Below are 55,979 nucleotides of genomic sequence, written 5' to 3'. Positions count from 1 at the left end.
GACCCGCTGCCTGCAGGCTACGGCGCCGTGATCGTGCCGCTGGAATTCATCGGCGCCAACGAGATGGCCGCGATCCTGCGGCCGTTGCTGCAGCCCGAATCGCTGGTGCGCGTCGATCCGCTGCGCAACCTGCTGGTGCTGGTGGGCAGCCGCAGCCAGGCCGAGGCCTGGATGGAGCTGGTGCGCAGTTTCGACGTCGACCTGCTGCAGGGCATGTCGGTCGGCCTGTTCTCGCTCAAGTACGCCACGGTGGCGGACGTGGCGCAGGGCCTGGAACTGCTGAACCCCGCGGCCGCTGCGGCATCGGCAGGTGGCGGCGCCGCGACCGCGGGCGGGGCCCGGCCCGCTGCGACCGGGCCGGGGCCTGGAGGCGCGGAGGCGGCGCCGGCCGCGTCGCGCGCCTTCCATGGCATGCACGTGATGCCGATCGAGCGGCTGAACGCGGTGCTGGTCGTGGCCCCGCGTGCGAGCCAGCTCGACCAGGCCCGGCGCTGGATCGAGCGGCTGGACCAGCCCAACGAAAGCAGCACGGAGCCGCGCCTGTTCATCTACCACGTGCAGAACGGCAATGCGCGCCACCTGGCGAGCCTGCTGGCGGGCCTGTTCGGCGAGGGCGGGCATGGCAGTGCGCCACCCGTGGGCCCCGCGAACAGCGGCGTGGCGCCGGGCCTGCCGACGGCCACCGTCGGCAGCCGGGGCACCGTGGGCGGCATGGCCGGCATGTCCGGTGGCGGCGCGGGCGGCCTGACCGGCGGCTGGTCCCCCGGCGGGTTGAACGGGACAACCGGCACGGCCGGGCCGATGGGGACCGCCATGCCGCAGGGCGGCGTGGGGCAGACCCAGACCTCGGCGGCCAGCAACGTCGGCAAGCTGCGCGTGATGGCCGACGACGTGAACAACGTGGTCCTGATCTGGGGGCCGCGGTCGGAGTACGCCAAGATCGAAGCGTCCTTGAAGCGCCTGGACGTGCCGCCCAACCAGGTCCTGATCGAGGCCAGCATCATCGAGGTCACGCTGGACGACAGCCTGCAGTACGGCCTGCAGTGGTTCTTCCGGGACGGCCGGCGCAACGGCCTGTATGGCAGCGGCGGCCTGTTCAACGCCGCCTCGGCCGAAGCCGGCCGGCTGACCGGCGCCACCAGCCAGGGCTTCACCTACACGCTGCGCGCGGGCGGCCTGGGCGGCGACATCCGCGTGGTGCTCAACGCGCTGGCCTCCAAGTCGCTGCTCAAGGTGATCTCCAGCCCCTCCCTGATGGTGCAGGACAACTTCACCGCGAACATCGCCGCGGGCACGCAGCAGCCCGTGAACGCGGGCACCACGATCTCGGGCTCGGCCAACCTCGTGACGACCAACATCCAGTACAAGGACACCGGGGTGAACCTGTCGGTCACGCCGTCGGTGAACGCGGGCAACATGGTCAACATGCTGATCAACCAGTCCGTGACGGACCTGGGCAGCCTGGACGACGCGACGCAGCAGTACAGCTTCCTGCAGCGCCAGATCTCCACCAAGGTGGCCGTGCGCTCGGGCGAGACGCTGGTGCTGGGCGGCCTGATCCGCGACAACAGTTCCAACGGCAGGTCCGGCCTGCCGGTGCTGCAGGACATCCCCGTGGTGGGCAAGCTGTTCGGCTCCACCACCAAGGTGGCCGCCCGCACCGAGCTGCTGCTGACCATCACGCCGCGTGTGGTGCGCTCCGACCAGGAGCTGCGCGATGTCAGCAACGACCTGCGCCTGAAGATGCAGGGTCTGTCGCTGGTGACGCCGGTCGCCGCGCCGGGCGCGCAGGGACCGGCCAGCCCGCCCGCGGTGGCGCCCGCCGAGGTCATCGTCGAACCGCTGCGCTAGCGTCGGCGGCGAACGCCCGGCACGCCCGCGGCGCCCCTTCAGTCCAGCACGGCGGCGCGCGGCTCCTGCACCAGCAATCCCCCCTGCGCGACCACCGCCTGCCAGCGCGCCAGATCCGTGCGCACCCGGTCGCCCAGCATCTGCGGCGGTCCGGCCTCCACGCGCGCGCCGTTGCGCTCGAACAGCGCGACCACGGCCGGATCGGCGAGCACCTGGTTGAGGGCGCGGTTCAGCGTCTCGACACGGTCCGCCGGCGTGCGCGCGGGCGCGAACAGGCCATACCACTGCGTCAGCTCCACGCCCGCGATGCCGGCCTCGGCCAGCGTCGGCACCTCGGGCAGCGACGGCAGCCGTTGGGCGCCGGCCACGGCCAGCGCGCGCAGCCGTCCGCTGTGCACGAAGGGCGAGGCCGTGAACAGGCTGGGGAACATGAGCTGCACGCGGCCGCTGGCCGTGTCGGCGATGGCCGGCGCGGCGCCCTCATAGCTGCTGCCCACCATCGTCGTGCCGGTGGCGAGCTGGAACAGGGCCGCCGCGAAGTGCGGCGGCGTGCCGTCGCCGGCCGAGGCATAGCCGTAGCGCCCCGGCGCAGCGCGCAGAGCCGCCACGAGCGACGGCACGTCGCGCGCCGGCACGCCTGGGTGCACCACCATCAGCGTGGGCGAGGAGCCGACCAGGCCGACCGGCGCGAAGTCGGCCACCGGGTCGTAGCCGAGCTTCTGCAGCGCCGGGTTCATGGCGTGGGTGGCGACATAGCCGAACATCAGGGTCTGGCCGTCGGGCTCGGCGGCCGCCACGTATTCGCTGGCCACGGCGCCGTTGGCGCCGGCGCGGTTGTCGACCAGCACCTCCTGGCCCAGCAGCGGCGCGAGCTTGGCGGCGATGATGCGGGCCATGGTGTCGTTGCCGCCGCCGGCGCTGGTCGGCACGATCAGCGTGAGCGGCTTGCGCGCGGCGGGCCGCGGCGCTTCTTCCGGCCGCGAGAACACGTAGTCGGGCAGGTGCAGCTCGCCCTGCATGATCTTGCGCGCGGTGCGCACCAGCGCGGCGCGCCGCACGCCGACCTCGCCGCCTTCTTCGCCCATTTCCACCTCGATGTCGATCTGCCCGGCCGGGTGCAGCACGGTCAGCTGGTGGCAGCCGGCCGCACGCGCGGCGCCGCTGGCCACGGTGCCGGGCAGCGCGAAGGCGCTGGCCACGCCGATGGCGCCCGTCACCGCATGCGAGGCATGGCAGCGCCGCGGCGTGAAGTAGCGCGAGGTGATGCTGTCCGGCGAATCGCCCGCGCTGACCAGCACCGGCTTGGGCACCACGCTGTTCGACACGTCGCCCAGGCCCATGCGCAGGCCGGCCTCCAGGCGCAGCGATTCGATGCGTTCGAGCAGCGCGGCGTCGGCGTCCAGCGCCACCGGCTTCTCGCGGCCCGTCACGCCCAGGTCGGCCGCGCGCACGATCATGAGCGGCATGGCGGCATCGATGCAGCTGACCTCCACGCCCTGGATGCGGTCGATGCGCTGGCCGGTCGGGAACACCTTGCCCGTCACCGCGCCCCAGGCGTCCAGGAAGTCCAGCAGGATGGGCGCGGCCGTGCCGGCCACGCCGTCGATGCGCGCGTCGCCCGCGTAGGTGACGCGCCCGCCCGGCGTGCGCACGGTCACGTCGATGCGCGCGCCGGTGTTGACGTTGTGCACGCGCACCTTGGTCGTGCCGTCCTGCGCCGGCACCAGGCCCTGCTCGATGGCGAAGGGCGCCACGCCCGAGAGCATGTTGCCGCAGTTGGGCCGCGTGTCCACCGAACGGTGGCCCACGCCGACCTGGGCGAACAGGTAGTCGAGGTCGCAGCCCGGGACGCTGGAGCGCGAGACGATGGCCACCTTGCTGTTCAGCGTGCTGCCGCCGCCCACGCCGTCCAGCTGCAGCGGGTCGGACGCACCGATCGCGCCGATCAGTGCCTGGTCACGCGCCTCGTCGCCCTCGGGCAGCCATTCGCGCAGGAAGAAGGGGCCGCGCGAGGTGCCTGCGCGCATCAGGACGCATGGGATGGTTTTGCTCATGCGCCATTGTTCAATCCCCGCCTGCTGCCGTGAATTGCATTGTTGTTGGCAATTGATCGGTCCTGTGCATCAATGTCGGCGCATCACTCCATCTTGATGCCGCGGGACTTGACGATGGTGCCCCACTGGTCCCATTCCTTCTTCATGAACGTGGCGAAACCGGCGCGCGTGGTCGGCTGCGGCGTCAGGCCGTGGTGCATCAGCGCCTCGCGCACGCCGGGGTCTTCCAGCACCTTCACGATCTCGTGGTTCCAGCGGTCCAGCAGCGGCACGGGTGTCTTGGCGGGCGCGACGAAGGCGTACCAGTTGAGCGCCTCGAAGCCCGGGTAGCCCGATTCGGCCACCGTGGGGATGTTGGGCATGTAGGCCGGCCGCACGAGGCCCGTGGTGGCCAGCGGAACCAGCCGCCCGGCCTCGACCTGTGGCAGCGCCGTGGGCGGCGCCGCGAAGTAGGAGGCGATGCGCCCGCCGAGCAGGTCCTGCAGCGCGGGGGCGCCGCCCTTGTAGGGCACGTGCACCATCTCGACGCCGGCGCGCTGGTTGAACAGCTCGCCGGCCAGATGCGAGGCCGAGCCGGCGCCGGTGGAGGCGTAGTCCACGCTCTTGGCCTTGGCCAGTTCGACGAACTGCTGCAGCGTCTTCACGTTCAGGCCCGGGTGCACGACCAGCACGTTCGGAAAGCTCACGCCGCCGGAGACCGGCGCGAGGTCCTTGAACGGGTCGTAGGGCAGTTTCATGAGGTGCGGGGCGATGGTCAGCGGCCCGACCGAGCCGAACAGCAGCACCGAGCCGTCTGCCGGCACCTTCGCGACGATCTGGTGCGCGATGTTGCCGCCCGCGCCGGCCTTGTTGTCGACCACGACGGTCTGGCCGATGTTCTCGGCCAGCTTCTTGGCGATCAGGCGGGCCGCGGCATCGGCGGCGCCGCCGGCGGCGAAGCCGACGACCAGCGTGACCGGTTTTTTGGGTGGAAAGTCGGGCGTCTGCGCGGCGGCCGGCATGCAGAGGGGGGCGAGCAGCGCAGCGGCGGCCGCGCCGGCCACGAGGTGGCGGCGTTGGGTGTTCATGAGGGGCTCCGTGGGGGAAAGGGAACTTCAGTCCGCGCCCAGCCCGACGGGGTTGGGGCGGCGCTTTTCCACCGCATGCCGCGCCAGCGCGGCGCTGCGGAAGATGCCGTGGGCGAACTTGCCGTAGGGCAGGGTGGCGAACAGCGCCATCACCGCGCCCAGGTGCAGGCACAGCACCGCGGGCATGGCGGCCGTGCCGCGCGCCCACCACAGCGCCAGGCCGCTGGCGGCGGTCAGGAACAGCAGCGCGATGAAGCCCAGGTCCATGGGTTGTTGCGCCGTATCGCCGTGCGCGGGATCGCGCCGCAGGTTCAGCCAGGCCAGGCCGGCCGTGCCGAGGGCGAGCGCCACGCCACCCACGCCGCCGAGCAGCTTGGGCAGGCTGGGCAGGTCGTAGGGCGCGGCCCAGCCGAAGGCGTAGTGGTAGAGCGTGGCGACCGAGGTGGCCGCGAAGCACAGCATGAAGCCGTAGAAGGTCAGGTGGTGGCAGCGCCTGCGCCACAGCGTGAACGCATCGTCGGCGTTGTTGCAGCCCTGGCCGTGGCCGCCGTCCAGGTATTTCAGCCGCAGCACGTCGTGCGTGGCCTCGGCGGCGGCCGGCGCGTCCAGTGCTGCGCCGCTGGTCACCGGCGTGATCTCGCGCCAGAAGCGCCGCACGCCCATGCCCAGCGCCAGCATGGCAAACCCGAACACCGGTGCGAACAGGCCGACCATCAAGTTGTGCGGGAACAGGTCGTAGAAACTGCCGCCGGCCGGCACCACCGCCCACAGGCCGCCGCGCAGCGCCACCGTCAGCGCGAGGAACAGCGCCAGCGCGGCGGCCAGCGCGAGGCACAGCACGAGGCCGTTGCGCTGGTACAGCCGGCCCAACGCCGGTGGCCAGGCGTAGTCCTGGTAGGTCTGGCCGCGCACGCGCGCCATGGCCTGCGGGATGTTCACCGCGAACTCGTGCGGCGGCGCGTACTGGCAGGCGTGCAGGCAGGCGCCGCAGTTGTGGCACAGGTTGGCCAGGAAGTGCACGTCGGCCGTGGGGAACTCCAGCCGGCGCGTCATCGCCGGGAACACGGCGCAAAAGCCCTCGCAATAACGGCAGGCGTTGCAGATGTGCAGCTGGCGCGCCACCTCGGCCTCGGCCGGGGTGGCCAGGCGCAGGCCGCCGGTGGGACCGGTGGCCAGGTCACTGGCCTCGCGGATCAGGTGCTCAAGCGTGGACATGGTGGTCTCCTCGTGCGGCGGCCTGGTCGGCCGCAAGCAGCGCGCCCAGCGTGCCAGGCGTGCGGCCGGTGGCGGCGCGGGCGGCGTTGGCACCGGCGATGCGGCCGAAGGCCGTGCCAATGCTCATGCCCACGCCGGCCGTGTAGCCCTTGCCGAGCACGTTGCCGGCCATCATTTCGCCGGCCACGAACAGGTTGGGGCTGGCTGTGCCGCCGAAGCGTGCGGCGGCCGTGTCGTCGGTCTTCAGGCCCAGGTAGGTGAAGGTCACGCCGGGCTTGAGCGCGTAGCCGTAGAAGGGCGGCCGCGCGATCGGCCGGGCCCAGTGCGTCTTGGCCGGTGCCACGCCTTCGGTGTGGCAGTCGTCCAGCACGGTGTGGTCGAAGCGACCCACGCGGCAAGCGGCGTTGTAGTCGTGCAGCGTTCGCACGAAGGGCTCCACCGGAAGGCCGAGCTGTTGCGCCAGCGCCGGCAGCGTGTCGGCCTGCACGCCCGGGAACACCGGCGGCATGAAGCGGCCGATGGCCTGGCTGTCGATGATGGAGTAGCCGATCTGACCGGGCTGCTGCGCCACGAGACGGCCCCAGATGGCATAGCGCTTGGGCCAGAAGTCCTCGCCCTCGTCGTAGAAGCGCTCGCCCTCGCGGTTGACCACCACGCCCAGCGAGACGCAGTCGATGCGCGTGCAGATGCCGCCGTCGTACAGCGGCGCGCGCGCGTCGATGGCCACCATGTGGGCCTGGGTGGGGTCACCCGTGCGCTCGGCGCCGTGCACGTCCAGCAGCTCGCGCAAGACCGCGCCCTGGTTGAAGCGCGTGCCGCGGATCAGGAAGTTCTCGGCCGGGCGTTCGCCGCGCGCGTTCACGCCCCAGGCCTCGCCCAGCCAGGCGCGGTTGGACTCGAAGCCGCCCGCCGCCACCACGCAGCTGCGCGCCGTGATGCGTTCGCCCCCGCAATGCGCCGCGACAAAGCGCCCGTGCGCCATCTCGATGCGTTCCACCGGCGCTTCGTAGCGCACGCGCACGCCCAGCGCTGCGGCGCTGCGGTAGTAGGCGTTGACGAGTGCCTTGCCGCCGCCCATGAAGAAGGCGTTGGTGCGCGCCACGTGCAGCGCGCCGGACAGCGGCGGCTGGAAGTGCACGCCATGGCGGCGCATCCAGGGCCTGCAGCTGCACGAATGGCGGATCACCAGACGGGCCAGCGACTCGTCGGTGAGGCCGCCCGTGACCTTCAGCAGGTCTTGCCAGAACTCCTCTTCGGGATAGGCCTCGACCAGCACGTCCTGCGGGGCATCGTGCATGCAGCGCAGGTTGCGCGTGTGGCTGGAGTTGCCGCCGCGCCAGGCGCGCGGCGCGGCCTCCAGCAGCAGCACGCTGGCGCCGGCCTCGCGTGCCATGAGGGCCGCGCACAGCGCCGCGTTGCCGCCGCCGATGACGAGCACATCGGGTTCCATCTGGTTCTTGCCTCCTGGGGTGGGGATGCCGGCGGGCAGGGCCGGCCGGTGCAGGAGACTGTAGGAAGACCCGGATCGCGCGTGCAGGCGGGACGAGGGATGGGGGTATCACGGAATGTGATGCCGCGGCTGCGCCGAGGCATGGATGCGTGAAGAAGTTCTCGCAAGCATGGCCATCGACACGGTCGTGTTGGTGCCGGTCTGGCACGAGGCAGCCTACCTGTTCTCGGAGCAGGAGCGCGCTGCGCTGGCGTGGACCGAGGAGGTGAGCCGGGTCAGCGAAACGCACGCGTCCGATGCGACCTGTGCGGCCGCGGCTGCGGTGTTCTCGGAAAATGACCTGGTCGATCTCACCCTGACCATCGCCGCCATGAACGCCATCAACCGCCTGGGTGTCAGCTTCCGCCTGAAGCCGCGCGCCAGGGCCGACGCTTGAGCCGTCGGGGTCGATTCATTCACCGTGGACGATGGCCACACCCTGCCAGCGTCCGCTGTCCGCCAGTTCGCGCACGCAGTCGCGCACCACGCCCCGCGCCGCCAGGCAGGCCGGCGGCAGCTCGTCGTCGGCGCGGCTGCACAGCAGGTTCACGCGGCGCGCGGCCGGGTCGTCCAGCCGTGCGGTGCGAAAGCGCTGCAGCGCGTCGGGGTAGCGGCCCAGCGCGGCCCAGGGCTGCACCGTGGAGCCCAGGCCGGCATCGACCGCCGCCATCACCATGGCCAGCGAATCGACCTCCAGCGCGATGGTGGGCGCGATGCCGGCACGCGCGAAGGCGGCGTCCAGCGTGCTGCGCAGGCCGTGCGGTCCGGTCGGCAGGATCAGCGGCTCGCCGCGCAGGGCCTGGATGGCCAGCGTGGCGGGCAGGGGGGCGGATGCGCTGCCGCGCACGAGGAACAGGTCTTCCTCCACCAGCGCCTGCACCTGCCAGCGGCGCCCCGCGCTCTCGGCGGGCTGGCGCAGTTCCAGCAGGTCCGGGCGGTGGCCGAACAGCACGGCCAGGTCCAGCTCCTGCGCGCGCAGCATGGCCGCCAGGTGGCCGGACATGCCCTCGACCATGTGCAGCCGCACGTCCGGGTAGCGGGTGCGCATGGCCTGCATGAGCGGCAGGCCGAGCATGGCCGAGGTGGTGGGCGCCAGGCCGATGCTCACGCTGCCCGCCAGCCGCGCCTGTTGCGCCGCGCGCGCGGCCTGCTCGGCATGGCGCAGCGTGAGCCGCGCCTCGCGCAGGAAGGCCAGGCCCGCCTCGGTGGGGGAGACGCCCTGCGGCGTGCGCTGCAGCAGCCGCGTGGCGAGCTCGCCCTCCAGCCGGCCGACCTGCTGGCTCAGCGCGGACTGGACCATGTCGAGTTCGAGCGCGGCGCGGCTCATCGAGCCCGACTCGACGATCTGCACGAAGTAACGCAGCTGGCGCAGTTCCATGCCCGGATTCTGGCAGGCGGCCCCGCCCTCAGAAGCTGTGGCGCACCCCCAGGCTCACGCCCGTGGCCTTGGACTTGTTGGCCGCGCCCTGGAAGCCGCCATGCCAGCGCGTGTGGTCGGCCTCGGCGTACACCATGCTGCGCCGCGAGAGCTTGTACTCCGCGAAGGCCACGGTGCGGCCGTAGCCGTCGTCGGCGCGCGCACTGCGTCCGCGATCCACGCGGTAGTGGGCCAGCGTCAGTTCCACCAGCGCGCCCACGGGCACCGTGGCGCCCAGGCCCAGCGTGCGCAGGGTGGTGCGCGCCGTGGCGGTCGTCTCGGCGTGGCTGCGCCCGAAGATGCCGGCCAGCCGCGTGCCACCCGCGAAGGTGTAGGCCGCGCCGAGCACGCTGCCGCGCAGGCCCAGCGTGTCGTCGTCGTTGCGAAAGCGCTGGTGCGCCGCCGACAGCTGCAGCTGGCCGAGCTTGTAGCCCAGGCCCACGCCTGTGGAGTCCGAGGCATGGCTGTCGCCGGCCACGTCGCCGAAGCTGTGCATCACGCGGACGTTGACGCCAGCGAAGTCGCCGGTGTACTTCACGCTGTTGTTGAGCCGGTACGCGGCCGTGGCCGAGCCGCTGGCGCCAAAGCCCACGCCGAGCTGGTGCTGGCTCAGCGCCGCGACGTTGACGCTGGGGTTGAAGCTCGCCAGGCGCATGCCGAGCGGGTCGATCGGCGAGATCGCGTCGGCCAGCAGGCTGGTCTGGCGGCCCATGCTGACCAGGCCCCAGCGGCTGCCCAGGCCCACCCAGGACTGGCGGTCGAAGTACATGGTGGAGCTGACGGGTGCGCCGGTCTTGGCGTTGATGCCCGATTCCAGCTGCGCTTGCGCGCTGAAGCCGTCGCCCAGGTCTTCCTGCACGCGCAGGCCCCAGCGGCTGGTGTTGTTGACGCCGCTGGACATGACGGTGGCCGATGTCGCGCTGGGCGTGAACTCGTTCAGGCCGCTGGCCCGGCGCATGGACAGGTCGACGATGCCGTAGAGCCGCACGCTGCTCTGGGCCTGCGCGCCGTCGGCCGCGATTGCACACAGGGCCGCCAATGCCGCGGGTGCCAGGCGCATGCTGCGCGGGGAGACGTCGGGGGCGTGGATGCACATGGCTCAGTCCGCTTTCAGACCGGCGGCCTGCACGACCTTCTTCCACTTCACCTGCTCGTTGGCCATGAAGCTGCGCATCTGCGGCACCGTCATGGTCTCCACCTCGGCGCCGTGTTCGACCAGCCGCTTGATCACGGTCTTGTCGGCCAGGATCTTGTTCAGCGTGGCGTTGAGCTGCTCGACGACGGGCGCGGGTGTCCTGGCCGGCGCGAAGAAGGCGTACCACTGCGAGACGTCCACCCCCTCGATGCCTTGCTCGGCCAGCGTCGGCACATTGGGCAGCAGTTCCGAACGCTTGGCGCCTGCAACGCCCAGGGCCTTGAGCTGGCCGTTCTTCACGAAGCTCATGGCCGTGAAGAGGCTGGGGAACATCACCTGCGTCTGGCCCGCCACGGTGTCGTTCACGGCCGGGGCGGAGCCCTTGTACGGCACATGCAGCATGTCCACGCCGGTGGACAGCTTGAACATCTCGGCGGCGAAGTGCGGTGCGGTACCGTTGCCGGCCGAGGCATAGTTTCCCGGTTCCTTGCCGGCCTTGAGCTGGGCGACCAGTTCCTTGGCGTTGTTGGCCTTGACCTTGGGGCCGGCCACCATCAGCGTGGCCGAGGATCCCACCATCGCCACCGGCTCGAAGTCGGCGACGGGGTCGTAGCGCAGCTTCTGCAGCGCAGGGTTCATCGCGTGCGTGGCGATGTAGCCCAGCATCAGCGTGTAGCCGTCGGGCGCGGCGCGCTTGACGTACTCGCTCGCGATGGCGCCATTGGCCCCGGCCTTGTTCTCCACGATCACACTCTGCTTGAGCGCCACGCCGAGCGCCTGGCCGATGGTGCGGGCCATGGCATCGTTGGCACCGCCGGCCGAGGTGGGCACGACGATGGTGATGGTCTTCTCGGGCCAGGCGGCCGCGGCGCTGCCGCAGGCCAGCAGCGCGGCGGCGGCGGTGAGGCTCCAGATCAGTCGGTTGGGCTGCAACTTCATTTGTCTACTCCGGTGGATGGGTGATGGATGTGCGTGAGAACGACCGCAATGGTCGGGCGGCGACGCCCTGTTGTGAATTGCATCTTTCCGAACGATTGATGCACACTACCTATCACTGAAACCAGCCCATCGCCCCCGACATGGCCATCAACTTCAACCTCAACGACCTGCAGGCCTTCCGCACGGTGGCAGAGTTGTCCAGCTTCCGCAAGGCGGCGGATGCACTGCACGTCTCGCAGCCTGCCTTCAGCCGGCGCATCGAGAAGCTGGAGGAGGCGCTGGGCGTCAAGCTGCTGGAGCGCACCACGCGCAAGGTCAGCCTCACGGCCGTGGGCCGCGACTTCGACCGCAAGGTCCAGCAGCTGCTGGACGACCTGGACAACACGCTGCTCGGCATCCGCGGCGTCGCGGGCACGCGCATGGGCGAGGTGACCATCGCCTGCGTGCCGTCCACGGTCTACTACTACCTGTCGCAGGTGGTGTCGCGCTACCGCGAGCGCTACCCCAAGATCCGCGTCAAGGTGTTCGATGCGGGTGCGAACGACGTGCTGGCCGCCGTGGCGCGCAGCGAGGCCGATTTCGGGCTGAACTTCATCGGCAGCCAGGAGCCCGACATCGAGTTCACGCCGTTGTTGGAAGAGCGCTTCGTGGCAGCCTGCCGCCGGGACCACGCGCTGGCCAAGAAGCGCAAGGTGGGCTGGGCCGAGCTGGCGCAGTTCGACTTCATCTCCGTCAGCAAGAGCTCGGGCAACCGCCTGCTGCTGGACCAGGCGCTGGCGGGCCTGCCGGGGCGGCCCGAGGCCATCTACGAGGCGCAGCACGTGACGACCATGCTGGGCCTGGTCGAGGCGGGGCTGGGGGTGGCGGCGGTGCCCTCGCTGGCCATGCCGGGCGCGGACCACCCGCTGCTGGTCAGCGTGCCGCTGGTGGACCCGGTGGTCACGCGCAAGGTGGGCCTGATCCGGCGCAAGGGCCGGCCCCTGTCGCCGGCGGCGCAGCAGATCTACGCGTTCTTCCTGGAGATGAAGGGCAAGCGCCAGCAGGTGGCCAGGCCCCGGGCGCCCGGCGCATGACGCGGGCCGGGGCCGCGCGGGTGGGTCAGCGGCGTGCGGCCAGCACGCGGTCCACCATCACGCCGGCCTGGCCCAGGTGATTGGCCGGCTCGCACATGGCTTCGAGCTGTGCGCGCGTGACGTGTTTGGTGATCTCGGGATGCACGGCCAGGATCTCGATCAGCGGGCGGTCCTTGGCGATGGCCTCGCGGCACAGGTCGTACACCAGGTCGTGCGCATACTCGCGGCCGATGTAGGGGCCCAGGCCCATCATCACGGCCTCGGACATCACGAGGCCGTTGGTGAGGGCGATGTTGGCGCGCATGCGGCCCGCGTCCACCTCCAGGCCCTTCAGGATGAACTTGGTCTGCTTGAGCGCGCCTGACATCAGGCAGAAGATATCGGGCAGCGACACCCATTCGATCTCCCACGGGCCGGTGGAGCGCTCGTGGTCGGCCACCATCGCGTCCATCAGCGCGGCCGCATGCTGGCGTGCCACCGAGATGTTGGCGTGGATGTACAGGCACGAGATCGGGTTGCGTTTCTGCGGCATGGTGGACGAGGAGCCGCGCCCGGGCGCGAAGGGCTCGAACACCTCGGCCACCTCGGTCTGCATCATGAGCTTCACATCCATCGCGATCTTGCCCAGCGAGCCGCCGACCAGGCCGAGGAAGGCGCCGACCTCGGCAATGGTGTCGCGCACCGTGTGCCAGGAGATCAGCGGCTGGGCCAGGCCCAGCTCCTGCATCAGGCCGGCCTGGGTCTCCATCGCGCCCTTCTCCAGCGAGGACAGCGTGCCCGAGGCGCCGCCGAACTCGCCCATCAGCACGCGCGGCTTCAGCTGCTGCAGCCGCTCGCGGTGGCGGTCGATGCCCGCGAGGATGCTGGCCATCTTGTAGCCGAAGGTGATGGGCGTGGCCTGCTGCAGGTTGGAACGGCCGATGACCGGCGTGTCGCGGTACTTCTTCGCCAGCGCGGCCAGCGCGTCACCGATCTCGTCCAGGTCCTGCTCGACCAGTGCCAGGCCCTCGCGCATCTGCAGCACCGCTGCGGTGTCGGTGATGTCTTGCGTGGTGGCGCCCCAGTGGCAGTACTCGCCGAGCTTGTCGCGGCAGTTGGCGTTGATCTGGTTGACCACCGCGATGATGGGGTAGCCGATCTGCTCGGTCTTGGCCTTGAGCTGGGCCCAGTCGATCTGCGAGAGCTCGCAGTTGCGCACGATCTCATCGGCGGCCTCCTGCGGGATGATGCCCAGGCGCCCCTGCACCTTGGCCAGGGCGCGCTCGATGTCCAGGTACTTGGCGGTGCGGTTCTCGTCGGACCAGACGGCGCGCATGCGCGCGTCGCTGAACATGTCGCCGAAGATCCGGGAATCGATGATGGTGGCTGCCATGGTGGCCTCTGGTGGGAATGGGGTTGACTAGATGGCTTGCGCGGCGCGCAGCGCGGCGATGTCGCCGCTGGCGTAGCCGAGTTCGGCCAGGATGGCGTCGGTGTGCTGGCCCAGGGCCGGCACCGGGTCCATGCGCGGGCCGGTGTTCCAGCTGCCGGGCGGCAGCATGGCGGGCAGCGGGCCCTGCGGCGAGCCGACCTCGGTCCAGCGGCCGCGGGCCTTCAGCTGCGGATGCGTCCAGACCTCGGCCATGGTGTTGACCTGGGCGTTGGCGATCTGCGCCTGCTCCAGCCGCTGGACCACCTGCGCGGCGGTGAGCGAGGCAAACGCGTCCACGATGATCCGGCGCAGCGCATCGCGCTCGGCCACGCGCTTGAAGTTGGCGGTGAAGCGCGGGTCGGTGGCCAATGCGGGTTGCTGCAGCACCTTCTCGCAGAAGCTCACCCACTCGCGCTCGTTCTGCAGCCCCAGCATCACGGTGCCGCCGTCGCCGGCCGGGAAGGGGCCGTACGGGTAGATGGTGGCGTGGCTGGCGCCTGTGCGCGGCGGTGGCGCGGCACCCTCGAAGGCGTAGTACAGCGGGTAGCTGGTCCACTCGGCCAGCGATTCGAGCATGGAGATGTCGATGCGCTGGCCCTGGCCGGTCTGGCTGCGCTGCATCAGCGCGGCCAGGATGTTGGTGTACGCATACATGCCGGCCGCGATGTCGGCGATGGACGGGCCCGCCTTGCAGGGCTCTTCGGGCGTGCCCGTCACGGAGACGAAGCCGGCCTCGCTCTGGATCAGCAGGTCGTAGGCCTTCTTGTCGCGGTAGGGGCCGGGGTGCACCGGGTCGTCGCCGTAGCCGGAGATGTCGCAGACGATCAGGCCGCTCTTGCGCTGCGACAAGGTGTCATAGCCCATGCCCAGCCGTGCGGCGGCGCCGGGTGCGAGGTTCTGCACCACCACGTCGGCCTTCTCCAGCACCAGGCGTTCGAGCACCTTCGCCGCCTCGGGATGCTTGACGTCCAGCGTCAGGCTTTCCTTGGAGCGGTTGGTCCAGACGAAGTGCGAGGCCAGGCCGCGCACGCGCTGGTCGTAGCCGCGCGCGAAGTCCCCGCTGCCAGGACGTTCGATCTTGATGACGCGCGCGCCCAGGTCGGCGAGCTGGCGGGTGGCGAACGGCGCCGCGATGGCGTGTTCGAGCGTGACGACGGTGATGCCCTTGAGGGGTTGCATGGTGGTCCTTGTCAGCGCAGCGTGGCCGTGGCATCCATGGTCAGCCAGCCTTCGTGGTCGCTGGCCCACAGGCGCACGGTCTTGCCGTCGGCCTGCAGCTGGCCGTTCACATGGAAGGGGTGCAGGTCGAAGGTCGGGCGCACGGCCTTGAAGCGGAAATCCGCCACATCGGCATCGGGCAGCTGGCGGCGCAGCAGGTCCATGAGCAGGGTGGCGATCAGCGGGCCGTGCACGATGAGGCCGGGGTAGCCTTCCACCTCGGTGACGTACTTGCGGTCGTAGTGGATGCGGTGGCCGTTGAAGGTCAGCGCGGAGTAGCGGAACAGCAGCACGTCGTCGGGCACGATCTCGCGGCGCCAGGCGCCCTTCTGCGCGGCCGCGGGCGGCGGCGCCACGTCGTCGGGCCGCTGGGCCTCGCGGTAGACGATGTCGTGGAACTCCACGAGCGCCGGCGCGGCGGCGCCGTTGCAGCGCACCTCATGGCGCACCTTCACGAACACGAGCTGGCCGGTGCGGCCGGACTTGCTGCGCACGTCGTCGATCGTGGAGGTGCGTGCGATGGTGTCACCGACGCGGATGGGCGCATGGAAGGTGAACTGGCTCCCCGCCCACATGCGGCGTGGCAGCGGCACCGGCGGCAGGAAGCCGCCGCGCCTGGCGTGCCCGTCGGCGCCGATCTCCGATTGGCGGTGCATGGGCAGGAAGTACAGCCAGTGCCACAGCGGCGGCAGCGCCGTGCCTGCGGCCACCAGGGCTGCCGGGTGGTCCAGTGTGGCGGTCAGGGCCACCAGGGGCACGGGGGTGACCGTGTCCTCCACGGTCTCGCTGCGTCCCACCCACGCTGCCCACGCTTCAACTTCGGTGCTCAATTGGATCTCCAAGCTGGACTGCACCTGCAGCCTTCAGTGAAGTCTCGGATGGCGCCGTTCCTGTGTGAATTGCAAGGTTTGGAAGAATTGATGCATGCAGTGCATCGGCGTGCCCTGCCGCTGGGCGGCTACTGCACCGCGTTGGTTGCGCCCCCTGCGACGGCGGCGCCCGAAGCCGGCTGCCAGCCGCCGCCCAGCGCCCTGAAAGCCGCGACGACTGCACGGGCCGTGTCGGCCTGCGCCTGCGCCCTCGCGTCCGCTGCCTGGAGCACGGATTCATCGGCCTGCAGCACCTCGATCAGGCTCGCGGTCCCGCGCTGGTAGGCGGCGGACGAGGAAGCCCTGGCCTGGGACAGGGCATCCACGGCCTGGGACAGGCGTTCGGCCTGTTCCGACCGGTTGGCGAGCGCGGAGAACGCGTTCTCGACGTCCTCGGTGGCACGCAGCACGGCCTGGCGGTAGCCGGCCAGGGCCTCGGCGTCCCGGCCCCTGGCCAGCTGGATCTGCGCGTCGATGCGCCCGAAGTCGAACAGCCGCCACCGCAGCCCGAAGACGCCGGCCGACTGGCTCGCGCCGGCCGTCAGCAGGTTGCCGCTGGCGATCGTCGTCGCGCTCCCGAGCATGCCGCTCAAGGACACCTTGGGGTAGTACTCGGCCATGGCCTCCCCGATCCGGGCGTTGCTGGCTGCCAGGCGGCGCTCTGCCGCGATCAGGTCCGGCCGCCTCGTGAGCAGGTCGGCAGGCGACCCCATGTCGCCGATGCGCGGGGCCGGGGGGATCGGCGCAGCCGCCTGGAGTGCCTTGCGGTGCGTGCCGGGGGCGGCGCCAAGCACCACGTCCAGCGCATTCATCGCCGCATCGAGACTGGCCTGCAGCGCCGGAACGGTGGCCTGCACGCGTGCCAGCGCGCCCTCGGTTTGCCGCACCTGGTATCGGGCCGCGATGCCGTTCTCGAACAGCCGGCGCACGCGCGCCAGCAACCCGGCTTGCGTCTGGACCTGTTGCGCCGCGATGTCCAGGCGCGACTGCAGGCTTCGGATGGCGATGTAGGTGTCGGCAGTCTGCGCGGCGATGGCCAGCCGTGCGGCCACGGCCCCGGCCTGAGAGGCCTGGTAGTCGGCCAGTGCGGCCTCCCGGCTGCGTCGGAGCCCCCCGAAAACGTCGAGTTCCCAGCTCGCGCCCACCCCGATCTCATAGGCATTGCCCCACCGGTCGAAGCCCGGTGTGCTGTCGAGCACTCTTCCCAGCGGTGTTTCCACGGACTGGTAGGCCCGCGCAACGGAGCCCTGGAACGCCCCGGATGGCAGCAGTGCTGCATCCGCCGCCCCGACCCCGGCGCGGGCCTGTTCCACACGCGCCTGCGCCAGCGAGAGTTCCAGGTTCTGCTCCAGCGCCATGGTGACGAAACGGGCCAGCAACGGGTCGTCGAAGCGCTGCCACCAGTTGGCGAGTTCGGCCGTGGCCTGTGGTCCCAAAGGCGCCGGCCCTGCCTGGCCGATATAGCGGCTCGCCTGCGGAGTTGCTGGCGGGATGTACTGCGGGCCAACGGCGCAGCCGGCGGCCATGCCTGCTGCGAGCACGACGCCGGAGAGGTTGCAAAGATGCATGGGGAGCCTTGTGGAACTGATTTTGTGACTATATTATCAAACGGTCACTTGTTGAGTCGCCTTGCTGCAGGCGTTAAGCTCTGGCCATGCGCAAGACGCTTTCCCCTGCCCCCCAAGTCCGCGGGCCCTCCGACCATGAGGTCCGCGACCAGATCGTCCAGGCCGCGACCGCGTATTTCGGTCTCTACGGGTACGAGAAGACCACGGTGTCCGACCTGGCCAAGGCCATCGGCTTTTCCAAGGCGTACATCTACAAGTTCTTCGATTCCAAGCAGGCCATCGGCGAGGTGATCTGCGCGAACCGGCTGAGCGCCATCACGGCCGCGGTCGATGCTGCGGTCGGCACCTCAGGCGCCGCCCCGGAGCGTCTGCGCCGCATGTTCAAGGCGCTGGTCGAGGCCGGAAGCGAACTGTTCTTCCGCGACCGCAAGCTCTGGGACATCGCGACGACCTCCGCGACCGAGATGTGGCCGTCCGCACGCGCCTATGACCACCACATGCGCCATCTCATCGCGCAGATCGTCCGCGAGGGCCGCGAGGCAGGCGACTTCGAACGCAAGACGCCCTTGGACGAGGCCGCCAACGCCATCTACCTGGTGATGCGGCCCTATGTGAACCCCTTGCTGCTCCAGCACAACCTGGACGGTGCGGCCGAGGCGACCGGCCAACTGTCCAGTTTGATTTTGCGCAGCCTGGCGCCTTGAGTGACTGTTGACTAAATTGGTCACAAGATAAACAATCCGGACCCTGTTCTTCAGGAAGGGTCCCCATGTCCAGGCGCCAGCTATCCTCCCTCTGCCTCTTGCCGCTCGCGCTGGGTGCGTGCAGCGACAGGCCGGTTCACGATGTCCGCACCGAGCCTGCGCTGGTCAGGGTGGCCGCGGTCCAACCCGGATCCGCGACGACGCGTGCCTTCACCGGGGTGGTCGCGGCCCGTGTCCAGAGCGACCTCGGGTTCCGTGTCGCCGGCAAGGTGCTGGAGCGCACGGTCGACGCAGGGCAGGCGGTGCGGCGTGGCCAGGCCCTCATGCGCATCGATTCCGTCGACCTCGCGCTGCAGGCCCGCGCGCAGCAAGAGGCGGTCGCAGCGGCGAAGGCGCGCGCCAGGCAGACAGCCGACGACGAGGCGCGCTACCGTGGCCTGGTCGGCGACGGTGCTGTCGCAGCCTCTGCCTACGACCAGATCAAGGCCGCAGCCGACGCTGCGAGCGCGCAGCTCAAGGCTGCGCAGGCGCAGGCCGACGTGGCGACCAACGCGTCGGCCTATGCCGTGCTGGTGGCCGACGCCGACGGCGTCGTCGTGGAAACGCTGGCCGAGCCCGGCCAGGTCGTCGCTGCGGGGCAGGTCGTCGTGCGGCTGGCCAGGGCGGGCCAGCGCGAGGCACTGGTGCATCTGCCGGAAACGCTGCGTCCCGCCGTGGGCTCGCTGGTGCAGGCCAGGCTCTACGGCAGCACCGAGGCCGCCGCGCCTGCGCGGTTGCGGCAGCTCTCGGACGCGGCGGATCGCACCACGCGCACCTTCGAAGCCCGTTACGTGCTGGAAGGCGCCCTGGCCCGCGCGCCGCTCGGCTCCACCGTCACGATCGATGTGCAGCCCGGCACCCAGGGCGGTCCATCGCTGCAGGTGCCGATCGGCGCATTGTTCGACCCCGGCCACGGGCCCGGCGTCTGGATCGCCGAGGGCAATCCCGCGACGCTCGCGTGGCGGTCGGTGCAGGTCCTCGGCCTGGCGGGCGAATCGGCGCAGGTGGCTGGAGACCTGAAGGTCGGCGAGCCCATCGTCGCGCTGGGTGCCCATCTGCTGCGTGCGGGTGAGCTGGTGCGCACCGTGGCCGAAGGCGGGCCTGGCCCCCGTGGGGGTCGTCCATGAGCGAGGGGCGCCTGAACCTGTCCGCACTCGCCGTCCGCGAGCGCGCGGTCACGCTGTTCCTGATCCTGCTGGTCTCTGCTGCGGGCATCCTCGCGTTCTTCAAGCTCGGCCGGGCGGAGGACCCGCCGTTCACCATCAAGCAGATGACGGTCGTGACCGTCTGGCCGGGCGCGACGGCCCGGGAAATGCAGGATCAGGTCGCCGAGCCGCTGGAAAAGCGCCTGCAGGAGTTGCGCTGGTACGACCGCAGCGAGACCTACACGCGGCCCGGCGTGGCGTTCACCATGCTGTCGCTGCGGGACAGCGCCCCGCCTGCGGAGATCCAGGAGGAGTTCTACCAGGCACGCAAGAAGCTCGCCGACGAGGCGCGTCGGCTGCCTGCCGGCGTGGTCGGCCCCATCGTCAACGACGAGTATGCGGACGTGACCTTCGCGCTGTTCGCACTCAAGGCCAGGGGCGAGCCGCAGCGCCTGCTGGTGCGCGATGCGGAAGCGCTGCGCCAGCAGCTGCTGCATGTGCCCGGCGTGAAGAAGGTCAACATCATCGGGGAGCAGCCCGAACGCATCTTCGTGTCGTTCTCGCACGAGCGCCTGGCCAGCCTGGGCGTGAGCCCGCAGGACATCTTCGCCGCGCTGGCAGGGCAGAACCTGCTGACGCCCGCCGGCGCGATCGAGACCCAGGGCGCGCAGGTGGTGGTGCGTGTCGATGGCGCGTTCGACAAGCTGGAGAAGATCCGGCAGACCCCCATCGTCGCCCAGGGGCGCGCGCTCAAGCTCGCCGACATGGCCAGCGTGGAGCGCGGCTACGAAGATCCTTCCACCTTCATGGTGCGCAACGGCGGCGAGCCCGCGCTGCTGCTGGGCGTCGTGATGCGCGACGAATGGAATGGGCTGGACCTGGGCAAGGCGCTGGCGGCAGAGGTCGCCAGGATCAACGCCGGCCTGCCCACGGGCATGCGCCTGGACAAGGTGACCGACCAGTCCGTCAACATCAGCGCGGCGGTGGACGAGTTCATGGTCAAGTTCTTCGTCGCGTTGCTGGTTGTCATGGTGGTCTGCTTTGCCAGCATGGGCTGGCGCGTCGGCATCGTGGTGGCCGCGGCCGTGCCGCTGACGCTGGCGGCGGTGTTCGTCGTCATGGGGGCGAGCGGGAAGAACTTCGACCGCATCACGCTGGGCTCCTTGATCCTGGCCTTGGGCCTGCTGGTGGACGACGCCATCATCGCCATCGAGATGATGGTGGTGAAGATGGAGGAGGGCTACAGCCGGGTGGCGGCTTCCGCCTACGCCTGGAGCCACACGGCCGCACCCATGCTGTCCGGCACGCTGGTGACCGCCATCGGCTTCATGCCGAACGGATTCGCGCGCTCCACCGCCGGCGAGTACACCAGCAACATGTTCTGGATCGTCGGCATCGCGCTGATCGCGTCGTGGGTGGTGGCGGTGGCCTTCACGCCCTACCTGGGCGTGAAGATGCTGCCGGACATCCAGAAGGTCGAGGGCGGGCATGCGGCCATCTACGACACGCGCCACTACAACCGCTTTCGCAGGCTGCTGGGGCGCGTCATCGCCCGCAAGTGGCTCGTCGCAGGCGCCGTGGTCGGCGCGTTCGTGCTCGCCGTGGCAGGCATGGGCATCGTGAAGCAGCAGTTCTTCCCCACCTCGGACCGGCCCGAAGTGCTGGTCGAAGTGCAGATGCCCTATGGCACCTCGATCGCGCAGACCAGTGCAGCGGTGGCCAAGGTCGAGGCCTGGCTCGCCAAACAGCAGGAGGCCAAGGTCGTCACCGCCTACATCGGACAGGGCGCGCCACGCTTCTTTCTGGCGATGGCGCCGGAGCTGCCAGACCCCTCGTTCGCGAAGATCGTGGTGCTCACCGGCAGCCAGGACGAGCGCGAAGCCCTCAAGTTGCGCCTGCGCGAGGCTGCTGCCAACGGCCTCGCGCCCGAGGCACGGGTGCGCGTGACGCAGATCGTGTTCGGTCCGCCGTCGCCGTACCCGGTTGCGTTCCGCGTGATGGGCCCCGATCCCGTGCAGTTGCGCGCGATCGCCGCGCAGGTGGAAACGGCGATGCACAACCATCCGATGATGCGCACCGTCAATGCGGACTGGGGCCCGCGGGTGCCCACGCTGCACTTCAGTCTGGACCAGGACCGTCTGCAGGCCGTCGGCCTCAGCTCCAGTTCAGTGGCCTTGCAACTGCAGTTCCTGTTGAGTGGTGTGCCACTGACGGAAGTGCGCGAGGACATCCGCTCCGTCCAGGTCGTCGGCCGCGCGGCGGGGGAGATCCGCCACGATCCCGCCAGGATGGCCGACTTCACGCTGGTGGGCGCGGCAGGGCAACGCATTCCGCTGTCGCAAGTGGGCGCGGTCGATGTGCGCATGGAAGACCCGGTCCTGCGCCGGCGCGACCGCACGCCGACCATCACGGTCCGGGGGGACATCGCCGAGCATCTGCAACCTCCTGACGTTTCCACTGCCGTCTTCAAGCAGCTGCAGCCCATCATCGAACAGCTTCCTGCCGGATACCGGATCGAGCAGGCCGGCTCCATCGAGGAATCCGCCAAGGCGACCGCGGCGCTGCTGCCGCTGTTCCCGATCATGGTCGCGCTGACGCTGCTCATCATCATCCTGCAGGTGCGCTCGATCGCGGCGATGGTGATGGTATTCGCCACGAGCCCGCTCGGCCTGATCGGCGTGGTGCCGACGTTGCTCGTCTTCCAGCAACCCTTCGGCATCAATGCCCTGGTCGGGCTGATCGCGCTGTCGGGGATCCTGATGCGCAACACGCTGATCCTGATCGGGCAGATCCACCAGAATGCGCAGGAGGGCATGGGGCCCTTCGATGCGGTCGTCGAAGCCACCGTCCAACGCGCCCGCCCCGTGGTGCTGACGGCGCTCGCGGCCATCTTTGCCTTCATCCCGCTGACGCACTCGGTGTTCTGGGGCACGCTGGCGTACACGCTGATCGGCGGCACCCTGGCCGGGACGGTGCTCACGCTCGTGTTCCTGCCGGCCATGTACGCGATCTGGTTCAAGATCCGGCCGAACGGCACGGCGCATCCGGCGCCGGCCACCTCGATCGCGCCGGCATGAGGCCCGTGGCTGGAGCGCGCCGTGGATGCAGGACACCGGACGCAGCTGAGCGGGTACGGCCGGCGCTGGCTACACCAGTTGCAGCACAACCTTGCCCTTGGCGCGTCCGCTGTCGACGTATGCCAACGCCTTGTCCGTGTCCCGCAACGGGAACACCTTGTCGACGACAGGGCGGATGGCGCCCGCTTCGACGAGCGATGTGATCTCGCGCAGCTGCGCTCCGTCGGCGCGCATGAAGACGAAGGTGTAGGCCACCCCGTTCTTCCTGGCCTTGCTCCTGATGCCGAAACTCAGCAGGCGCAGCAGCTGCTGGAGCGGCCAGGCCAGGCCCCGCGCGGCGGCGAACGCCGGGGTGGGTGGCCCTGAAATGGAGATGAGGTGCCCGCCCGGTCGGAGCACTTGGAGCGCCTTGTGCAAAGCGTCCTTGCCCAGGCTGTTCAGCGTCACGTCATAGCCGCGCAGCACGGTGCTGACGTCCTGCTTCTTGTAGTCGATGACGATGTCCGCACCCAGCTCCTGCACCCAGCCGACGTTGGCCGTGCTGGTGGTCGTGGCCACGAACGCACCGAGATGCTTGGCCAGCTGGATGGCGATAGTGCCTACACCACCGGAGCCGGCCGCGATCATCACCCTGTGTCCCTCTTTCAGTTGGGCGGTCTCCACCAGCGTCTGCCAGGCCGTCAGCGCCACCAGTGGAAGCGAGGCCGCCTCGACCATGCCGAGGTTTCTGGGCTTGGGTGCCAGCGACGATTCCCGGATGGCGATGCGCTCGGCGAAGCTGCCGATGCGGTCGTCGTCGGCGCGCGCATAGACTTCGTCGCCTGGCTTGAAGCTGCGAACGCGGGAGCCGACCCGGACGACCGTGCCGGCCAGGTCGTTGCCCAGGATGAGCGGGAGCCGGTAGGGAAGAATCGGCTTGAACGCGCCGCTCCTGATCTTCGAGTCCAGGGCATTGACGCTCGCGGCGTGGACCTGGACCAGCACGTCGTCCTCACGCAGCTCGGGCTCGGGCATGTCGCCGATGCGGCCTTGGTTCTTGCCGTAGCGGTCGATGATGAACGCTTTCATGAGGGGGTACTGCTCCAGGCTGTCTCGGTCGAACGCTTGCGGCGGACCGCGCGTTTCAGGCCGCGGCCCGGTAGCGCTGCGCCACCTGGGCCTGGCGCAGATCCCCCACCAGTGCCCGCCGTGCGGCATCCAGCGCATCCCAGTGCGCCGCGTCGTGCAGCGGCGGAATGGTCACGCTCTCGCGGCGGTCGAAGCCGACCAGTGCGGCATCCACCAGCGCACCCACGTCCATCAGGTCGGGCATGGCGCTGGCATCGATGCCAGCGCGCTCCCAGATTTCGGTGCGCGTGCCGGCGGGCAGCACCGCCTGCACATAGACGCCCTTGGGCGCGAGCTCCAGGCTCAGCCCCTGCGACAGGAACTGCACGAAGGCCTTGGTCGCGCCGTAGACCGACATGCCGAACTCAGGCGCCAGGCCGACCACCGAGCCGATGTTGACGATCGCGCCGGTGCCGGCCTGCGCCAGGCGCGGGGCGATGGCGCTGGCCAGCCGGACGGGTGCGGTGGTGTTGAGAGCGACCAGCCGGGCCACGGCCTCGGTCGCCTGGTCGATGAACGGGCCGGACAGTGCAGCCCCGGCGTTGTTGATGAGGGTGTCGATGCGTGCGTCGTCGCGCAGGCGCGCCTCGACTGCGGCCAGGTCGCCGGGCTGGGTCAGGTCGGCTGCCAGGATGTCGACGCCAGCGCCGGTGTCTGCGCGCAGCCGCGCTGCGAGCGCTTGCAGGCGCGCCTTGTCGCGGGCGACCAGCACCAGGTCGTGGCCGCGGCGGGCGAAGCGGTCGGCGTAGGTGGCGCCGATGCCGGTCGAGGCGCCGGTGATGAGAACGGTGGAACGGGTGGTCATGTGCTGCTTTCGTGCGTTGGAAAAAGTCACTGGGCGCTCGATTCCGCGAGCGACGGGTAGTCGGTGTAGCCCGCGGCGCCTCCGCCGTAGAGCGTGGCCGGGTTGAACGCAGCGAGGGGCGCGCCGGTCTTTAGCCGTTCCACCAGGTCGGGGTTGCCGATGAAGGGGCGACCGAAGGCGAACAGGTCGGCCTGGCCCGCGGCCAGACGGGCCTGGGCCAGCGGCAGGTCGTAGCCGTTGTTGGCCAGGTAGGTGTTCTTGAAGCGGGTGCGCAGGGCGTCGAAGTCGAACGGCGCGGCATCGCGCGCGCCGCCCGTGGCGCCTTCGACCACATGCAGGTAGACGATGTCCAGCGCGCTGAGCTGCTCGGCGATGTGGTCGTACTGCGGCTGCGGATCGCTGCAGGAGATGGCGCCGGCCGACGACACCGGCGAGAGGCGCACGCCGGTGCGGTCGGCACCGATTTCCTTGGCCACGGCGGCCGTGACTTCGAGCAGCAGGCGGGCGCGGTTCTCGATGGAGCCGCCGTAGGCGTCGGTCCGGGTGTTGGCGCCGTCCTTGATGAACTGCTCCAAAAGGTAGCCGTTGGCGCCGTGAACCTCGACGCCGTCGAAGCCTGCTGCAAGCGCATTGGCTGCCGCCTGGCGGAAGTCCTCGACGATGCCTGCGATCTCGTCCAGGCGCAGGGCGCGCGGCTCGGAGACGTCGTGGAAGCCGTTGTGCACGAAGGTCTTGGCCGCCGCGCGGATGGCGGACGGGGCGACCGGCGCAGTGCCGCCAGGGCGCAGGTCGACATGCGAGATGCGGCCCACGTGCCACAGCTGCACGAAGATCTTCCCGCCCCTGGCGTGCACGGCCTCGGTCACCTGGCGCCAGCCCTCGATCTGCGCGGGTGTGTACAAGCCCGGCGTGTCCTGGTAGCCCTGGGCGTCGGCCGAGATCTGGGTGGCTTCGGTGATGAGCAGGCCCGCCGAGGCGCGCTGGCCGTAGTAGGTGGCGGCGTGCGCGCTGGGCACCAGGCCGGCGCCCGCACGGTTGCGCGTGAGCGGCGCCATCACGATGCGGTTGGCCAGTTGGAGCGGGCCCAGGGTGTAGGGCTGGAAAAGCGTGGTGTCGGTCATGGGGTGGTGGATCGCGTGGCGAAGGAGAATTGCCGCAATGATGTCGATCATCATCTTTGTCGTCAAGAGTTTTAATGACGATTGACATCAATGTATAGTCACGGCTCCACCGACGGCCCATCCCACGGAGATCGCCGACATGAAAGTCACCAAAGCGCAGGCGCAGGCGAACCGGGCGCACATCGTGCAGACGGCCGCGGCGCTGTTCCGCGAGCGCGGCTACGACGGGGTGGGGATCGCGGACCTGATGGCGGTCGCCGGCTTCACCCATGGCGGGTTCTACAAGCACTTCCCGTCCAAGGCCGACCTGCTGGCCGAGGCGGCGACCTGCGGTTTCGCGCAGGCAGCGGCCAAGGCCGAGGGTGTCGATGCGGCTGCGTTCGTCACGCACTACCTGTCGCGCGAGCACCGCGACGCGCGCGGCGAGGGCTGCACGATGGCCGCGCTGTGCGGGGACGCGGCGCGTCAGCCGGAGCCGATCAAGGCGGCGTTTGCGGCCGGCATCGAAAGCCTGCTGGCAACGCTGGCCAGCCAGTCCGCTGCGCCACAGGACGCCAAGCGCGCAGGCGAGCTGCGCGCCAGGCGCATCGAGGTGATTGCGCAGGTGATCGGCGCGCTGGTGCTGTCGCGGGCCTGCCCTGATGACTCCGCACTCGCCGACGAGATCCTGGATGTCTGCCGTGCTGCGGTGCTGTCGAGGCGGCCGCCCGCCCGGGACGCGTAGCCGACGCACGCCGCGGTCGCGGCATGCCGTTCGCGCACTTGGTGGACCTCCGCCGGCCCGATGGCCCGCCCATGCAGCAGGCCGGACACGCGGCTGCGAAGCCCGGGCGCGGCTCCTTCGGCTGCAGGACCGGCGTTAGGCCCACCGGCCGCCTGTTGCGCTGGATCTGCCTCCTCAGCGGCGACTGCGCGGGGGCATCCGCGCCGCGGTCACAGGTCCATGGAAGAAGGCCATGCCCTGTGCGGACGGGTGCGCGTCAAGTGGCTGTTCTGCAACGAAGGACCGAAGCCAGGTGCTCCGGCAGGGCCGCATCGGGCTGGTGTCCAGCGCCGGGCGCCATGTCGAGCGTGACGGTGGTGCCGAGCTGGCGCAGGTGCGCAGACGCGGCCTGGGCCAGCGCAGCAGGCATCACGGGGTCGGCGTCCCCGTGCAGGACATGGACCGTGGTGTCCGCTCGGCGGTCCTGCAGAGCCCGCGCTGGCAAACCGCCGCCGGCCTGGCCGTGGCAGCCGTCGTTGGCGCCTCGCATGCCGGCGGCGCGACCGGTTGACCGGCGCTGGCGCCTCTCGGACGTCAGCCGCGCGCAGTCGGCCTGGAGAACGCGCGCAGCAGCAAGGCCTTGAGCGGGCCCTTGAGTCGCTCGGTCCGCGCGCCGAGCAGCCACACCACCAGCAGCGGCCCCAGCACGACGGGCAGCATGCGGTGCTGCCACCACCCGAGCCAATGCGCCAGCGCGCCGAAGAACTGCAGCAGCGGGTTGTGGAACAGGTACAGCGCGAACGTGAAGCCGGCCAGGGTGCGGATGCGGCGCTCCAGCCGCTGCGGCACTGGTGCGCCCTCGTGCAGAAGGCGCCGCGCGCCCACGAAATGCAGCGCGACGAGCGCACCCACCACGTAGTTTGCGAGGAAATTCGCCGACCAGCCCAGGTGCAGGCTGGTCGCCTCGCCCAGCCACCGCACTGTGAACGTGGCCAGTGCCTCGGGCATGGCCGAGTAGCGGTACACCAGGTAGCCCGCCAGCGTGCCTGCGCACAGGCAGCCGGCGGCGGCCGGTGCCAGGCGCTGCGCGAGGGGCGTGCGGTAGGCCCACACCCCGGCCAGCCACACCGGCAACAGCAGCATGATCTTGGGACCCATCACAAGCGCGACGAGGCCGCATGCCAGCCAACGCCGGCGCCCCGGCGTGAACAGCCACGCGCCGAACAGCACGTAGTACCAGAACTCGTAGCCGACCGACCAGTACGGCGTGTTGGAGAACGGCTGCAGCGACCAGAACCACAGCTCGTTGGCGAACAGCAGGCTGGCCAGGGTGCGGGCGACCGGATGGTCGTATGCGTACAGCGTGAAGTCGTACAGGCCGGGGGCGAGCTGGATGCCGATGCCGTCGAGCAGCACGGTCAGCCCCAGCGCTGGAACACAGACCGACCACAGCCGCGCCAGCCGCGCCGCCGCGTAGCTGCGTGGGCTGTCGGCCTCGCGCACGGCCACGTGCGCGATCACGAAACCCGACAGCACGAAGAACAGCATCACGGCGTCGTTGCCGAAGATGGCAAAGCGCCAGAAGAACGGCAGCCCACCCGAAAAGCGTTCGAAGCTCGCGTGCAGCATGAACACCGCGAGCGCCGCCACGAAGCGCAGCAGATCCAGATACACCGACAGGCCGCGGCTCACACGTGTTGTCTCCCATTCATGCTGGTGTACCTGGGCGCGCATTGTGACCGAGCCGTGGGCGCCATGGCCTGATCGCCTGGGCGACGAAGCGCGCTTGACCTACATCAGGCGTCGACCCGTGGAGCTAGCATATGGGCCACATCCTTCAGGTCTCCTGGCTTTGCCCATGCCGCTTCGCATCTTCCTTGTGGAAGACAACTTCTTGATTCGCCAGACCATGCAGGAGATGCTGGAAGAAGTGCTGGGCGCACAGGTGGTGGCCTGGGCCGATGGCGAGAACGCCGCCATCGACGCCCTGCGCCATACCGCCTGGGATGTGGCGCTGATCGACCTGTTCCTGAAGCAGGGCTCGGGCCTGGGGGTGGCCAGGGCCCTGGAACGGCGCGATGCCGGGCAGCGCATCTATGTGCTGAGCAACTACGCGACGCCGAGCATCCGCGAGCGTTGCAGTGCCATCGCCATCGACGGCATCTACGACAAATCCACCGAGCTGGACCTGCTGCTGGAGGTCCTCGCGCAGCTGCCGCGCCCGTGAGGGGCGCGGCTCAGGCGGCGGCGCGGCGTGCCTTGAGGCTGGCCACGTAGCTCTCGCGCGTGCCGGCCACGTGCACGCGCATGAGCGCGTCGAAGGCTGCGAAATCGCCGTCGCTGAAATAGGCCAGCAACTGCTGGTGCTGCTCGTAGCCAGCCGGCCGCAGCACGTCGGCCGGGGCCGACAGGTGCGTGCGCAGCGCCGCGATCTTGGCGCCGGCCGTGGCGTAGGCGGCCTGCAGGTAGCTGTTGCCGCAGTGCAGGACGAAGGCCTCGTGCAGCCGTGTGTCGGCGCGGCTGTAGCGCACGCCGTCCTTGCTCTTGCGCGCGGCGGTCATCTCGGCGATGGCGGCCCGGATCTCGGCGATGGTGTCCTCGCGCGCATGGCGGAAGGCCAGCTCGGCGGCGCGCGGCTCGATCAGCATGCGGAATTCGCACAGCGCCTGCACGTCGGCCTCGCTGGCCTCGAACACATAGCTGCCACGCTGCGGCCTGACGGCCACCAGCCCCAACTGCTGCAGCTGGTTGAGCGCCTCGCGCACCGGCGTGCGGCTGACGCCGAACGAGGTGGCGAGCTGCTCCTCCGGAATCATCTCGCCCAGCGCGAACTGGCCGTCGACGATGGCTTCGCGCAGCCGCTGCGCGACCTGGGTCGCCAGCGAACGGGGGGCTTCGATCTTGAAACTGGGTGCGCTCACGGCGCGGTCTCCTGTGGATGCGCCCGTCACGAGAGGGCATCTGAGTCTCGCAGAACAAGCCGGGTTCTCGCCAGGGCCGGGCCATTCTGCCATCAGTGTTTGCACTAGTGCTTTAGTACCTTACATACAAGGATACTTGCCGCCCATGAACACGACCACCACGGCGGGCGCAGACGCGGCCCGCGCCATCGAAGTGCTCACCAGGCTGCGCGACCAGTTGGGCGCGGCCACGGTGCTGATCGGCGCCGACGTGCCCGAGCGCAACAGGAACGACTGGAGCACGCAGCCGCCGACCCATCCGCTGGCGGTGGTCCGCCCGGTGGACGCGGCCGGCGTCTCGGCCGCGCTGCGTGCCTGCCGCGAGGCCTCGCTGCCCGTGGTGCCCCAGGGCGGCCTGACCGGCCTGTGCGGTGGTGCGCGGCCCGAGGACGGCTGGGTCGCGCTGTCGCTCGAGCGCCTGGTGGGCGTGGAGGAGATCGACCCCGACAGCGCCACGATGACCGTGCGCGCCGGCACGCCGCTGGAGGCCGTGCAGCGCGCCGCCAGCGACGCCGGCCTGTACTTCGCGCTGGACCTGGGCTCGCGCGGCTCCTGCGCCATCGGCGGCAACCTGTCGACCAATGCCGGGGGCAACCGTGTGATCCGCTACGGCATGGCGCGCGAGCTGGTGCTGGGCCTGGAGTGGGTGCTGCCCGACGGCACCATCGTCACCAGCTTGAACAAGATGATGAAGAACAACGCGGGCTACGACTTGAAGCAGTTGTTCATCGGCAGCGAAGGCACGTTGGGCATCATCACACGCATCGTGCTCAGGTTGCACCCGCAGCCGGGTTGCACCATGTCGGCGCTGTGCGCGCTGCCGGACTACGCCTCCGTCGTGCGCCTGCTGAACGCCTCGCGCCGTGGCCTGGGCCCGCTGCTGTCGGCCTTCGAGGTCATGTGGCCCGATTACTGGGAAGTCGTGACGAAGCGGGTTGGCGTGCGCCCGCCGGTCGCCGGCGACCATGGTTTCTACGTGCTCGTGGAAGCCCAGGGCACGGACGAAGCCGTCGATGGCCCGCGCTTCGCGGCCTGGCTGGAGCAGTTCGCCGACGGCGGCGGCCTGGCCGACGCGGCGCTGGCCCAGTCCGTGGCCGACACGCAGTCGTTCTGGGCGCTGCGCGACGCCTGCTCGGAGTTCTTCCAGGCCCTCGGCCCCCACGTCTCCTACGACGTGGCGCTCGCGGTGCGCGACATGGACGCCTTCGCCGCCCAATGCAAGGCCGCGCTGCTGGCCCAGATCCCGGGCTGCCAGAGCGTCTACTACGGCCACATCGGCGACGGCAATGTGCACCTGGTGGCCTGGGTGGAGGGCCTGTCCATCGAGGACCAACCCAAGAAGCGCATGGACGAGGTGATCTACAGCACCGTGCGCGACTTCCAGGGCAGCATCTCTGCCGAGCACGGCATCGGCACGGCCAAGAAGCCTTACCTGTCGTACGCGCGCAGCCCCGAGGAGATCGCGCTCATGCGCACGCTGAAGGCCGCGCTGGACCCGCAAGGCCTGCTGAACCCAGGCAAGGTGATCTGATGGACCGCGTGTTCAAGGTGATCGAGGCCGTGCTCGCAGCGCTGCTGCTGGGCATGGTGCTCATGGTGTTCGGCAACGTGCTGCTGCGCTACGCCTTCAACTCCGGCATCCAGGTGTCCGAGGAGCTGTCGCGCTTCTTCTTCATCTGGTTGACCTTCATCGGCGCCATCGTCGCGATGCGCGAGGGCGCGCACCTGGGCATGGACAACTTCGTCAACAAGCTGTCGCGCCGCGGCAAGCTCATCTGCCTCACGCTGTGCCAGGGCCTGACACTGCTGTGCTGCGTGATGATGTTCCGTGGCACCTGGGTGCAGCACGAGATCAACGCCACCACGGCGGCGCCGGTCACAGGCCTGTCCATGATCTGGGTGTTCGGCGTGGCCTACCTGACCGCCATCGCCATCGGCGCGATGGCGCTGCGCACGCTGTGGCGCATCGCGCGCAACGAAATCGCCGACGACGAGCTGGTCGCCATCAGCGAGAGCGAAGAGAACCTGCACCCGACGACCCCGGTGGAGGTCCGGCCATGACCATCGCCGTCTTCACCTTCTCGCTGCTCGGCGCCATGATGCTGGGCCTGCCGATCGCGTTCGCGCTGCTGGTCTGCGGCGCCGCGCTGATGGTGGCGCAGGGGCAGATCGACACCACCATCTTGTCGCAGAAGCTCGTGGAGGGGGCCGACAGCTTCCCGCTGCTGGCGATCCCGTTCTTCATGCTGGCCGGCGAACTCATGAACGCAGGCGGCATCTCCAAGCGCATCGTGCACTTCGCGCTGGCCTGGGTCGGCCACATCCGCGGCGGCCTGGGCGTGGTGGCGATCTTCGCTTCGGTGCTGATGGCCGCCATCTCGGGCAGCGCCGCGGCCGACGCGGCCGCCATCGGCGCGTTGCTGATCCCCATGATGCGCAAGGCCGGCTACAACGTGCCGCGCTCGGCCGGGCTGATCGCCGCCGGCGGCGTGATCGCACCCGTGATCCCGCCGTCCATCGGCCTGATCGTGTTCGGCGTGATCGCCAACGTCTCCATCGGCAAGCTGTTCCTGGCCGGCATCTTCCCGGGCCTCATGATGGGCCTGGCCCTGCTGCTGACCTGGCAATGGGTGGCGCGGCGCGACCAGGTCTCCGTGCTGCCGCGCCAGAGCATGGCGGCGCGTGGCCGGGCCGCGTTCGGCGGCATCTGGGCGCTGCTGATGCCGCTGGGCATCATCGGCGGCCTGAAGTTCGGCGTGTTCACGCCGACCGAGGCCGGCGTGGTGGCCTGCGTCTACGCCTTCGTGCTGGGTGCCTTCGTCTACCGCGAACTGCCGCTGCGCCAGCTCTACCCGCTGCTGGTCTCGGCCGCCAAGAGCACGGCCGTGGTGGTGTTCCTGATCGCCGCGGCGCTGGTCTCGGCCTGGCTGATCACGACCTCGGAGGTGCCGCAGCAGGTCTCGGCGCTGCTGCAGCCCTTCATGTTCAACAAGATCGTGCTGATGTTCGTGATCATGGTGATCGTGGTCATCGTCGGCACGGCGCTGGACTTCGCGCCCACGCTGATGATCCTGACGCCGGTGCTGATGCCGGTGATCAAGGAGGCCGGCATCGACCCGGTCTACTTCGGCGTGCTGTTCATCATGAACAACGCCATCGGCCTGATCACGCCGCCCGTGGGCATCGTGCTGAACGTGATCTGCGGCGTGGCCAAGATCTCGATGAAGGACCTGATGCAGGGGCTGTGGCCCTTCCTGTGGGCCGAACTGGCCGTGCTGTTCCTGCTCGTGCTGTTCCCCGACCTCGTGCTCGTGCCGCTCAAGTGGCTGAGCTGACCCTTTTTCCCACCCTGGAGACATGACCATGACGAACATTTCCCGGCTTGCCCTGACCGCCGTGGCCGGCGCCACCTTGCTGCTGGCCGCCGGCAGCGCCAGCGCCCAGTTCAAGGACCGCAACTTCCGCGTCTCCAATGGCGTGAGCAAGGAGCACCCCATGGGCAACGGCCTGGCGGCCATGGGCGCCTGCACGCTGGAGAAGTCCGGCGGCAAGATGAAGATCCAGGCCTTCTGGGACGGATCGCTGGGCAGCGACCTGACCAGCACGCAGAGCGTGCGCACCGGCTCCATCGACATGGTGCTGACCTCCACCGCGCCGGTGGTCTCCATCGTGCCGGCACTCGGCGTGTTCGACCTGCCTTTCCTGTTCAACACCGCGGCCGAGGCCGACCAGCTGCTGGACGGCAAGGTGGGCGACTGGTTCTCGGCCAAGATGCCGGCCGTGGGCCTCATCAACCTGGCCTGGTGGGAGAACGGCTTTCGCCACACCACCAACTCCAAGCGCCCGATCACCAAGGTCGAGGACTTCGACGGCGTGAAGATGCGCGTGATGCAGAACAACGTGTACCTGGACACCTTCAAGACCCTGGGCAGCAACGCCGTGCCCATGGCCTTCACCGAAGTCTATTCGGCGCTGGAGACCAAGACCGTCGACGGCCAGGAGAACCCGTTCACCAACATCGAGAACATGAAGTTCTACGAGGTGCAGAAGTACCTCACGCTGTCCAAGCACGCCTACAGCCCGACGCTGGTGCTGTTCTCCAAGAAGGTCTGGGACGGCCTGTCGGAGCAGGAACACACCGTGCTCAAGGACTGCGCCGTGGTCGGCCGTGCCGAGCAACGCAAGGCCAACCGCGCCATGGAAGCCAAGAGCGTGGACAACCTGCGCAGCAAGGGCATGGCCGTGAACGAGATCAGCCCGGCCGAGACCGCACGCATCCGCGAGAAGACCAAGGTCATCTACGAGCGCCACGCCAAGGCGATCGGCGAAGAGCCGATCGCGCTGGTCACCGAAGAACTCAAGCGGATCCGTGGGCAATGAGCGGCCTTTTGGAGAGACAGGTCGCCTGGGTCACGGGCGGCGGCAGCGGCATCGGCCTGGCCGGTGCGGTGGACCTGGCCAAGGCCGGTGCGCGCGTCGTGATCTCGGGCCGCGACGCGGCCAAGCTGGACGCGGCCATCGTGGAGGCCGAATCGCGCGGTGCACCGGCGGGCAGCATCACGGCCAAACCCTTGAACGTGGCCGACGCCAAGGCGGTGAACGCCGTGGCGGACGCGATCCAGGCCGAGTTCGGCCGGGTCGACATCCTCGTCAACAGCGCGGGGCTCAACTACCCCAAGCGCTACTGGTGCGACACGGATGCGGAGACCTTCGCCGACGTGGTGGGCATCAACCTGAACGGCGCGACCTACTGCACGCTGGCGGTGCTCAAGGGCATGCGCGCGCGGGGACAGGGCACGGTCATCAACGTGGCCTCGTTCGCGGGCTTCCACTACGAGTACATGACGGGCCCGGCGTACACGTCGAGCAAGGCCGCGATGATGGCGCTCACACACTCCTTCAACATCGAGGAATGCGTGAACGGCCTGCGCGCCACGGCGCTGTGCCCGGGCGAGGTTGCCACGCCCATCCTCAAGAAGCGGCCCGTGCAGCCGACCGAGGCGGACAAGGCGCGCATGCTGCAGGAGGCCGACCTGGGCCGCACCATCCGCTTCATCGCCGAGGCGCCTGCGCATGTGTGCGTCAACGAGCTCGTGATCTCGCCGGTGTGGAACCGCACCTATGTGCAGGACCAGCCACTCACACGCAAGAAGCCCGCATGACCGCACCCTTGGTTGTCGCCGTGACCGGCTCGGGCCAGGGCATCGGCCTGGCCGTGGCGCGCAAGTTCGCCGAGCGCGGCGCGCGCGTGGTCATCTCCGACATCGATGCAGCGCGCTGCGAGCGCGCGGCCGACGAGATCGGCGCGCTGGGCGTGCCGGCCGACGTGACCGATGCGGCGCAATGCCGCCAGCTCGTCGAGCGCATCGTCGCCCAACATGGCCGGCTCGACGTGATGGTCTGCAACGCCGGCATCATGCAGCTCAAGCCCTTCCTCGAACTCGAAGGCGCCGACTGGGACCGCATGCTGGGCGTCAACGTCAAGGGCTGCTTCCTGAGCTTGCAGGCCGCTGTCCGGCAGATGCTGCAGCAAGAGCCACTGGCTGCGGGTCGACCGCGCGGCAAGATCATCACCATGGCGTCCATCGCCGGGCGCCCGGGCGCCGGCCCCATCGCCGCTGTGATCCCGCACTACCGCGCGAGCAAGGCCGCGGTGCTGAGCCTCACGCAGTCGGCCGCCATCGCGTTCGCGCCGCAGCTCACGGTCAACGCGATCTGCCCGGGCCTGGTCGAGAGCGAGATGTGGCGCGGCATGGACCGCGATTGGGGCGCGCTGCAAGGCCTGGGCGAAGGCCAGGTCTGGCGGCAGCGCATCGCCGGCATCCCCATGGGTCGCCCGCAGCGCCCTGAGGACGTGGCCGACGTCGCGACCTTCCTGGCAGCGCCAGAATCCGACTACATGACGGGCCAGGCCATCAATGTCGATGGCGGTCTCATGATGAGTTGAACCCATGCACCACCCCGCAGCCACACTCAAGAACCTGCTTGCCAGCGGCACCATCGTCCAGGCACCTGGCGCCTACGACGGCCTGAGCGCCCGCCTGGTCGAGCGCGCCGGCTTCCCCGCCATCTACATGACCGGCTTCGGCGCCACGGCCACGCGGCTGGGCCAGCCCGACATCGGCCTGCTCACGCAGACCGAGATGACCACGCATGCGCGCGACATGGTGCGCGCGGTGGGCATCCCCGTGATCGCCGATGCCGACACCGGCTACGGTGGCCCGTCCAACATCGAGCGCACGGTGCGCGAGTACGTGCAGGCCGGCGTCGCGGCCATCCACCTGGAGGACCAGGTGGCCCCCAAGCGCTGCGGCCAGATGGCCGGCATCCGCCTGATCGACGCGGCCGAGAACGCGCGCCGCCTGCGTTGCGCCGTGCAGGCACGCGGCAATGACGGCCTGCTCATCATCGGCCGCACCGACGCGCTGCCGGCCGCCGGCATCGACGAAGCCGTGGCGCGTGCCCAGCGCTACCAGGACGCGGGCGTGGACCTCGTGTTCGTGGACGGCATCAAGACCGTGGCCGAAGTCGAGGCCGTCGGGCGCCGCGTGGCCGGACCCAAGGTCGTCTCCATCGTCGACGGCACGCCGGCCGTGGCGCTCACGGCGGCCGAGCTGCAGGCCATGGGCTTCTCCATCGTGTTCTACGCCGTCACGGCCCTGTTCAGCGCCGCGCGCGCCGTGCAGGAGTCGCTGGCCGCCCTGCACGCCGGCGGCACGCCGGGCGCGCTGGCGCAGCCCGGCCTGTCCTATGCCGCCTTCGCCGACACCGTCGGCCTGTCACACCACCAGCAGCTGGACGAACAGTTCGGCGGCGCCGCCTGATTCCACCGACCCGAAAGTCACCCATGAGCACCTCTGTTTCCCATGCCGGCATCTGGCCCGCACTGCTGACGCCCCTGAACGCCGACCTCAGCATCGACATCCCCAAGTTCGCCAAACACGCGAAGGCCTTGATCGACGGCGGCTGCGCCGGCGTGACGCCCTTCGGCACCACGGGCGAGGGCCCCTCGTTCACGGTGGCCGAGCGCCGCGCCGCGCTGGAGGGCCTGATCGCCGGTGGTGTGCCGGCCGAGCGCATCCTGGTTTCGACCAGCTGCGCCGCGCTGCCCGACACGCTGGAGCTGACGCGCCACGCCTTGTCGGTGGGCGCCACGCGCTGCCTGATCCTGCCGCCGTTCTTCCTGAAGGGCGTGCCCGACCAGGGCATCATCGATTCCTACCGCTACGTGATCGACGGCGTGGCCGACGCCCGCCTGCGCGTGGTGCTGTACCACATCCCCCAGGTCTCGGGCGTGCGCCTGTCGCACCAGGTCATCTCCACGCTGCGCCTGCTGTACCCGGACACCATCGTCGGTTTGAAGGACAGCGGCTGCACGCGCGCCGACTCCATCGCCTATGCCGAAGCCTTCATGCCCGGCATGCAGGTCTGGGTCGGCAACGAGCCCGACCTGCCCACCATGGGCGCGCGCGGCAGCCTGGGCGCGGTGAGCGGCATCGCCAACGTGATGCCGCACCTGGTCGGCCGCCTGGCGCTGGCGCAGGGCGACGAGGCCGCGCAGCGCGATTTGCAGCGCGTGCGCGCCTTCCTGGACATCCTGGGCGGCTACGGCATGACGGCCGCGTTCAAGGCCATCATGGCCATCCTGGACAACGACGCCGGCTGGCGCCGTGTGCGTCCGCCGCTGGTGGTGCTGGACGAGGCCGAGCTGGCGCGCATCGAAGCGCAGATGGCCGCCTTCGCGCTCGACAGCAGCAAGGACTGATCCCCATGGTGGATGTCGTCTGCATCGCCAGCTGGAATGCCGACCTGGTGTCGCGCGTGGCGCGGCCCATGGCGCGCGGCGAGACCGTGCTGGCGCGTTCCTTCGACATCAGCCCGGGCGGCAAGGGTTCGAACGCGGCCGTGGCCTGCGCACGCCAGGGCGCACGCACGGCTGTGGTCGCGCGCATCGGCCGCGACGACTTCGGCCGCATGGGCCTGGACCTCTGGGCGCGTGAAGGCATCCTGACCACGCACGTGGAACAGGTGGACGGCGAACGCAGCGGCGTGGCGCAGATCCTCGTGTTCGACGACGGCGACAACAGCATCGCGGTGGCGCCGGGCGCGGGCGTCGGCCTGGGCGCAGCCCAGGTGCAGGCCGCGCAGGCCACGATCGCAGGGGCCCGCGTCGTGATCGCCTCCAACGAGGTGCCGCAGGCCGCCACGCTGGCGGCCTTCCGCATCGCGCGCGCGGCCGGCGTGACCACACTGCTGAATCCCGCACCGGCGGCCGCGCTGCCGGACGAACTGCTGGGCCTGACCGACCTGCTGACGCCCAACGAAACCGAGCTGCGCAGCCTGGCAGACCTGCCGCCCGACGCGCCGCTGGAGCAGGGCGCGCAGCGCCTGCTGGCCTGCGGCGTCGGCGCCGTGCTGGCCACGCTGGGTGCAGACGGCTGCCGGCTCTGGCGCCCGGGTGCCGCAGCGCTGTCCATCCCGGGCTGGCGCATGGACGCCGTGGCCGACACCATCGGCGCTGGCGACACCTTCAATGGCGCACTGGCCGCGGCGCTCGCACGCGGCCTGCCGCTGGAGCACGCCATGCAGCGGGCCAATGCGGCGGCGGCGCTGTCGGTGGCGGGGCAGGGCGCCATCGGCGGGATGCCGACGGCAGCTGCCGTGGACGCACTGCTCGCACGCTGATCCCGGCCAGGCCGGCGCGCCTGGCACGCTCCCTGCACTTGCCCCTCCATTCGCCGGCAGCCCTGCCCGCGCAGGCACCGTCCCGGTGACTGCGCACCAGTCCGGCCCGGGAGCGCGCCCCAGATTGGGGATACTCACGGGTTAATCTGTATATACAGGTCTGCTCAAGCGAATGAGACTGCGCCGCGCGTGCCCTTCCCCGGGTGCCACCGGCAAAACGGAAGCATTCCGAAGCGTTCAACCCCAACCAGGAGGGCCGCATGGCCAAAACAGTTTTCTCCAAGATCGCCACCGTGCTGGCCGCAGGCGCGCTGGCCGCTGTGGCCCAGGGCGCGGCGGCCCAGACCAAGGTCGTGATCGGCATGTCCGGCTGGACCGGCTTCGCGCCGCTGACGCTGGCCGACAAGGCCGGCATCTTCAAGAAGAACGGGCTGGACGTGGAGATCAAGATGATTCCGCAGAAGGACCGCCACCTGGCCCTGGCCTCCAAGTCCATCCAGTGCGCCGCCACCACCGTGGAGACCCACGTGGCCTGGAACACCAACGGCGTGCCCATCGTGCAGATCGTGCAGTTGGACAAGTCCTACGGCGCCGACGGCATCGCCGTGCGCAACGACATCAAGACCTTCGCCGACCTCAAGGGCAAGACCGTGGCGGTGGACGCACCCGGCACCGCGCCGTACTTCACGCTGGCCTGGCTGCTCAGCAAGAACGGCATGAGCATCAAGGACGTCAAGACCGTCACGCTGGCGCCGCAGCCGGCCGCCCAGTCCTTCGTGACCGGCCAGAACGATGCCGCCGTGACCTACGAGCCCTACCTCTCGACCGTGCGCGACAACGCCGCCGCCGGCAAGATCCTGGCGACCACGCTGGACTTCCCGCACATCCAGGACACGCTGGGCTGCGCGCCCGATTTCCTGAAGGCCAACCCCGCCGCCGCCAAGGCGCTGGTGGATTCGTACTTCCAGGCCCTGGACATGATCAAGAGCGATACGGCCAAGGCCAACGAGATCATGGGTGGCGCGGTCAAGCAGACCGGCGAGGCCTTCGCCAAGTCCGCAAGCTTCCTGCGCTGGCAGGACAAGGCGGCCAACCAGAAGTTCTTCGCCGGTGAGCTGGAGACCTTCATGAAGGAGGCCGCGGTGATCCTGCAGGAGGCCGGCGTGATCCGCAAGCAGCCCGACAACTGGGCCGCCATGTACGACGCCAGTTTCATCAAGTAAGCCATGGCCGGCGACACCACCCGCGTTCTTCCCTCGGCGGTGCCAGCGGCCCAGGCGGCGCCTGCGCGCCGGCGCCGCGGCATGGTGCCGCTGGAGCCTGTCAGCGCGCAGGCCCGCTGGCTGCTGGGCCTGGCGTTCTTCGTGCTGTTCGTGGCCGTCTGGGCGTTCTTCACGCTCGGTGGCTTCGTCTCGCCGACCTTCCTGGCCAGCCCCATCACCATGGTGCAGGAGGCCTGGCTGCTGTTCACCGAGTACGGCTTCATCCACGACATCGGCATGACGGTGTGGCGCGTGCTGGGCGGCTTCATCCTGGCGGCCGTCGTCGCCGTGCCGCTGGGCATCGCGATGGGCGCCTACAAGCCAGTCGAAGCCTTCCTCGAACCCTTCGTCTCGTTCTGCCGCTACCTGCCGGCCTCGGCCTTCATCCCGCTGCTGATCCTGTGGGCCGGCATCGGCGAGACGCAGAAGCTGCTCGTGATCTTCATCGGCTCGGTGTTCCAGATCATCCTGATGGTGGCCGTCACCGTGGGCGGTGCGCGCAAGGACTTGGTAGAAGCCGCCTACACGCTGGGCGCCGACAGCCGCGGCATCGTGCGCCGCGTGCTGATCCCGGGCGCCGCGCCCGGCATCGCCGAGACGCTGCGCCTGGTGTTGGGCTGGGCCTGGACCTATGTGATCGTGGCCGAGCTGATCGGCTCGTCCTCGGGCATCGGCCACATGATCACCGACAGCCAGGCGCTGCTGAACACCGGCCAGATCATCTTCGGCATCATCGTGATCGGCCTGATCGGGCTGGTCTCCGACTTCATCTTCAAGGCGGTCAACCGCAAGCTGTTCGCCTGGGCGTCGCTATGAATATGAACCCCCACGCTCGGCACTCCGTGTCCTCGCTGCCCCCCGAGGGGGCGTTCGCGCCTAAGGGCGGCCTGTCGGCGCTCAACCAACTCTCGATCCGCGGCGTCTCGCGCACCTTCACGAGCCCCGGCGGCAAGTCGACCCAGGCCTTGCAGCCGGTCGATTTCGAGGTGCGCAAGAACGACTTCGTGACCATCCTCGGCCCTTCGGGCTGCGGCAAGTCCACGCTGCTGCGCATCGTCGCGGGGCTGGACTACCCGACCTCCGGCCAGGTGCTGCTGGACGGCCAGAACGTGGAAGGCCCCGGCGCCGACCGCGGCATGGTGTTCCAGAGCTACACGCTGTTCCCCTGGCTCAACATCGAGCAGAACATCCGCTTCGGCCTGCGCGAGCGCAACCTGCCCGAGGCCCAGCAGAAGGAGCGCGCCGACTACTTCATCGCCAAGGTCGGCCTGCGCGGCTTCGAGCAGCACTTTCCCAAGCAGCTGTCGGGCGGCATGCAGCAGCGCACGGCGATCGCGCGGGCGCTGGCCAACGACCCCAAGATCCTGCTCATGGACGAGCCCTTCGGCGCGCTCGACAACCAGACCCGCGTGCTCATGCAGGAGCTGCTGCTGGGCATCTGGGAGGCCGAGCAGAAGACGGTGCTGTTCGTCACGCACGACATCGACGAGGCCATCTTCATGGCCAGCCGCGTGGCCGTGTTCAGCGCGCGGCCCGGCCGCATCAAGACCGAGATCGCGGTGGACCTGCCGCACCCGCGGCACTACACGGTCAAGACCACGCCCGCGTTCATGGAGCTGAAGGCCCGGCTGACCGAAGAGATCCGCGCCGAGTCCATGGCCGCGGCGGAACATTGAGCATGAAGCCCGGCCCTGCGACCGCCAGACAGGCCTCCGCGCGCTCGGAGGCCGCGCCCGCGCTGGCGCTGTACGAGCAGGTCAAGGAGCACATCACGCGCCGCATCCAGAGCGGCGAGTGGCCGGCCGGCCACCGGCTGCCGTCCGAGCACGAGCTGGTGGCCCAGTTCGGCATCTCGCGCATGACGGCCAACCGCGCGCTGCGCGAACTCATGGACCAGGGCAGGGTGGTGCGCGTGGCCGGCGTGGGCAGTTTCGTGGCCGAGGCCAAGCCGCAGTCCACGCTCTTGCAGATCGCCAACATCGCCAGCGAGATCCGCAGCCGCGGGCACGACTATGGCTTCCAGCTGATCGCTGCCGAGCGCGTGGCGGCCTCGCCCGACGTGGCGGTCTGGATGGACGTGCGCATGGGCGAGTCGCTCGTGCACTGCGTCTGCCTGCACCTGGAGGACGGCGTGCCCGTGCAGCTGGAAGACCGCTATGTGAACCCACGCATCGTGCCGGCCTTTTTCGAGCAGGACTTCTCGGCCGTGACGCCCAGCGAGTACCTGGTGCGCAACGTGCCGTTCGACCAGATCGAGCACCTGGTCGACGCGGTGCTGCCCACGGCCGAGCAGGCCGAGCGCCTGACCATGGACCAGGCCGAGCCCTGTTTGCTGCTGACGCGCCGCACCTGGGCACGCGGCCAGACCATCACGCTGGTGCGCTGCCTGCACCCGGCCTCGCGCTACCGGTTGGGCAGCCGCTTGCGCAACGACGGCAACCAGGGTCTGGCCTGAATTTTTTGCGCCTCCACTTGTATAGACAGGAAAAGCGATGACCCCTGAAACGAACACCTTGACGCTCTCGCCGGGCGCTGTCGGCCTGGCCGCGTTGCGCCGCATCCACAGCGGTGGGGTACGGCTGGCGCTGGACGACAGCGCACGCCCCGGCCTGCTGGCCGCGCAGGCCACCGTGCAGTCCATCCTCGATGCCGGCGCCGTGGTCTACGGCATCAACACCGGCTTCGGCAAGCTCGCGCAGACGGTGATCCCGCCCGAGCGGCTGGCCGAGTTGCAGCGCAACCTGGTGCTCTCGCACAGCGTGGGCACGGGCGCGCCCCTGGCGGCCGGCGTGGTGCGGCTGGTGCTGGCGACCAAGGCTGTGAGCCTGGCGCGCGGCCACTCGGGCATCCGGCCGGAGATCGTCGATGCGCTGCTGGCGCTGTTCAATGCCGGCGTGGTGCCACGCATTCCGGCCAAGGGCTCGGTCGGCGCCTCGGGCGACCTGGCGCCGCTGGCGCACCTGGCCTGCGTGCTGATCGGGGAGGGCGAGGCGGAACTCGCGGACGGCCGCGTGGTGCCGGGCTTTGATGCGATGCGCGCCATCGGCCTGGAACCCTTCGTGCTGGGCCCCAAGGAGGGCCTGGCGCTGCTCAATGGCACGCAGGTCTCCACCGCGCTGGCGCTGGCCGGCCTGTTCGGCGCCGAGCACGTGTTCGCCGCGGGCCTGATGGCCGGCGCGCTCTCGCTCGAAGCCATCCAGGGCTCGATCAAGCCCTTCGATGCGCGCATCCACGCCGCACGCGGCCAGCCCGGTCAGATCGCCGTGGCCGGCGCCGTGCGCGCACTGCTGGAAGGCAGCGAGATCATCCCCGGCCATGCCAACTGCGGCCGCGTGCAGGACCCGTACTCGATCCGCTGCATCCCGCAGGTCATGGGCGCCTGCCTGGACAACCTGACCCATGCAGCGCGCGTGCTGGTGACCGAGGCCAATGCGGCGTCCGACAACCCGCTGGTCTTCACCGACACGGGCGAGGTGATCTCGGGCGGCAACTTCCACGCCGAGCCCGTGGCCTTCGCGGCCGACATCATCGCGCTGGCCATCGCCGAGATCGGCGCCATCTCCGAACGCCGCATGGCGCTGCTGCTGGACTCGGGCCTGTCGATGCTGCCACCCTTCTTGGTGCGCGACGGCGGCGTCAACTCCGGTTTCATGATCGCCCAGGTCACCGCCGCGGCGCTCGCGTCCGAGAACAAGTCGCTGGCCCACCCGGCCAGCGTGGACAGCCTGCCCACCTCGGCCAACCAGGAGGACCATGTGTCCATGGCCACCTTCGCCGCGCGCCGCCTGGCCGACATGGTGGAGAACACGGCCGTGGTCGTCGGCATCGAGGCCATGGCCGCCTGCCAGGGCATCGAACTGAAACACGAGCTCAAGTCCAGCCCGCTCATGGAAGCCGAGTTCGATGCCATCCGCGCGCACGTGGGCTTCATCGAGCAGGACCGCTACCTTGCGCCCGACGTGGAGTCCATGCGGCAATGGGCCCTGGGTGCCCAGGGCCGTGCCTGGCCGAGCGCCGTCACCGCCATCCTTCCGAGCCACGCCTGAACACCCCCAAGGAGACCGCCATGAACGCACCCGCGCCTTTCGTCGCCGCCATCGGCACCCGCCACGACCCCAGCCGCCGCATCGCCGCGCCAACGGGCACTGCGCTCACGTGCAAGAGCTGGCTGACCGAGGCACCGTTCCGCATGCTGCAGAACAACCTGCACCCCGACGTGGCCGAGCGGCCCGAGGACCTGGTTGTCTACGGCGGCATCGGCCGCGCGGCGCGCAACTGGGAATGCTTCGACCAGATCCTGGCCTCGCTCAAGGACCTGGACGAGGACGAGACGCTGCTGGTGCAGTCGGGCAAGCCCGTCGGCGTGTTCAAGACCCATGCCGACGCGCCGCGCGTGCTGCTGGCCAACTCCAACCTCGTGCCCAAGTGGGGCAATTGGGAACACTTCAACGAACTGGACCGCAAGGGCCTCTTCATGTACGGCCAGATGACCGCTGGCAGCTGGATCTACATCGGCAGCCAGGGCATCGTGCAGGGCACATTCGAGACCTTCGTCGAGGCCGGCCGCCAGCACTACCACAACGACCTCGCCGGCAGGTGGATCCTGACCGCCGGCCTGGGCGGCATGGGCGGCGCGCAGCCGCTGGCCGCGACCCTGGCCGGCGCCGTCTCGCTGAACATCGAGTGCCAGCAGAGCTCGATCGACTTCCGGCTGCGCACGCGCTATGTGGACAAGCAGGCCCGTGACATCGACCACGCCATCGAACTGATCCGCCAGCACACGGCGGCCAAGGAGGCGGTCTCCATCGCGCTGCTGGGCAATGCGGCCGAGGTGCTGCCCGAACTCGTGAAGCGCGCGAAGGCCGGTGGCCTCAAGCCCGACCTCGTGACCGACCAGACCTCCGCCCACGACCTGGTGCACGGCTACCTGCCGGCCGGCTGGACCGTGCCGCAGTGGAAGGCCGCCATGGCAGACCCGGCCCAGCATGCCGCGCTCACGAAGGCCGCCGCGCAGAGCTGCGCCGTGCACGTGCAGGCCATGCTGGACTTCCAGGCCATGGGCGTGCCCACCGTGGACTACGGCAACAACATCCGCCAGGTGGCCAAGGACGAAGGTGTGGCGAACGCGTTCGACTTCCCCGGCTTCGTGCCGGCCTACATCCGGCCGCTGTTCTGCGAGGGCAAGGGCCCGTTCCGCTGGGTTGCGCTCTCGGGCGACCCCGAGGACATCTACAAGACCGACGCCAAGATCAAGGAGCTGTTTCCCGAGAACAAGCACACGCACCGCTGGCTGGACATGGCGCGCGAGCGCATCGCCTTCCAGGGCCTGCCGGCGCGCATCTGCTGGCTGGGCCTGGGCGAGCGGCACCTCGCGGGCCTGGCCTTCAACGAGATGGTGCGCACGGGTGAGCTCAAGGCCCCCATCGTGATCGGCCGCGACCACCTGGACACGGGCTCGGTCGCCAGCCCCAACCGCGAGACCGAAGGCATGCGCGACGGGACCGACGCGGTCAGTGACTGGCCGCTGCTCAACGCACTGCTCAACACCGCGGGCGGTGCCACCTGGGTCAGCCTGCACCACGGCGGCGGCGTGGGCATGGGCTACTCGCAGCATGCGGGCATGGTCATCGTGTGCGATGGCACCGAGGCAGCGGACAAGCGGCTGGCCCGCGTGCTCATCAACGACTGCGGCTCGGGTGTGATGCGCCATGCCGATGCAGGCTACGAACTCGCGGTGGCGACCGCCAAGAAGTTTGGCCTCAAGCTGCCGATGGTGAAGTGAGCATGCAGACGCTGCCCGACACCGAAGCGCTGCGCCAGCGCGTGGCCGAGCGCGTGGACGATGCGACGGTCGAACAGTTCCAGCGCGACGGCGCCTGCGTCATCCGCCAGTTGCTGACGCAGGGCGAACGCGCGCTGCTGGCAGACGGCATCGAGGCCAACCTGGCCGCACCCAGCCCGCGCGGCAAGGTCGCGAGCCGGCCCGACGACCCGGGCCGCTTCTTCGAGGACTTCTGCAACTGGCAGCACATCCCGGCCTACCGGCGCTTCGTGTTCGAGACGCCGCTGGCCCTGCTGGCCCAGCGCCTCATGGGCTCGCGCGAAGTGCGGCTCTACCACGACCACCTGCTCGTCAAGGAGCCCGGCACGCGGCAGAAGACGCCCTGGCACCAGGACCAGCCCTACTACAACATCGACGGCCTGCAGAACGTGAGCATGTGGATCCCGGTCGACCCGGTGCCGCGCGCGTCCACGCTGGAGTTCGTGGCCGGCTCGCACCGCGGCCCCTGGCTCATGCCGCGCACCTTCATGGACCACCAGGCCAAGTGGTTCCCCGAAGGCAGCCTGGCGGACCTGCCCGACATCGAGGCGGCGCGCGAGCGCTTCCCCATCCTGGGCTGGGACGTTGCACCGGGCGACTTCGTCTGCTTCCACATGCTGACCCTGCACGCGGCCGCCGGAGTCGGCAACCAGCAGCGCCGCCGCGTGTTCTCGCTGCGCTTCCTGGGCGACGACATCCGCCATGCGCCGCGGCGCTGGACCACCTCGCCCGACTTCCCGGGCCTGGCCGATGAACTGCCGGCCGGCGCGCCCATGGACCATGCGCTATTCCCGCGCCTGGTCGGTTGAGCCCCGGCCCCGATCCTGCTAGATCCCACGCCTGCATCACTTCCCTACCGGAGATTCCCCATGCCTCTTCGCCGCCACCTGCTGGCCCTGGCCCTGCTGTCGTCCACCGCCTTCGGCGCCCATGCCCAGGCCGTGCTCAAGGTCGCCACCGACGCCACCTTCCCGCCCATGGAGTTCTTCGAGAACAACCAGCGCACGGGCTTCGACACCGAGCTCGTGGAGGCCGTCGGCAAGCAGATGGGCCGCAAGATCGAGTGGGTGGACATCGACTTCAAGGGCCTGATCCCGGCCCTGGTCTCCAAGCGCGTGGACATGGCGGTGTCGGCCATCTACATCACCGACGAGCGCAAGAAGGTCGTGGACTTCACGGCGCCCTACTACGCGGGCGGCCTGGTGGCCATGGTCAAGGCCGACAACGCCACCATCAAGTCGCCGGCGGACCTGGCCGGCAAGAAGGTCAGCGTGCAGGTGGGCACCAAGTCGGTGAGCTACCTCAAGGAAGCCCATCCCAAGGTGCAGCTGGTCGAGGTCGAGAAGAACCAGGAGATGTTCAACCTCGTGGACGTGGGCCGCAGCGACGCCGCCGTCACGGGCAAGCCCGCCGCCTACCAGTACGTGCGCACGCGGCCCGGCCTCAAGGTGCTGCCCGAGCAGCTCACGACCGAGGAGTACGGCATGGCGATCCGCAAGGACACGCCGGAGCTGACGAAAGCCGTGAACGAGGCGCTGGCCATGCTCAAGGCGAACGGCAGCTACGCCGCCATCGTCAAGAAGTGGTTTCCGGCGACGCCTTGATGTGGCCGCGGTCGATTGAAATGAAACCCTCGGCGCGCCTAGGCCGAGCGCAGCGACGGCCCGAGCGCCAGGCCGAGCGCAGCGATGGCCCGAATGTGACTTCCCCCTGTGCCCCTGCCGAGGAGCGCAGTGCCATGGGCTGCGCGGGGAACCTCGCGCTTCGTGAACTGACTCATTGCGCTTGTTCGAATGCAGTGAACGAAGTGAACAGCATGAGTTGCGCAATGCAGCCCATGGCGCGAGCACCGCAGGTTGCCCGGNCTGACTCATTGCGCTTGTTCGAATGCAGTGAACGAAGTGAACAGCATGAGTTGCGCAATGCAGCCCATGGCGCGAGCACCGCAGGTTGCCCGGAGCGCTAGCGGAGGGACAGGGGCACCGGGGTCGCCTTCTTTTGCTTACTTTTCTTGGCGAGACAAGAAAAGTAAGTCCGGGTGTGGGGTGGATAGCCCCACCTCCGAACGCCGATCAGGCGTGGTCGTCGATAGAACACACTGCGTTCGCGCAAGCCTCAGAGGCCGGGATGTGCGCCCGGCAGCGCAGTCACTTTCTCTTGTCCCGCCAAGAGAAAGTAACCAAAGAGAAGGCGGCCCCGGTGCCCCCGTCCCTCCGCTAGCGCTCCGGGCAACCTGCGGTGCTCGCGGCCTGGGCGCATTGCACAACTCGCACCACTCACTGCGTTCGTTCANCCCCGGTGCCCCCGTCCCTCCGCTAGCGCTCCGGGCAACCTGCGGTGCTCGCGGCCTGGGCGCATTGCACAACTCGCACCACTCACTGCGTTCGTTCAGCTCGAACAAGTGCAATGAGTCAGTCAACAAAGCGCGAGGTTCCCCGCGCCGCCCAGGCCACTGCGCTCCTCGGCGTGGGCACAGGGGCCCCGGGAGCGGGGACAGACACGGGCCATCGCTGCGCTCGGCCGCGGCTTTTTTCGGCATGGACTTCTGACATGGATCTGGACTTCTCCCCCGTCTGGGGCGGCTGGGACGCGCTCGCGCGCGGCACGCTGGTCACCATCGAGATCACGGTTTGCGCGCTGCTGCTGGGCTGCATGCTGGGCCTGCTGGTCGGCATCGGCCGCCTGAACCCGCAGCGGCGCTGGCTCTACGGCGCCTGCACCGCCTACGTCACCGTGGTGCGCGGCACGCCCTTGCTGGTGCAGCTGTTCATCCTGTTCTTCGGCCTGCCGCACTTCGGCCTGCTGCTGCCGGCCTTCCTGTGCGGCGTGCTGGGCCTGGGCGTGTACTCGGGCGCCTATGTGTCGGAGATCGTGCGCGGCGCCATCCAGTCCATCGACCAGGGCCAGACCCTGGCCGCGCAGTCGCTGGGCATGACGGCGCCCACGGCCATGCGCCACATCATCCTGCCGCAGGCCGTGGTGCGCATGATCCCGCCGCTGGGCAACGAGTTCATCGCGCTGATCAAGAACTCGGCGCTGGTCTCGCTGCTGACCATCCACGACGTGATGCACGAAGGGCAGAAGATCATCAGCACGTCCTACCGCTCGCTGGAGGTCTACCTGGCGATCGCGGCCGTGTACTTTGCGCTGACCGGCACCGTGATGCTGGTGCTGCGGCATTTCGAACGGCGCTTGAGCCAGGGAGGGTTGGTGCGGTGAGTTCCACAGTGCAGCGTTTCGATGTGGCGGACTTGCCCGCCATGCCCTGGAAGAACGGCGGCGGCAGCACGCGCGAGATCGCGAGCTGGCCACCGGGCGCGGGCTTCGAGGGCTTTGACTGGCGCGTCTCGATCGCCAGCATCGCGGCCAGCGGCCCGTTCTCGCAGTTCGTGGGGGTCGACCGCATCATCACGCTGCTGGAGGGCGACGGCGTGCGCCTGCACGGCGATGGCCTGGAGCACCGCCTGGCCACGCCGCTGGCGCCCTTCGCGTTCAGCGGCGACGCGCGCATCGACTGCACACTGCTGGGCGGCCCCTCCAGCGATTTCAACGTGATGACGCGGCGCGGCCGGCTGCGCGCTGCATTCCATGTCCTGCACCGCGCGGCCGAGCTTCCCGCGGCCCCGCATGGCCTGCTGCTGGCATGGCGCAGCAACTGGCTTGCGGGCGACACGCCGCTCGCCCCGGGCCAAGGCCTGTGGTGGGCGGATGCGGCCACCTGCTGGCGCCTGCACACCGTGGACGCCGACGCTGCGCTGCTGGCCGTGCAATGGCATCCAGCCCGATAGGAAACCCCATGCCTTCTTTCGACACCCTGGCTTCGGCCGATGGCCTGTGGACCGGCCTCACGGGCCTGGACGGCCAGCCCTGCGCCATCGCCGTGCAGGACGGCCGGATCGCCTGGACCGGCGCGCCCGATGCCGTGCCCGCGGCCTGTGCGGCCCTTCCACGCCACGCAGGGCAGGGCGCGCTCGTCACGCCCGGCCTCGTGGACTGCCACACCCACCTGGTCTACGGCGGCCAGCGCGCCAATGAATTCGCGATGCGCCTGGCCGGTGCGAGCTACGAAGAGGTGGCCAAGGCGGGCGGCGGCATCGTCTCCAGCGTGCGCGCCACGCGCGCGGCCAGCGAGGACGAACTCTTCGCCAGGGCCTCGGCCCGTTTGCAAAGCCTGCTGGCCGAGGGCGTGTGCGCCATCGAGATCAAGTCGGGTTACGGCCTTGCGCTCGAACACGAGCGCAAGCAGCTGCGCGTGGCGCGGCGCCTGGCCGCTGCCCACGGCGTGACCGTTCGCACCACCTTCCTGGGCGCGCATGCGCTGCCGCCCGAGTACGCGGGGCGCAGCCAGGAATACACCGACCTCGTTTGCCGTGAGATGCTGCCGGCCCTGCACGCCGAGGGCCTGGTCGACGCGGTCGACGTGTTCTGCGAGCGCATCGCGTTCTCGCTGGCCGAGACCGAGCAAGTGTTCCAGGCCGCGCAGGCCCTGGGCCTTCCGGTGAAGCTGCATGCCGAGCAGTTGTCGGACATGGGCGGCGCAGCGCTGGCGGCACGCTACGGCGCGCTGTCCTGCGACCACATCGAGCACCTGTCGCAGGAGGGCATCGCCGCCATGGCGGCGGCCGGCACCGTGGCCGTGCTGCTGCCAGGCGCCTACTACACGCTGCGCGACACGCACCTTCCACCCATCGCGGCGCTGCGCGCGGCCGGCGTGCCCATGGCCGTCTCCACCGACCACAACCCCGGCACCTCGCCGGCGCTGTCCTTGCTGCTGATGGCCAACATGGCCTGTACGCTGTTCCGGCTCACGGTGCCCGAGGCGATCGACGGCATCACCACGCACGCGGCGCGCGCGCTGGGCTTGCAGGAGACGCACGGTGCCATTGCGGCTGGCCGGCCGGCGAATTTCGTGCTGTGGGACCTGCAGGACGCGGCCGAACTGGCCTACTGGTTCGGCCAGCGGCCGGTTCGCGCGGTCGTGCGCCAGGGCCGCATCGCCGAGGGCGCGGTATGAGCGGGCTGTTCGCCGCCGACGCACTGCTGCCCACGGGATGGGCGCGCAACGTGCTCTTGCGCTGGGACGCCAACGGCACGCTCGTGCACGTGCAGCCCGACGCCACACGGCCCGACGGCGTCGCCCAGTCCGAAGGCCCGGTGCTGCCCGGCCTGCCCAACCTGCATTCGCACGCCTTCCAGCGCGGCATGGCCGGCCTGACCGAGTACCGCGGCGCGGCCGAGGACAGCTTCTGGAGCTGGCGCACGCTGATGTACCGCTTCGCGAACAAGCTCGATCCGGTCCTGCTCGAGGCCATCGCCTTCGGCCTGTACGTGGAGATGCTGGAGGCTGGCTACACCAGCGTCTGCGAGTTCCACTACGTGCACCATGACCGCGGCGGCGCGCCCTATGCCGACGACGCCGAACTCGCGCTGGCCCTGCTGCGCGCCGCAAAGCAGGCCGGCATCGGCCTCACGCTGCTGCCCGTGCTCTACCAGACCAGCGGCTTCGGCGGCAAGCCACCGGGGGAGGGCCAGCGCCGCTTTATCCGCACCACCGACAACATGCTGCGCCTGCTGGAGCGCTTGCGCCCGCTCTGCGCCGCCCAGGGCGCGCGCCTGGGCCTGGCCCCGCACTCGCTGCGCGCCGTGCCGCCCGACGCCCTGCGCGCAGCCGTGGCCGGCCTGCACGCGCAGGACGCCACGGCGCCCGTGCACATCCACATCGCCGAGCAGACCCAGGAGGTGGCCGACTGCATCGCCTGGAGCGGCCAGCGCCCCGTGGCCTGGCTGCTGGACCATGCGCCCGTGGACGCGCGCTGGTGCCTGGTGCACGCCACGCACATGGACGCCGATGAATACAACCGTGCCGCCACCAGCGGCGCCGTGGCCGGCCTGTGCCCCAGCACCGAGGCCAACCTGGGCGACGGCCTGTTCGACTGGCCAGCCTGGCAGGCCGCGGGTGGCGCCTGGGGCGTGGGCTCGGACAGCCATGCCTGCGTCAACGCGGCCGAGGAACTCATGCTGCTCGAATATGGCCAGCGCCTGGCCATGCGCCGGCGCAATGTGATGGCGCTGCCCGGGCAGCCGCAGGTCGCGACGGCCATGACGCTTGCGGCCGTGGCCGGTGGCGCGCAGGCGTCCGGCCGCTCGGTCGCCGGTCTGGCCACCGGCCAGCAGGCCGACCTCGTCACACTGGACGCACAGCACCCGGCCCTGGCCGGCCTGCCGGCGCCCGAGATGCTGTCGGCCCATGTCTTCGCAAGCCACCGCACGAGCGCGGTGAGCACCGTCCATGTGGCGGGCCAGGCCCGCGTGCGCGCGGCGCGCCACGCCGCACACCACGACGCAACGCAGGGCCTGGTCGCGGCCCGTACCCAACTTCTCAAGGACAGCCCATGAGCTTTTCCACCACCGAGCCCCCGTTCCGTTTCCGCCAGGGCACGCGCCCGCTGTTGGTCTCCATGCCCCACGTCGGCACCCATGTGCCGCCCGCGCTGGCCGCGCGCTTCACGGCCGAGGCGCGTGAGGTGCACGACACCGACTGGCACCTGGAGCGCCTGTACGACTTCGCCGATGCGCTGGGCGCCTCGGTGCTCGTGGCCACGCACTCGCGCTACGTGATCGACCTGAACCGCGCGCCGGATGGCGCCAGCCTCTACCCAGGCCAGAACGTGACCGGCCTGTGCCCGGTCGACACCTTCGACGAGACGCCGCTGTACCTGGATGCCGCCGACCAGCCCGGCGAGGCCGAGATCGCTGAGCGCCGCGAAGCCATCTGGCACCCGTACCACGCCAAGCTGGCCGAGGAACTCGCGCGCATCAAGGCGCAGCACGGCATCGCCATGCTGTGGGACGCGCATTCGATCCGTTCCGTGTTGCCGCGCTTCTTCGAAGGCAAGCTGCCGGACCTGAACCTGGGCACCGGCAAGGGTACGAGCTGCGACCCGGCCCTGGCCGAGCGTCTGCTCGCCATCGCCAAGGACGCCCCGGGCTACACCAGCGTGCTGAACGGCCGCTTCACGGGCGGCTACATCACGCGCCACCACGGCCGGCCGCAGGATGGACAGCACGCCGTGCAGCTCGAGATGACGCAGAGCAGCTACATGCAGGAGGCCATGCCCTTCGACTACCTGGCAGGTAGGGCAGCGGGCGTGCAGCCGCACCTGCAGCGCATGTTGCAGGCCGTGCTCGATTTCGCCGAAGCGCCCCGATGAGCGAGCTGCTGCAGGCCCTGCGTGCAGCGCTGGGCGATGACGCGGTCACCACGGGCGAGGCCATCCCGGCGCGCCAGCTGACCGACTGGAGCGGCGTGCCGCCCGTGCGCCCGCTCGCGCTGCTGCGCCCGCGCAGCACGGCGCAGGTGAGTGCCGCGTTGAAGCTGTGCAGCCAGCACCGCGTGCCTGTCGTGCCGCAGGGCGGCATGACCGGCCTGGCCGGCGCAGCCCAGCCGCTGGCACACGGCGTGGCCTTGTCGCTGGACCGCATGCAGGCCATCGAGCAGGTGGACGCCGCCACGCGCACCTTGACCGTGCAGGCCGGCGCCACCGTGCAGTCCATCCAGGAGGCGGCCAGTGCCCGGGGCCTGCTGTTCGGCGTGGACTTCGGCGCGCGCGGCTCGGCCCAGGTCGGCGGCGCGCTGGCCACCAACGCGGGCGGCAACGGCGTGCTGCGCTTCGGCATGATGCGCGAGCAGACGCTGGGCCTGGAGGTGGTGCTGGCCGACGGTTCCGTGCTGCCCATGCTGCGCCCCATGCAGAAGAACAACACGGGCTACGACTTGAAGCAGTTCTTCATCGGCGCCGAGGGCACGCTGGGCGTGATCACGCGCGCGCTGCTGCGGCTGCACCCGGCACCTAGCACGCGCGTGACCATGCTGGCCGCCGTGCCCGACTACGACGCGGCGCTGGCCCTGCTGTCGCGCCTGCAGGTGCGTGCCGGCGCTGGCCTGGCCGCCTTCGAACTCATGTGGCGCGACTTCGTGGTCGCCTCGCTGGCCTGGCAGAAGCTGCGCGAGCCCTTCGATGCGCCGCACCCGCTGCTGGCCCTGGTCGACCTCGACGGCCCCGATGCGGCGCAACTGCAGGCCGCACTCGAAGACGTGCTGGCCCCCGCCTTGCAGGACGGCCTGGTGCTGGACGCCGCCATTGCGCAATCCGAATCCCAGGCGCGCGCGTTCTGGAAGATCCGCGAGGCCACGGCCGAGCTGCCCACGAACATGCACCCGCCCGTCAACTTCGACGTGAGCCTGCCCATGGCCGAGATCGGCCGCTTCGCCGTCGCCTGCCGCGCCGCGCTCGACGCGCGCTGGCCAGGCCACGCCAGCGTGTTCTTCGGCCACATCGGCGACAGCAACCTGCATGTCTCCACCGACGCCTCGACCATCGGCGGCGACGTAGAGGGCTTGGAGCACCTGGTCTACGACCTGGTCGGCGACTTCGCCGGCAGCGTCTCGGCCGAGCACGGCATCGGCCTGCACAAGAAGCCCTACCTGGGCCGCAGCCGCACGCAGTCCGAGCTGGCGGCCATGCGCGCGATCAAGGCAGCTCTCGACCCCCTGAACCTCATGAATCCCGGAAAGATCTTCGACTGACATGCACATGCACCCACGCTCATCGCTTCGCGTATCGCTGTCCCCCGAGGGGGCGCGTCAGTGGTTGCTGGCGGCCGGGCACCACTGACATGGCCACCGACATCCTCGCCCTGGCCCGCCCCGAGGTGCCGCCGCTGCCCGTCTACAACGCCGGCCTCTCGTCCGAGGCCGTGCGCGCGCGCTACGGCGTGGACCGCATCGCGCGTCTGGGCAGCAACGAGAACCCCTACGGCCCCAGCCCGCGCGTGGCCGAGGCGCTGGCCGGGCTGGCGCAGCAGGTGCTCTGGTACTCGGACGCCGACAGCCAGGCGCTGCGCGAGGCGCTGGCGCGCCGCTGTGGCGCCACGCCCGCGCAGATCGTCGTGGGCAACGGCTCCGAATCCATCCTGCACATGCTGTGCCTGGCGCTGCTCTCGCCCGGCGAGCGCGTGCTGACGCAGCGCCCGGCCTTCGGACTGCACGAGATCTACCCGCGCATGATGGGCGCCGAGGTCGAGCTGCTGGACCTCACGCCCGCGCTCGGCTTCGACGTGGACGCCTGGTGCGCGGCGCTCGCGCGCGGCCCCAAGATCGCGATGCTGGCCAACCCCTCCAACCCGGTCGGTTGCATGTTCGGCACGGCCGACTTCGCGCGGCTGCTGGCCGCCACGCCGCGCGGCACGCTGTTGGTCGTCGACGAGGCCTATGTGGAGTACGCGCGCCTCACGCCTGGCTTCCCCGACGCACTGCCCATGCTGCGCGACTGGGGCGGCGCCTGGACCGTGCTGCGCACCTTCTCCAAGGCCTGGGGCCTGGCCGGGCTGCGCGTGGGCTACGGCATCGCGTCGGACGCCGCGCTCGTGCAGTTGCTGGACCGCGTGCGCACGCCCTTCGGCGTGAACCTCGCCGCGCAACTGGCCGCGCGCGCGGCGCTCGAGGACGAGGCCCACATGCGCCAGGCCGTGGCGCGCACCGTGGTGCAGCGCGATGGGATGCTGCACGCGCTCGAGGCCATGGGCCTGCGTGTCGCGCCTTCGGCCACCAACTTCCTGTTCGTCGACCTGGGCCGGCCCAACGGCCCTGTCAACGAGGCGTTGCTGGCCGCTGGCGTGATCGTCAAGCCCTGGAAGGAGGCCGGTTTCACGCAGTTCCTGCGCATCACCGTGGGCAGCGACGAAGACAACGCGCAGTGCCTGCAGGCGCTGCGCGACGCGCTCGCGCGCTAGGCCCCTGCCGACGCCGGCCTGCCGCCGGTGCCGAACCGATCCATCCTGCATCCGCAGGATGCGCACCCCCATGCTGCGCCGCACAATCCATCGCGCGGCCGGCTGGCCGTCCCAAGGATGCAAACATGTCGAACTTCTACGCGTCGCTGGCGCCCGCGCAGCTGCAGCAGGACATCAACCCCTGGACCTGGGTGAACCCCTTCGCCCACAGCCAGATCGGTTGGGTCAACATCAACCTGGGCAAGTCCTCCGACCCCGCACTGGAGCGCCGCATCCTGGACGACGTGGGCAGCTACGGCCGCCAGATCGGCCAGCTGGGCGACGCGCTGGAAGCGGTGCTGAACCACCTGCCGGTTGCCGAATGGAAGCCCGAGGCGCAAGAGGCTGTAGCGGCCTTCCGTTACCAGCTGCGCGAGGTCCGGCGCCTGAAGAAGGCGCACCGGGGCGGCGCCGCCGCATGACGCCAGCGCACGTGCGCCAGCGCCCCATGGCCGCGCAGGACCTGCCCCTGCTGCACTGGCTGAACCGGCTGCATACCGTGCGCCGGTAGGGCGGCGAGCCGCGCTGCTGAACAGCGTTGCCGGTCCAATTCGCGGGGGTACTGCGTGCACTTGTGCAGCCGTTTGCGCAGAAGCCGTCGTGCACTGGCGACAAGCGGTGTGACAAGTTGCAACGCGATGCTAAGGTGCCGCGCCTCTCCTGTCCGCGCCCAGCCCCACCATGAACGCCATTGCCCGGCTCGCCCTGTCTCTTGCCTGCACCGTCGCCGCAAGCTCCGTGGCCGAGGCCGGCGAGGACTTCCAGGTGCGCTACAACCTGGCCGGCAGCCTGGGCGGCGAGATCTTCGCGCCGCCCGACCTGCAGGGTCTGACCGGTGGCATCGCGCTGACGCGCGTGGACATCCACAAGATCACCGGCAACGACGGCGAGCGGCTCACGCAGACCCTGCCGGGCGGCACCCTGCCGTTGCCGGCACCCACGCCCGCGACCCTGTACCCGGGCTATGGCACCGCCACCGGCGTCATCGATGCACGCGGCTCGCTCGTGCAGTGGAACCTCGGCCTGGCCTGGCTCAGCGCCGCACGCTACGGCGGTGGGCGGCTGGCGCTGGCCATGAACCTGCCCTACGGCATCAAGAAGCAGGGCTTCGGCGCGCAGGCCACCACGCCCACGCTGCACTGGAATCCGGCTGTGCCAGCGGCCACGCAGGCGGCCGTGCAGGCCGGTTTCGACCGACAGTTCCAGAGCACCGTCGCGGCCATGGCGGCGGCCGAGGGCGGCAGCGTCTCGGGCATCGGCGACATGGAGTTGCACGCGGGCTGGCGCCACGCCACCGACGAGCTGCGTGTGCTGGCCGGCGCCTCGCTGGTGCTGCCCACCGGGCGCTACAACCAGGCCTCGGGCCCCGACATCGGCTTCGGCAACTTCTACACGCTGCGACCCGCGGCCCAG

The 55,979-nt window shown here is 69.9% G+C and carries 50 protein-coding genes and 1 pseudogene (2 of these 51 cut by a window edge); 34 read left to right on the top strand and 17 right to left on the bottom strand.

The genetic code is table 11. From position 1 onward, the window contains the following. A protein-coding gene (gene gspD / locus ASF45_RS11725; protein ID WP_082550960.1) for a type II secretion system secretin GspD crosses the window boundary here: on the top strand, positions 1-1,851 show its 3' portion. The gene continues 465 nt to the left of window position 1, outside the view; the window shows 1,851 of its 2,316 coding nt (coding positions 466-2,316); its start codon lies beyond the left edge, outside the window; the stop codon is at positions 1,849-1,851. A gap of 38 nt (positions 1,852-1,889) precedes the next feature. On the opposite strand, the gene ASF45_RS11720 is transcribed toward gspD, so the two are convergent. From ASF45_RS11720 to tcuA, 4 genes are all read right to left on the bottom strand, one after another. Further along, positions 1,890-3,905 (bottom strand): 4-oxalomesaconate tautomerase, encoded by a 2,016-nt coding sequence (locus ASF45_RS11720; RefSeq protein WP_056661864.1) that lies wholly within the window; start codon positions 3,903-3,905, stop codon positions 1,890-1,892. Between the two features lie 83 nt (positions 3,906-3,988). Continuing rightward, positions 3,989-4,972 carry a tripartite tricarboxylate transporter substrate binding protein gene (locus ASF45_RS11715; protein ID WP_056661861.1) on the bottom strand — a complete coding sequence of 328 codons (984 nt, stop codon included), beginning with the start codon at positions 4,970-4,972 and terminating at the stop codon, positions 3,989-3,991. A 27-nt stretch (positions 4,973-4,999) separates the two neighbouring features. Next, on the bottom strand, positions 5,000-6,187 hold the full coding sequence (tcuB, locus tag ASF45_RS11710; RefSeq protein WP_056661858.1) for a tricarballylate utilization 4Fe-4S protein TcuB: 1,188 nt from the start codon (positions 6,185-6,187) through the stop codon (positions 5,000-5,002). Next, entirely contained in the window at positions 6,174-7,637 is a 1,464-nt protein-coding gene (tcuA, locus tag ASF45_RS11705; RefSeq protein WP_056661857.1) for an FAD-dependent tricarballylate dehydrogenase TcuA, read from the bottom strand. The genes tcuB and tcuA overlap by 14 nt, the downstream gene beginning before the upstream one ends. A 178-nt stretch (positions 7,638-7,815) precedes the next feature. Between tcuA and ASF45_RS11700 the strand changes: the two are divergent. Beyond that, a pseudogene (locus ASF45_RS11700) lies at positions 7,816-8,073 on the top strand (carboxymuconolactone decarboxylase family protein); the annotation flags it as partial. A 15-nt stretch (positions 8,074-8,088) separates the two neighbouring features. On the opposite strand, the gene ASF45_RS11695 reads toward ASF45_RS11700, so the two are convergent. The 3 genes from ASF45_RS11695 to ASF45_RS11685 are packed head-to-tail and all read right to left on the bottom strand — an operon-like array spanning position 8,089 to position 11,167. Further along, a complete protein-coding gene (locus ASF45_RS11695; RefSeq protein ID WP_056661854.1) occupies positions 8,089-9,054 on the bottom strand; it encodes a LysR family transcriptional regulator in 966 nt (321 codons plus the stop codon). Between the two features lie 28 nt (positions 9,055-9,082). After that, positions 9,083-10,189: a porin gene (locus tag ASF45_RS11690; protein ID WP_235580882.1), complete on the bottom strand. Its 1,107-nt coding sequence runs from the start codon at positions 10,187-10,189 to the stop codon at positions 9,083-9,085. A gap of 3 nt (positions 10,190-10,192) precedes the next feature. Beyond that, on the bottom strand, positions 10,193-11,167 hold the full coding sequence (locus ASF45_RS11685) for a tripartite tricarboxylate transporter substrate binding protein (RefSeq protein ID WP_056661851.1): 975 nt from the start codon (positions 11,165-11,167) through the stop codon (positions 10,193-10,195). A gap of 140 nt (positions 11,168-11,307) precedes the next feature. On the opposite strand from ASF45_RS11685, the gene ASF45_RS11680 reads away from it, so the two are divergent. Continuing rightward, complete coding sequence (locus ASF45_RS11680) at positions 11,308-12,240, top strand: LysR family transcriptional regulator (protein WP_056661847.1); 933 nt, start codon at positions 11,308-11,310, stop codon at positions 12,238-12,240. A gap of 25 nt (positions 12,241-12,265) precedes the next feature. On the opposite strand, the gene ASF45_RS11675 is transcribed toward ASF45_RS11680, so the two are convergent. The 4 genes from ASF45_RS11675 to ASF45_RS11660 all read right to left on the bottom strand — a co-directional run bounded on the left by ASF45_RS11675 (position 12,266) and on the right by ASF45_RS11660 (position 17,306). Then, a complete protein-coding gene (locus tag ASF45_RS11675) occupies positions 12,266-13,612 on the bottom strand; it encodes an adenylosuccinate lyase family protein (protein WP_056661844.1) in 1,347 nt (448 codons plus the stop codon). A gap of 27 nt (positions 13,613-13,639) precedes the next feature. After that, positions 13,640-14,830, bottom strand: coding sequence for a CaiB/BaiF CoA-transferase family protein (locus ASF45_RS11670; RefSeq protein WP_056661841.1), 1,191 nt, complete (start codon positions 14,828-14,830; stop codon positions 13,640-13,642). Between the two features lie 11 nt (positions 14,831-14,841). Further along, positions 14,842-15,699: a MaoC family dehydratase N-terminal domain-containing protein gene (locus tag ASF45_RS11665; protein ID WP_056661839.1), complete on the bottom strand. Its 858-nt coding sequence runs from the start codon at positions 15,697-15,699 to the stop codon at positions 14,842-14,844. Positions 15,700-15,827: 128 nt separating this feature from the next. Next, positions 15,828-17,306 carry an efflux transporter outer membrane subunit gene (locus tag ASF45_RS11660; protein WP_056661836.1) on the bottom strand — a complete coding sequence of 493 codons (1,479 nt, stop codon included), beginning with the start codon at positions 17,304-17,306 and terminating at the stop codon, positions 15,828-15,830. 86 nt (positions 17,307-17,392) lie between these two features. On the opposite strand from ASF45_RS11660, the gene ASF45_RS11655 reads away from it, so the two are divergent. The 3 genes from ASF45_RS11655 (at position 17,393) to ASF45_RS11645 (ending at position 22,271) form a co-directional block, all read left to right on the top strand. Beyond that, the gene (locus tag ASF45_RS11655; RefSeq protein WP_056661833.1) at positions 17,393-18,010 is read left to right on the top strand and encodes a TetR/AcrR family transcriptional regulator; all 618 of its coding nucleotides are present in this window, start codon (positions 17,393-17,395) and stop codon (positions 18,008-18,010) included. Between the two features lie 65 nt (positions 18,011-18,075). Beyond that, positions 18,076-19,176 (top strand): efflux RND transporter periplasmic adaptor subunit, encoded by a 1,101-nt coding sequence (locus ASF45_RS11650; RefSeq protein WP_056661831.1) that lies wholly within the window; start codon positions 18,076-18,078, stop codon positions 19,174-19,176. Continuing rightward, a complete protein-coding gene (locus ASF45_RS11645) occupies positions 19,173-22,271 on the top strand; it encodes an efflux RND transporter permease subunit (RefSeq protein WP_056661828.1) in 3,099 nt (1,032 codons plus the stop codon). The genes ASF45_RS11650 and ASF45_RS11645 overlap by 4 nt, the downstream gene beginning before the upstream one ends. Positions 22,272-22,340: 69 nt before the next feature. On the opposite strand, the gene ASF45_RS11640 is transcribed toward ASF45_RS11645, so the two are convergent. The 3 genes from ASF45_RS11640 to ASF45_RS11630 are packed head-to-tail and all read right to left on the bottom strand — an operon-like array spanning position 22,341 to position 25,304. Continuing rightward, on the bottom strand, positions 22,341-23,339 hold the full coding sequence (locus ASF45_RS11640) for an NADP-dependent oxidoreductase (RefSeq protein ID WP_056661824.1): 999 nt from the start codon (positions 23,337-23,339) through the stop codon (positions 22,341-22,343). 55 nt (positions 23,340-23,394) lie between these two features. After that, positions 23,395-24,183 carry an SDR family oxidoreductase gene (locus tag ASF45_RS11635; protein WP_056661820.1) on the bottom strand — a complete coding sequence of 263 codons (789 nt, stop codon included), beginning with the start codon at positions 24,181-24,183 and terminating at the stop codon, positions 23,395-23,397. A 26-nt stretch (positions 24,184-24,209) separates the two neighbouring features. After that, positions 24,210-25,304, bottom strand: a complete 1,095-nt coding sequence (locus ASF45_RS11630) for an alkene reductase (protein ID WP_056661817.1) — start codon at positions 25,302-25,304, stop codon at positions 24,210-24,212. Positions 25,305-25,443: 139 nt separating this feature from the next. On the opposite strand from ASF45_RS11630, the gene ASF45_RS11625 reads away from it, so the two are divergent. Beyond that, on the top strand, positions 25,444-26,028 hold the full coding sequence (locus tag ASF45_RS11625) for a TetR/AcrR family transcriptional regulator (RefSeq protein WP_056661816.1): 585 nt from the start codon (positions 25,444-25,446) through the stop codon (positions 26,026-26,028). Between the two features lie 256 nt (positions 26,029-26,284). On the opposite strand, the gene ASF45_RS35220 is transcribed toward ASF45_RS11625, so the two are convergent. Together ASF45_RS35220 and ASF45_RS11615 are read right to left on the bottom strand one after the other, a co-directional pair. Then, a complete protein-coding gene (locus tag ASF45_RS35220; protein ID WP_156472968.1) occupies positions 26,285-26,557 on the bottom strand; it encodes a hypothetical protein in 273 nt (90 codons plus the stop codon). Positions 26,558-26,601: 44 nt separating this feature from the next. Beyond that, positions 26,602-27,699 (bottom strand): acyltransferase, encoded by a 1,098-nt coding sequence (locus ASF45_RS11615; protein ID WP_056661810.1) that lies wholly within the window; start codon positions 27,697-27,699, stop codon positions 26,602-26,604. Between the two features lie 166 nt (positions 27,700-27,865). Between ASF45_RS11615 and ASF45_RS11610 the strand changes: the two genes are divergently transcribed. Further along, a complete protein-coding gene (locus tag ASF45_RS11610; RefSeq protein ID WP_056661807.1) occupies positions 27,866-28,234 on the top strand; it encodes a response regulator in 369 nt (122 codons plus the stop codon). A 10-nt stretch (positions 28,235-28,244) separates the two neighbouring features. Here the strand turns inward: ASF45_RS11610 and ASF45_RS11605 are convergent, their stop codons facing one another. Beyond that, positions 28,245-28,928, bottom strand: a complete 684-nt coding sequence (locus ASF45_RS11605) for a GntR family transcriptional regulator (RefSeq protein ID WP_056661804.1) — start codon at positions 28,926-28,928, stop codon at positions 28,245-28,247. Positions 28,929-29,073: 145 nt separating this feature from the next. Here ASF45_RS11605 and ASF45_RS11600 point away from each other — a divergent pair, with 145 nt between their 5' ends. The 26 genes from ASF45_RS11600 to ASF45_RS11475 form a co-directional block, all read left to right on the top strand. Further along, complete coding sequence (locus tag ASF45_RS11600; protein WP_056661801.1) at positions 29,074-30,498, top strand: FAD-binding oxidoreductase; 1,425 nt, start codon at positions 29,074-29,076, stop codon at positions 30,496-30,498. Continuing rightward, complete coding sequence (locus tag ASF45_RS11595; RefSeq protein ID WP_056661798.1) at positions 30,498-31,028, top strand: TRAP transporter small permease; 531 nt, start codon at positions 30,498-30,500, stop codon at positions 31,026-31,028. The genes ASF45_RS11600 and ASF45_RS11595 overlap by 1 nt, the downstream gene beginning before the upstream one ends. Next, complete coding sequence (locus ASF45_RS11590; protein WP_056661795.1) at positions 31,025-32,302, top strand: TRAP transporter large permease; 1,278 nt, start codon at positions 31,025-31,027, stop codon at positions 32,300-32,302. Before ASF45_RS11595 ends, ASF45_RS11590 begins: the two co-directional genes overlap by 4 nt. A gap of 28 nt (positions 32,303-32,330) precedes the next feature. Next, entirely contained in the window at positions 32,331-33,347 is a 1,017-nt protein-coding gene (locus ASF45_RS11585; RefSeq protein WP_156472967.1) for a TRAP transporter substrate-binding protein, read from the top strand. Then, a complete protein-coding gene (locus ASF45_RS11580; RefSeq protein WP_056661788.1) occupies positions 33,344-34,129 on the top strand; it encodes an SDR family oxidoreductase in 786 nt (261 codons plus the stop codon). Before ASF45_RS11585 ends, ASF45_RS11580 begins: the two co-directional genes overlap by 4 nt. Next, on the top strand, positions 34,126-34,914 hold the full coding sequence (locus ASF45_RS11575) for an SDR family NAD(P)-dependent oxidoreductase (RefSeq protein WP_056661785.1): 789 nt from the start codon (positions 34,126-34,128) through the stop codon (positions 34,912-34,914). The genes ASF45_RS11580 and ASF45_RS11575 overlap by 4 nt, the downstream gene beginning before the upstream one ends. Positions 34,915-34,918: 4 nt before the next feature. Further along, positions 34,919-35,791, top strand: a complete 873-nt coding sequence (locus ASF45_RS11570; protein WP_056661782.1) for an oxaloacetate decarboxylase — start codon at positions 34,919-34,921, stop codon at positions 35,789-35,791. Between the two features lie 23 nt (positions 35,792-35,814). Further along, on the top strand, positions 35,815-36,732 hold the full coding sequence (locus ASF45_RS11565) for a dihydrodipicolinate synthase family protein (protein WP_056661780.1): 918 nt from the start codon (positions 35,815-35,817) through the stop codon (positions 36,730-36,732). 5 nt (positions 36,733-36,737) lie between these two features. Continuing rightward, complete coding sequence (locus ASF45_RS11560; RefSeq protein ID WP_056661776.1) at positions 36,738-37,652, top strand: ribokinase; 915 nt, start codon at positions 36,738-36,740, stop codon at positions 37,650-37,652. Between the two features lie 260 nt (positions 37,653-37,912). Next, positions 37,913-38,875, top strand: a complete 963-nt coding sequence (locus ASF45_RS11555; protein ID WP_056661773.1) for an ABC transporter substrate-binding protein — start codon at positions 37,913-37,915, stop codon at positions 38,873-38,875. Positions 38,876-38,956: 81 nt separating this feature from the next. Continuing rightward, entirely contained in the window at positions 38,957-39,730 is a 774-nt protein-coding gene (locus ASF45_RS11550; protein ID WP_235580885.1) for an ABC transporter permease, read from the top strand. 35 nt (positions 39,731-39,765) lie between these two features. Beyond that, positions 39,766-40,590, top strand: coding sequence for an ABC transporter ATP-binding protein (locus ASF45_RS11545; protein ID WP_369802117.1), 825 nt, complete (start codon positions 39,766-39,768; stop codon positions 40,588-40,590). A 2-nt stretch (positions 40,591-40,592) separates the two neighbouring features. Then, entirely contained in the window at positions 40,593-41,369 is a 777-nt protein-coding gene (gene hutC / locus ASF45_RS11540; RefSeq protein ID WP_056661771.1) for a histidine utilization repressor, read from the top strand. Positions 41,370-41,406: 37 nt separating this feature from the next. Beyond that, the gene (gene hutH / locus ASF45_RS11535; protein WP_056661767.1) at positions 41,407-42,960 is read left to right on the top strand and encodes a histidine ammonia-lyase; all 1,554 of its coding nucleotides are present in this window, start codon (positions 41,407-41,409) and stop codon (positions 42,958-42,960) included. Positions 42,961-42,980: 20 nt separating this feature from the next. Next, positions 42,981-44,696: a urocanate hydratase gene (gene hutU, locus ASF45_RS11530; protein ID WP_156472966.1), complete on the top strand. Its 1,716-nt coding sequence runs from the start codon at positions 42,981-42,983 to the stop codon at positions 44,694-44,696. A 2-nt stretch (positions 44,697-44,698) separates the two neighbouring features. Continuing rightward, complete coding sequence (locus ASF45_RS11525) at positions 44,699-45,544, top strand: phytanoyl-CoA dioxygenase family protein (protein ID WP_056661764.1); 846 nt, start codon at positions 44,699-44,701, stop codon at positions 45,542-45,544. A 60-nt stretch (positions 45,545-45,604) separates the two neighbouring features. Then, positions 45,605-46,339: a transporter substrate-binding domain-containing protein gene (locus ASF45_RS11520; RefSeq protein ID WP_056661761.1), complete on the top strand. Its 735-nt coding sequence runs from the start codon at positions 45,605-45,607 to the stop codon at positions 46,337-46,339. 946 nt (positions 46,340-47,285) lie between these two features. After that, positions 47,286-47,954, top strand: a complete 669-nt coding sequence (locus tag ASF45_RS11515) for an amino acid ABC transporter permease (protein ID WP_056661758.1) — start codon at positions 47,286-47,288, stop codon at positions 47,952-47,954. Beyond that, complete coding sequence (locus ASF45_RS11510) at positions 47,951-48,523, top strand: HutD family protein (RefSeq protein WP_255357787.1); 573 nt, start codon at positions 47,951-47,953, stop codon at positions 48,521-48,523. Before ASF45_RS11515 ends, ASF45_RS11510 begins: the two co-directional genes overlap by 4 nt. An 8-nt stretch (positions 48,524-48,531) precedes the next feature. Continuing rightward, positions 48,532-49,749, top strand: coding sequence for an imidazolonepropionase (gene hutI, locus ASF45_RS11505; protein ID WP_056661755.1), 1,218 nt, complete (start codon positions 48,532-48,534; stop codon positions 49,747-49,749). Further along, positions 49,746-51,131: a formimidoylglutamate deiminase gene (locus ASF45_RS11500; RefSeq protein WP_056661753.1), complete on the top strand. Its 1,386-nt coding sequence runs from the start codon at positions 49,746-49,748 to the stop codon at positions 51,129-51,131. Before hutI ends, ASF45_RS11500 begins: the two co-directional genes overlap by 4 nt. Continuing rightward, positions 51,128-51,946: an N-formylglutamate deformylase gene (hutG, locus tag ASF45_RS11495; RefSeq protein WP_056661750.1), complete on the top strand. Its 819-nt coding sequence runs from the start codon at positions 51,128-51,130 to the stop codon at positions 51,944-51,946. The genes ASF45_RS11500 and hutG overlap by 4 nt, the downstream gene beginning before the upstream one ends. Next, entirely contained in the window at positions 51,943-53,322 is a 1,380-nt protein-coding gene (locus ASF45_RS11490) for an FAD-binding oxidoreductase (RefSeq protein ID WP_056661747.1), read from the top strand. The genes hutG and ASF45_RS11490 overlap by 4 nt, the downstream gene beginning before the upstream one ends. 89 nt (positions 53,323-53,411) lie before the next feature. Then, a complete protein-coding gene (locus ASF45_RS11485) occupies positions 53,412-54,527 on the top strand; it encodes a histidinol-phosphate transaminase (protein ID WP_056661744.1) in 1,116 nt (371 codons plus the stop codon). A 125-nt stretch (positions 54,528-54,652) separates the two neighbouring features. Beyond that, entirely contained in the window at positions 54,653-54,988 is a 336-nt protein-coding gene (locus ASF45_RS11480) for a hypothetical protein (protein WP_056661740.1), read from the top strand. Positions 54,989-55,247: 259 nt separating this feature from the next. Beyond that, positions 55,248-55,979: the 5' portion of a transporter gene (locus tag ASF45_RS11475; protein WP_056661737.1), read on the top strand. Its footprint extends 360 nt past the window's final position; the window shows 732 of its 1,092 coding nt (coding positions 1-732); it begins with the start codon at positions 55,248-55,250; its stop codon lies beyond the right edge, outside the window.

The sequence above is a fragment of the Pseudorhodoferax sp. Leaf265 genome, assembly GCF_001422365.1.
In the GTDB taxonomy this organism is placed as follows: Bacteria; Pseudomonadota; Gammaproteobacteria; order Burkholderiales; family Burkholderiaceae_C; genus Pseudorhodoferax.
Note: the sequence above shows the minus strand (reverse complement) of the source record. Positions and strands in the feature narration are given on the sequence as shown.

Bases quoted from the DNA above. Each gene is read 5' to 3' on its own strand.
- ASF45_RS11720 (WP_056661864.1), bottom strand. From the start codon at position 3,905: ATGAGCAAAACCATCCCATGCGTCCTGATGCGCGCAGGCACCTCGCGC.
- ASF45_RS11715 (WP_056661861.1), bottom strand. From the start codon at position 4,972: ATGAACACCCAACGCCGCCACCTCGTGGCCGGCGCGGCCGCCGCTGCG.
- tcuB (WP_056661858.1), bottom strand. From the start codon at position 6,187: ATGTCCACGCTTGAGCACCTGATCCGCGAGGCCAGTGACCTGGCCACC.
- tcuA (WP_056661857.1), bottom strand. From the start codon at position 7,637: ATGGAACCCGATGTGCTCGTCATCGGCGGCGGCAACGCGGCGCTGTGC.
- ASF45_RS11695 (WP_056661854.1), bottom strand. From the start codon at position 9,054: ATGGAACTGCGCCAGCTGCGTTACTTCGTGCAGATCGTCGAGTCGGGC.
- ASF45_RS11690 (WP_235580882.1), bottom strand. From the start codon at position 10,189: ATGTGCATCCACGCCCCCGACGTCTCCCCGCGCAGCATGCGCCTGGCA.
- ASF45_RS11685 (WP_056661851.1), bottom strand. From the start codon at position 11,167: ATGAAGTTGCAGCCCAACCGACTGATCTGGAGCCTCACCGCCGCCGCC.
- ASF45_RS11680 (WP_056661847.1), top strand. From the start codon at position 11,308: ATGGCCATCAACTTCAACCTCAACGACCTGCAGGCCTTCCGCACGGTG.
- ASF45_RS11675 (WP_056661844.1), bottom strand. From the start codon at position 13,612: ATGGCAGCCACCATCATCGATTCCCGGATCTTCGGCGACATGTTCAGC.
- ASF45_RS11670 (WP_056661841.1), bottom strand. From the start codon at position 14,830: ATGCAACCCCTCAAGGGCATCACCGTCGTCACGCTCGAACACGCCATC.
- ASF45_RS11660 (WP_056661836.1), bottom strand. From the start codon at position 17,306: ATGCATCTTTGCAACCTCTCCGGCGTCGTGCTCGCAGCAGGCATGGCC.
- ASF45_RS11655 (WP_056661833.1), top strand. From the start codon at position 17,393: ATGCGCAAGACGCTTTCCCCTGCCCCCCAAGTCCGCGGGCCCTCCGAC.
- ASF45_RS11650 (WP_056661831.1), top strand. From the start codon at position 18,076: ATGTCCAGGCGCCAGCTATCCTCCCTCTGCCTCTTGCCGCTCGCGCTG.
- ASF45_RS11645 (WP_056661828.1), top strand. From the start codon at position 19,173: ATGAGCGAGGGGCGCCTGAACCTGTCCGCACTCGCCGTCCGCGAGCGC.
- ASF45_RS11640 (WP_056661824.1), bottom strand. From the start codon at position 23,339: ATGAAAGCGTTCATCATCGACCGCTACGGCAAGAACCAAGGCCGCATC.
- ASF45_RS11635 (WP_056661820.1), bottom strand. From the start codon at position 24,183: ATGACCACCCGTTCCACCGTTCTCATCACCGGCGCCTCGACCGGCATC.
- ASF45_RS11630 (WP_056661817.1), bottom strand. From the start codon at position 25,304: ATGACCGACACCACGCTTTTCCAGCCCTACACCCTGGGCCCGCTCCAA.
- ASF45_RS11625 (WP_056661816.1), top strand. From the start codon at position 25,444: ATGAAAGTCACCAAAGCGCAGGCGCAGGCGAACCGGGCGCACATCGTG.
- ASF45_RS35220 (WP_156472968.1), bottom strand. From the start codon at position 26,557: ATGCGAGGCGCCAACGACGGCTGCCACGGCCAGGCCGGCGGCGGTTTG.
- ASF45_RS11610 (WP_056661807.1), top strand. From the start codon at position 27,866: ATGCCGCTTCGCATCTTCCTTGTGGAAGACAACTTCTTGATTCGCCAG.
- ASF45_RS11600 (WP_056661801.1), top strand. From the start codon at position 29,074: ATGAACACGACCACCACGGCGGGCGCAGACGCGGCCCGCGCCATCGAA.
- ASF45_RS11595 (WP_056661798.1), top strand. From the start codon at position 30,498: ATGGACCGCGTGTTCAAGGTGATCGAGGCCGTGCTCGCAGCGCTGCTG.
- ASF45_RS11590 (WP_056661795.1), top strand. From the start codon at position 31,025: ATGACCATCGCCGTCTTCACCTTCTCGCTGCTCGGCGCCATGATGCTG.
- ASF45_RS11585 (WP_156472967.1), top strand. From the start codon at position 32,331: ATGACGAACATTTCCCGGCTTGCCCTGACCGCCGTGGCCGGCGCCACC.
- ASF45_RS11580 (WP_056661788.1), top strand. From the start codon at position 33,344: ATGAGCGGCCTTTTGGAGAGACAGGTCGCCTGGGTCACGGGCGGCGGC.
- ASF45_RS11575 (WP_056661785.1), top strand. From the start codon at position 34,126: ATGACCGCACCCTTGGTTGTCGCCGTGACCGGCTCGGGCCAGGGCATC.
- ASF45_RS11570 (WP_056661782.1), top strand. From the start codon at position 34,919: ATGCACCACCCCGCAGCCACACTCAAGAACCTGCTTGCCAGCGGCACC.
- ASF45_RS11565 (WP_056661780.1), top strand. From the start codon at position 35,815: ATGAGCACCTCTGTTTCCCATGCCGGCATCTGGCCCGCACTGCTGACG.
- ASF45_RS11560 (WP_056661776.1), top strand. From the start codon at position 36,738: ATGGTGGATGTCGTCTGCATCGCCAGCTGGAATGCCGACCTGGTGTCG.
- ASF45_RS11555 (WP_056661773.1), top strand. From the start codon at position 37,913: ATGGCCAAAACAGTTTTCTCCAAGATCGCCACCGTGCTGGCCGCAGGC.
- ASF45_RS11550 (WP_235580885.1), top strand. From the start codon at position 38,957: ATGGTGCCGCTGGAGCCTGTCAGCGCGCAGGCCCGCTGGCTGCTGGGC.
- hutC (WP_056661771.1), top strand. From the start codon at position 40,593: ATGAAGCCCGGCCCTGCGACCGCCAGACAGGCCTCCGCGCGCTCGGAG.
- hutH (WP_056661767.1), top strand. From the start codon at position 41,407: ATGACCCCTGAAACGAACACCTTGACGCTCTCGCCGGGCGCTGTCGGC.
- hutU (WP_156472966.1), top strand. From the start codon at position 42,981: ATGAACGCACCCGCGCCTTTCGTCGCCGCCATCGGCACCCGCCACGAC.
- ASF45_RS11525 (WP_056661764.1), top strand. From the start codon at position 44,699: ATGCAGACGCTGCCCGACACCGAAGCGCTGCGCCAGCGCGTGGCCGAG.
- ASF45_RS11520 (WP_056661761.1), top strand. From the start codon at position 45,605: ATGCCTCTTCGCCGCCACCTGCTGGCCCTGGCCCTGCTGTCGTCCACC.
- ASF45_RS11515 (WP_056661758.1), top strand. From the start codon at position 47,286: ATGGATCTGGACTTCTCCCCCGTCTGGGGCGGCTGGGACGCGCTCGCG.
- hutI (WP_056661755.1), top strand. From the start codon at position 48,532: ATGCCTTCTTTCGACACCCTGGCTTCGGCCGATGGCCTGTGGACCGGC.
- ASF45_RS11500 (WP_056661753.1), top strand. From the start codon at position 49,746: ATGAGCGGGCTGTTCGCCGCCGACGCACTGCTGCCCACGGGATGGGCG.
- hutG (WP_056661750.1), top strand. From the start codon at position 51,128: ATGAGCTTTTCCACCACCGAGCCCCCGTTCCGTTTCCGCCAGGGCACG.
- ASF45_RS11490 (WP_056661747.1), top strand. From the start codon at position 51,943: ATGAGCGAGCTGCTGCAGGCCCTGCGTGCAGCGCTGGGCGATGACGCG.
- ASF45_RS11485 (WP_056661744.1), top strand. From the start codon at position 53,412: ATGGCCACCGACATCCTCGCCCTGGCCCGCCCCGAGGTGCCGCCGCTG.
- ASF45_RS11480 (WP_056661740.1), top strand. From the start codon at position 54,653: ATGTCGAACTTCTACGCGTCGCTGGCGCCCGCGCAGCTGCAGCAGGAC.